The 55,789-nt window shown below is 67.1% G+C and carries 55 protein-coding genes and 1 pseudogene (2 of these 56 cut by a window edge); 20 read left to right on the top strand and 36 right to left on the bottom strand.

Annotated elements, in window-relative coordinates:
* Positions 1–677: the 3' portion of an ATP-binding protein gene (locus tag AB6730_RS03395; protein WP_371022247.1), read on the top strand. The gene continues 2,836 nt to the left of window position 1, outside the view; only the last 677 of its 3,513 coding nucleotides appear in the window; its start codon lies off the left edge, out of view; its stop codon occupies positions 675–677.
* Positions 678–684: 7 nt separating this feature from the next.
* Here AB6730_RS03395 and AB6730_RS03390 read toward each other — a convergent pair whose 3' ends face one another.
* From AB6730_RS03390 to lptF, 3 genes are all read right to left on the bottom strand, one after another.
* Positions 685–1,992, bottom strand: coding sequence for a hypothetical protein (locus tag AB6730_RS03390; RefSeq protein ID WP_371022246.1), 1,308 nt, complete (start codon positions 1,990–1,992; stop codon positions 685–687).
* Between the two features lie 122 nt (positions 1,993–2,114).
* On the bottom strand, positions 2,115–3,212 hold the full coding sequence (lptG, locus tag AB6730_RS03385; protein WP_371022245.1) for an LPS export ABC transporter permease LptG: 1,098 nt from the start codon (positions 3,210–3,212) through the stop codon (positions 2,115–2,117).
* Positions 3,212–4,315 carry an LPS export ABC transporter permease LptF gene (gene lptF / locus AB6730_RS03380; RefSeq protein WP_371022244.1) on the bottom strand — a complete coding sequence of 368 codons (1,104 nt, stop codon included), beginning with the start codon at positions 4,313–4,315 and terminating at the stop codon, positions 3,212–3,214. Before lptF ends, lptG begins: the two co-directional genes overlap by 1 nt.
* Before the next feature lie 98 nt (positions 4,316–4,413).
* On the opposite strand from lptF, the gene AB6730_RS03375 reads away from it, so the two are divergent.
* On the top strand, positions 4,414–5,904 hold the full coding sequence (locus AB6730_RS03375) for a leucyl aminopeptidase (RefSeq protein WP_371022243.1): 1,491 nt from the start codon (positions 4,414–4,416) through the stop codon (positions 5,902–5,904).
* Positions 5,905–5,914: 10 nt separating this feature from the next.
* Positions 5,915–6,337, top strand: a complete 423-nt coding sequence (locus tag AB6730_RS03370; protein WP_371022242.1) for a DNA polymerase III subunit chi — start codon at positions 5,915–5,917, stop codon at positions 6,335–6,337.
* A gap of 185 nt (positions 6,338–6,522) precedes the next feature.
* Here AB6730_RS03370 and AB6730_RS03365 read toward each other — a convergent pair whose 3' ends face one another.
* Positions 6,523–9,276 (bottom strand): valine--tRNA ligase, encoded by a 2,754-nt coding sequence (locus AB6730_RS03365; RefSeq protein WP_371022241.1) that lies wholly within the window; start codon positions 9,274–9,276, stop codon positions 6,523–6,525.
* A 53-nt stretch (positions 9,277–9,329) separates the two neighbouring features.
* Between AB6730_RS03365 and AB6730_RS03360 the strand changes: the two genes are divergently transcribed.
* Positions 9,330–11,255 (top strand): ATP-dependent DNA helicase, encoded by a 1,926-nt coding sequence (locus AB6730_RS03360; RefSeq protein WP_371022240.1) that lies wholly within the window; start codon positions 9,330–9,332, stop codon positions 11,253–11,255.
* Positions 11,256–11,315: 60 nt separating this feature from the next.
* Here the strand turns inward: AB6730_RS03360 and AB6730_RS03355 are convergent, their stop codons facing one another.
* Positions 11,316–11,705 carry a cupin domain-containing protein gene (locus AB6730_RS03355; RefSeq protein WP_371022239.1) on the bottom strand — a complete coding sequence of 130 codons (390 nt, stop codon included), beginning with the start codon at positions 11,703–11,705 and terminating at the stop codon, positions 11,316–11,318.
* Positions 11,706–11,915: 210 nt separating this feature from the next.
* Between AB6730_RS03355 and creD the strand changes: the two genes are divergently transcribed.
* Positions 11,916–13,253: a cell envelope integrity protein CreD gene (creD, locus tag AB6730_RS03350; RefSeq protein ID WP_371022238.1), complete on the top strand. Its 1,338-nt coding sequence runs from the start codon at positions 11,916–11,918 to the stop codon at positions 13,251–13,253.
* Entirely contained in the window at positions 13,250–13,939 is a 690-nt protein-coding gene (gene tsaB, locus AB6730_RS03345; protein ID WP_371022237.1) for a tRNA (adenosine(37)-N6)-threonylcarbamoyltransferase complex dimerization subunit type 1 TsaB, read from the top strand. Before creD ends, tsaB begins: the two co-directional genes overlap by 4 nt.
* Before the next feature lie 31 nt (positions 13,940–13,970).
* Here the strand turns inward: tsaB and AB6730_RS03340 are convergent, their stop codons facing one another.
* From AB6730_RS03340 to AB6730_RS03315, 6 genes are read right to left on the bottom strand one after another with little or no spacing between them, the layout of a single operon-like run.
* Positions 13,971–15,182, bottom strand: coding sequence for a DegT/DnrJ/EryC1/StrS family aminotransferase (locus AB6730_RS03340; RefSeq protein ID WP_371022236.1), 1,212 nt, complete (start codon positions 15,180–15,182; stop codon positions 13,971–13,973).
* On the bottom strand, positions 15,166–15,564 hold the full coding sequence (locus AB6730_RS03335) for a multidrug efflux SMR transporter (RefSeq protein WP_371022235.1): 399 nt from the start codon (positions 15,562–15,564) through the stop codon (positions 15,166–15,168). Before AB6730_RS03335 ends, AB6730_RS03340 begins: the two co-directional genes overlap by 17 nt.
* Positions 15,561–15,920 carry an EamA family transporter gene (locus AB6730_RS03330; RefSeq protein ID WP_371022234.1) on the bottom strand — a complete coding sequence of 120 codons (360 nt, stop codon included), beginning with the start codon at positions 15,918–15,920 and terminating at the stop codon, positions 15,561–15,563. The genes AB6730_RS03335 and AB6730_RS03330 overlap by 4 nt, the downstream gene beginning before the upstream one ends.
* 2 nt (positions 15,921–15,922) lie before the next feature.
* On the bottom strand, positions 15,923–16,759 hold the full coding sequence (locus AB6730_RS03325; protein ID WP_371022233.1) for an alpha/beta hydrolase: 837 nt from the start codon (positions 16,757–16,759) through the stop codon (positions 15,923–15,925).
* A gap of 38 nt (positions 16,760–16,797) precedes the next feature.
* Entirely contained in the window at positions 16,798–18,228 is a 1,431-nt protein-coding gene (locus AB6730_RS03320) for a sensor histidine kinase (RefSeq protein WP_371022232.1), read from the bottom strand.
* Complete coding sequence (locus tag AB6730_RS03315) at positions 18,221–18,895, bottom strand: response regulator (RefSeq protein WP_371022231.1); 675 nt, start codon at positions 18,893–18,895, stop codon at positions 18,221–18,223. The genes AB6730_RS03320 and AB6730_RS03315 overlap by 8 nt, the downstream gene beginning before the upstream one ends.
* A 170-nt stretch (positions 18,896–19,065) precedes the next feature.
* On the opposite strand from AB6730_RS03315, the gene AB6730_RS03310 reads away from it, so the two are divergent.
* The 5 genes from AB6730_RS03310 (at position 19,066) to AB6730_RS03290 (ending at position 23,587) form a co-directional block, all read left to right on the top strand.
* A complete protein-coding gene (locus tag AB6730_RS03310; protein ID WP_371022230.1) occupies positions 19,066–19,689 on the top strand; it encodes a PepSY-associated TM helix domain-containing protein in 624 nt (207 codons plus the stop codon).
* 11 nt (positions 19,690–19,700) lie between these two features.
* On the top strand, positions 19,701–20,213 hold the full coding sequence (locus tag AB6730_RS03305) for a DUF2271 domain-containing protein (RefSeq protein WP_371022229.1): 513 nt from the start codon (positions 19,701–19,703) through the stop codon (positions 20,211–20,213).
* A gap of 15 nt (positions 20,214–20,228) precedes the next feature.
* Positions 20,229–21,038, top strand: a complete 810-nt coding sequence (locus tag AB6730_RS03300; RefSeq protein WP_371022228.1) for a DUF4198 domain-containing protein — start codon at positions 20,229–20,231, stop codon at positions 21,036–21,038.
* A 201-nt stretch (positions 21,039–21,239) separates the two neighbouring features.
* A complete protein-coding gene (locus AB6730_RS03295) occupies positions 21,240–22,259 on the top strand; it encodes an FAD:protein FMN transferase (protein ID WP_371022227.1) in 1,020 nt (339 codons plus the stop codon).
* A gap of 5 nt (positions 22,260–22,264) precedes the next feature.
* Positions 22,265–23,587, top strand: a complete 1,323-nt coding sequence (locus AB6730_RS03290; protein WP_371022267.1) for a sulfite reductase subunit alpha — start codon at positions 22,265–22,267, stop codon at positions 23,585–23,587.
* Positions 23,588–23,593: 6 nt separating this feature from the next.
* On the opposite strand, the gene AB6730_RS03285 is transcribed toward AB6730_RS03290, so the two are convergent.
* The 8 genes from AB6730_RS03285 to AB6730_RS03250 form a co-directional block, all read right to left on the bottom strand.
* Positions 23,594–24,259 (bottom strand): HAD-IA family hydrolase, encoded by a 666-nt coding sequence (locus tag AB6730_RS03285; RefSeq protein ID WP_371022226.1) that lies wholly within the window; start codon positions 24,257–24,259, stop codon positions 23,594–23,596.
* Positions 24,260–24,311: 52 nt separating this feature from the next.
* On the bottom strand, positions 24,312–26,051 hold the full coding sequence (locus tag AB6730_RS03280) for a M56 family metallopeptidase (protein ID WP_371022225.1): 1,740 nt from the start codon (positions 26,049–26,051) through the stop codon (positions 24,312–24,314).
* 1 nt (position 26,052) lies between these two features.
* Complete coding sequence (locus AB6730_RS03275) at positions 26,053–26,439, bottom strand: BlaI/MecI/CopY family transcriptional regulator (RefSeq protein WP_371022224.1); 387 nt, start codon at positions 26,437–26,439, stop codon at positions 26,053–26,055.
* 155 nt (positions 26,440–26,594) lie between these two features.
* Positions 26,595–26,990 carry an HU family DNA-binding protein gene (locus tag AB6730_RS03270; protein WP_072321789.1) on the bottom strand — a complete coding sequence of 132 codons (396 nt, stop codon included), beginning with the start codon at positions 26,988–26,990 and terminating at the stop codon, positions 26,595–26,597.
* A gap of 170 nt (positions 26,991–27,160) precedes the next feature.
* Positions 27,161–27,916 (bottom strand): molybdopterin-binding protein, encoded by a 756-nt coding sequence (locus AB6730_RS03265; RefSeq protein WP_371022223.1) that lies wholly within the window; start codon positions 27,914–27,916, stop codon positions 27,161–27,163.
* Complete coding sequence (locus AB6730_RS03260) at positions 27,909–28,733, bottom strand: cytochrome b/b6 domain-containing protein (RefSeq protein WP_371022222.1); 825 nt, start codon at positions 28,731–28,733, stop codon at positions 27,909–27,911. Before AB6730_RS03260 ends, AB6730_RS03265 begins: the two co-directional genes overlap by 8 nt.
* Before the next feature lie 63 nt (positions 28,734–28,796).
* Positions 28,797–29,402 carry an NTP transferase domain-containing protein gene (locus AB6730_RS03255; protein ID WP_371022221.1) on the bottom strand — a complete coding sequence of 202 codons (606 nt, stop codon included), beginning with the start codon at positions 29,400–29,402 and terminating at the stop codon, positions 28,797–28,799.
* Positions 29,399–30,376: an XdhC family protein gene (locus AB6730_RS03250; protein ID WP_371022220.1), complete on the bottom strand. Its 978-nt coding sequence runs from the start codon at positions 30,374–30,376 to the stop codon at positions 29,399–29,401. Before AB6730_RS03250 ends, AB6730_RS03255 begins: the two co-directional genes overlap by 4 nt.
* An 86-nt stretch (positions 30,377–30,462) precedes the next feature.
* Between AB6730_RS03250 and moaA the strand changes: the two genes are divergently transcribed.
* Genes moaA through glp form a run of 5 tightly spaced genes read left to right on the top strand, consistent with a single transcriptional unit; the run spans position 30,463 to position 34,327 of the window.
* Positions 30,463–31,437 carry a GTP 3',8-cyclase MoaA gene (gene moaA / locus AB6730_RS03245; RefSeq protein ID WP_371022219.1) on the top strand — a complete coding sequence of 325 codons (975 nt, stop codon included), beginning with the start codon at positions 30,463–30,465 and terminating at the stop codon, positions 31,435–31,437.
* Positions 31,438–31,460: 23 nt separating this feature from the next.
* On the top strand, positions 31,461–31,712 hold the full coding sequence (locus AB6730_RS03240; RefSeq protein WP_371022218.1) for a MoaD/ThiS family protein: 252 nt from the start codon (positions 31,461–31,463) through the stop codon (positions 31,710–31,712).
* A gap of 2 nt (positions 31,713–31,714) precedes the next feature.
* A complete protein-coding gene (locus AB6730_RS03235) occupies positions 31,715–32,200 on the top strand; it encodes a molybdenum cofactor biosynthesis protein MoaE (RefSeq protein WP_371022217.1) in 486 nt (161 codons plus the stop codon).
* The gene (moaCB, locus tag AB6730_RS03230; RefSeq protein WP_371022216.1) at positions 32,197–33,135 is read left to right on the top strand and encodes a bifunctional molybdenum cofactor biosynthesis protein MoaC/MoaB; all 939 of its coding nucleotides are present in this window, start codon (positions 32,197–32,199) and stop codon (positions 33,133–33,135) included. The genes AB6730_RS03235 and moaCB overlap by 4 nt, the downstream gene beginning before the upstream one ends.
* Position 33,136: 1 nt before the next feature.
* On the top strand, positions 33,137–34,327 hold the full coding sequence (glp, locus tag AB6730_RS03225; RefSeq protein WP_371022215.1) for a gephyrin-like molybdotransferase Glp: 1,191 nt from the start codon (positions 33,137–33,139) through the stop codon (positions 34,325–34,327).
* A 74-nt stretch (positions 34,328–34,401) separates the two neighbouring features.
* Here the strand turns inward: glp and AB6730_RS03220 are convergent, their stop codons facing one another.
* The 15 genes from AB6730_RS03220 to rpsB form a co-directional block, all read right to left on the bottom strand.
* A complete protein-coding gene (locus AB6730_RS03220; RefSeq protein ID WP_371022214.1) occupies positions 34,402–34,767 on the bottom strand; it encodes a hypothetical protein in 366 nt (121 codons plus the stop codon).
* A gap of 112 nt (positions 34,768–34,879) precedes the next feature.
* The gene (gene rnhB / locus AB6730_RS03215) at positions 34,880–35,524 is read right to left on the bottom strand and encodes a ribonuclease HII (RefSeq protein ID WP_371022213.1); all 645 of its coding nucleotides are present in this window, start codon (positions 35,522–35,524) and stop codon (positions 34,880–34,882) included.
* Between the two features lie 10 nt (positions 35,525–35,534).
* Positions 35,535–36,761 (bottom strand): lipid-A-disaccharide synthase, encoded by a 1,227-nt coding sequence (gene lpxB, locus AB6730_RS03210; protein WP_371022212.1) that lies wholly within the window; start codon positions 36,759–36,761, stop codon positions 35,535–35,537.
* 25 nt (positions 36,762–36,786) lie between these two features.
* A complete protein-coding gene (gene lpxA / locus AB6730_RS03205; protein WP_371022211.1) occupies positions 36,787–37,560 on the bottom strand; it encodes an acyl-ACP--UDP-N-acetylglucosamine O-acyltransferase in 774 nt (257 codons plus the stop codon).
* Complete coding sequence (gene fabZ, locus AB6730_RS03200; RefSeq protein WP_371022210.1) at positions 37,557–38,030, bottom strand: 3-hydroxyacyl-ACP dehydratase FabZ; 474 nt, start codon at positions 38,028–38,030, stop codon at positions 37,557–37,559. The genes lpxA and fabZ overlap by 4 nt, the downstream gene beginning before the upstream one ends.
* The gene (gene lpxD / locus AB6730_RS03195) at positions 38,027–39,055 is read right to left on the bottom strand and encodes a UDP-3-O-(3-hydroxymyristoyl)glucosamine N-acyltransferase (RefSeq protein WP_371022209.1); all 1,029 of its coding nucleotides are present in this window, start codon (positions 39,053–39,055) and stop codon (positions 38,027–38,029) included. The genes fabZ and lpxD overlap by 4 nt, the downstream gene beginning before the upstream one ends.
* Positions 39,056–39,129: 74 nt before the next feature.
* Positions 39,130–41,547 (bottom strand): outer membrane protein assembly factor BamA, encoded by a 2,418-nt coding sequence (gene bamA, locus AB6730_RS03190; RefSeq protein WP_371022208.1) that lies wholly within the window; start codon positions 41,545–41,547, stop codon positions 39,130–39,132.
* Between the two features lie 163 nt (positions 41,548–41,710).
* Positions 41,711–43,054 (bottom strand): RIP metalloprotease RseP, encoded by a 1,344-nt coding sequence (gene rseP / locus AB6730_RS03185; protein ID WP_371022207.1) that lies wholly within the window; start codon positions 43,052–43,054, stop codon positions 41,711–41,713.
* Positions 43,055–43,100: 46 nt separating this feature from the next.
* A complete protein-coding gene (locus AB6730_RS03180) occupies positions 43,101–44,279 on the bottom strand; it encodes a 1-deoxy-D-xylulose-5-phosphate reductoisomerase (protein ID WP_371022266.1) in 1,179 nt (392 codons plus the stop codon).
* Positions 44,280–44,288: 9 nt separating this feature from the next.
* Positions 44,289–45,107 (bottom strand): phosphatidate cytidylyltransferase, encoded by an 819-nt coding sequence (locus AB6730_RS03175; RefSeq protein WP_371022206.1) that lies wholly within the window; start codon positions 45,105–45,107, stop codon positions 44,289–44,291.
* 12 nt (positions 45,108–45,119) lie between these two features.
* Entirely contained in the window at positions 45,120–45,857 is a 738-nt protein-coding gene (gene uppS, locus AB6730_RS03170; RefSeq protein ID WP_371022205.1) for a polyprenyl diphosphate synthase, read from the bottom strand.
* A gap of 20 nt (positions 45,858–45,877) precedes the next feature.
* Positions 45,878–46,435 carry a ribosome recycling factor gene (gene frr / locus AB6730_RS03165; protein WP_371022204.1) on the bottom strand — a complete coding sequence of 186 codons (558 nt, stop codon included), beginning with the start codon at positions 46,433–46,435 and terminating at the stop codon, positions 45,878–45,880.
* Between the two features lie 100 nt (positions 46,436–46,535).
* The gene (gene pyrH, locus AB6730_RS03160; protein ID WP_371022203.1) at positions 46,536–47,258 is read right to left on the bottom strand and encodes a UMP kinase; all 723 of its coding nucleotides are present in this window, start codon (positions 47,256–47,258) and stop codon (positions 46,536–46,538) included.
* 336 nt (positions 47,259–47,594) lie between these two features.
* Entirely contained in the window at positions 47,595–48,473 is an 879-nt protein-coding gene (gene tsf / locus AB6730_RS03155; protein ID WP_371022202.1) for a translation elongation factor Ts, read from the bottom strand.
* Positions 48,474–48,560: 87 nt separating this feature from the next.
* Positions 48,561–49,412, bottom strand: coding sequence for a 30S ribosomal protein S2 (rpsB, locus tag AB6730_RS03150; protein WP_371022201.1), 852 nt, complete (start codon positions 49,410–49,412; stop codon positions 48,561–48,563).
* A 376-nt stretch (positions 49,413–49,788) separates the two neighbouring features.
* Between rpsB and map the strand changes: the two genes are divergently transcribed.
* The 4 genes and pseudogenes from map (at position 49,789) to AB6730_RS03130 (ending at position 54,453) form a co-directional block, all read left to right on the top strand.
* A complete protein-coding gene (gene map / locus AB6730_RS03145; RefSeq protein ID WP_371022200.1) occupies positions 49,789–50,556 on the top strand; it encodes a type I methionyl aminopeptidase in 768 nt (255 codons plus the stop codon).
* A 68-nt stretch (positions 50,557–50,624) separates the two neighbouring features.
* A pseudogene (gene glnD, locus AB6730_RS03140) lies at positions 50,625–53,171 on the top strand ([protein-PII] uridylyltransferase); the annotation flags it as partial.
* Entirely contained in the window at positions 53,110–54,096 is a 987-nt protein-coding gene (dapD, locus tag AB6730_RS03135; RefSeq protein ID WP_371022199.1) for a 2,3,4,5-tetrahydropyridine-2,6-dicarboxylate N-succinyltransferase, read from the top strand. The pseudogene glnD and the gene dapD, both read left to right, overlap by 62 nt.
* A gap of 3 nt (positions 54,097–54,099) precedes the next feature.
* Positions 54,100–54,453, top strand: a complete 354-nt coding sequence (locus tag AB6730_RS03130; RefSeq protein ID WP_371022198.1) for an arsenate reductase — start codon at positions 54,100–54,102, stop codon at positions 54,451–54,453.
* 20 nt (positions 54,454–54,473) lie between these two features.
* Here the strand turns inward: AB6730_RS03130 and AB6730_RS03125 are convergent, their stop codons facing one another.
* Both AB6730_RS03125 and AB6730_RS03120 read right to left on the bottom strand, forming a co-directional pair.
* Positions 54,474–55,748, bottom strand: coding sequence for a hypothetical protein (locus AB6730_RS03125; RefSeq protein ID WP_371022197.1), 1,275 nt, complete (start codon positions 55,746–55,748; stop codon positions 54,474–54,476).
* 29 nt (positions 55,749–55,777) lie between these two features.
* On the bottom strand, positions 55,778–55,789 hold the final stretch of the coding sequence (locus AB6730_RS03120; protein ID WP_371022196.1) for a hypothetical protein. It continues 2,379 nt past the right edge of the window; 12 of the gene's 2,391 nt are visible here — the last part of the coding sequence; its start codon lies beyond the right edge, outside the window; it ends in the stop codon at positions 55,778–55,780.

Below are 55,789 nucleotides of genomic sequence, written 5' to 3'. Positions count from 1 at the left end.
GCGATGGCGGAACCCTCGTCATGACGGTGAACGACACCGGCCCGGGCATGTCGGCGGCATTGTGCTCACGAGTGTTTTCCCGGTTCGAGCAGGGTGGGTCACCGCAGCGCGCCCAGGGATGCGGGTTGGGCCTTGCGATCTGCCACGAGCTCTGCCTCCTGATGGGCGGCAGCATCCGCGTGAGCAGCGAGCCAGGGCGGGGCAGCTCCTTCGTCGTGCAACTGCCGTTCGAAGCGTGTACGTGTGAGGGTCATGCCGGCAGCCCCGTCCCCTCGTTCGCCCTCACCGGGAAACGGCTGCTCCTGGTCGAGGACGACGCCCTCGTCAGCGAGGTGATCGCCGGCTTGCTAGGCAGGCGCGGCCATGTGGTCACGGCGGTCGCCGACGGGCTTGCCGCCATGACGGAACTCTCGCGCGGCAGCTTCGACGCGATGCTGCTCGACCTGGACCTGCCGGTGGTCGATGGCTTCCAGGTGGCGCGCCTCGTCCGCCGCATGGAACATCTGGATGGCTTGCCGATCATCGCTGTCACGGCGCGCTCCGCCGGCGACGAACTGGCGGCGATCCGCGAGGCCGGCATGGACGCCTTGTTGCGCAAACCCATGACGGGCGACGACCTGGATAGTGTGCTCGAAAGGGCGCTGGAGAACACATCCGATCCAGCGCCGGTCACGTAAGACGCAGTCAGGTCACGAATGCCCGGATCGTGCCTTCGTTCTGCAGGGCCCCCTCATTATACGAGAGCATGCGTCCCGCCTTTGGCTGGTACACGAACTCCGGAGAGGCGGCGACGATGCTGCCGAGATCGAGAAAATCGATGAATCCTTCGGTGCCGAAGTCAAGATCGATGTCTCCCGACGATAAGGTCCGTCCGACGACTCCCCACCAGACATCCTCAATCGTCGACATTCGCCTGCCTCCGAAGAGGATTCGGCCTTCACTATCTTGGGCAAGATAGGAGAACTCCATGTTGCCCGAATCTTTTTTCACGATCTTGAACCCACCGGTTCCGAAAGCCGGCGACGGATGGCCGTCTGCGTCGGTCGACACGAGTAATCCGTACTTGTCGGTGAAGACATCGGCAAGAGCGTCAATCCACTTTCCGGCAAACCACAAGTGACCCCGGTTGTCGATGCTCATGGCTTCGATATACGTAAGGGACTTCGGATTCTCATCGGGATAAACGAGTTCGGCCGAACCGTCGACGCCGAACGAAAGATCGGCCTCGCCATCGTCGAATCGGTAGCGGCGGACCCGGGTGCCTGTCTCGGGACATACCACGATGTAGTCGCCTTGCCGAGCAGCTAGCAGGCGCCTGCCCATGGTGGTTCCTTGATAGTCTTCGTTCAACCACCGGATGCCGGAGCCATTGAACGTCGTGTCGCGCGAGCCATCGGGTTTCAGTCGGATAATCGCGGCACCAAAGAATCCATCCCCTAACGTGCCAGCCGTGAGCAGGATGTGGGAGTCGTCCGCCGACACGATGTCCAATCCCAGAAAACGGGGAAGCTCATCATCCTTGATGAAGGATACCGTGCCATGGTCCCCAAAGGCCTCATCCGGTGTGCCATCGTCATTGATGGCGAAGATGGCAAACCCATCATCGACCGTACTGTTGTTGATTCTTGCGCAGAGAAGGGTCGATCGTCCGATTCGTTGGAAGACTTGTCGACCGGATACCTTGTCGTTGTTCTCCGGCAAGATGTAGCCTCCCTCGCCCCCAAAGCCTGGGAGCGGAGTGCCGTCGTTCGCGAGGTTCACGAATCCGGCCTTCAATGCGGTGGAGGTGATGGAGAAGGCCCCGAAAATGCGCTCGTCGGAGCCAAGTGTCAGTCGAAATGTCGCGATAGAGATATCCTCGGGGATCGCCGCGGCGGGTTTCCCATTGAGGTCCATCGAGACGCCCGTTGTCACCGCCAGCACGGCCTTGCCGTCCACTCCGAAAGATGTATCGACGTCACCTGCCCGGGCAGGTTTACTGCTTCCCTTCATGGCGATCTCCTTGGCGCTCCTGATGAGGCACATGGATATTTAAGGCCACAGGGTCCGGCGGCGTCCATAAGCCATCGGGTGTAGGCGCTATCCTGCGTTGCCTTCGCCGACCCGGATCGTAGCTAGCCGAAGCGCCTGAAGTACGCGAGCGCCCCCACGACCAGCAAGGTGGTCGGAAGAAGATTCGCCAGCAGCGGTGGCATGCCGTACACGGTGCCGAAGTTGACCATGGCGCCTTGCAGGAAGTACCAGCCGATCGCGAGGATGATGCCGATGAAGAGGCGTTTGCCCAGGCCGCCCGAACGGAGCGAGCCGAAGGCGAACGGCATGGCGCACAGGACCAGCACGAGCGTGTTCACCGCGAACAGGGCGCGTCCCCAGAAGGCCACGGCGTAGGCGCCGGGATTCTGCCCATTGGCCTCGAGATAGCGCATGTTGCGGCGCAGGTCGGCCATCGAGAGGTATTCGGGGTGGATCACCGATTGTTCGAGTACGTGCGGGTTCAGGCGCGAAGCCCAGGTTTGCGTGTCCTCGTGCGAGGAATGCGTGCCTTGGGCGTCGAGCGTGGTGGTGCGCACGTTGGTCATCACCCAGCGGTTGCCATCGTGGATGGCGCTGTCACCGTGCGAGAACACACTCACCTGGCCGTCCGGCGTGAAAGTGTAGACGCGGACGTCGACCAGCTTCACCGTGGTGCGGTCGCCGTCCTGCGTGGCGATGGCCGACTTGGCGTTGATGATCTTGCCGGCGTCGCGCGCCCACAGGCCGCTGCTGGTGGAACCCAGGTTGCTTGAGCGCATGCGCACCTGGATCGCCTGGGCATGCTGGTCGCCGTAGGGGCCGGCGGTTTCGCCCATGATGACGACGCCGATGGTGAGCACGGCGATCACGCCCGCCGCCGAGGCGGCGATGCGCAGCTTCGACATCCCCGCCGCGCGCAAGGCGGTCAGTTCTCCCGTGGCGGCGAGGCCACCCAGGCCAAGAAGGCCACCGATCAACGCGGCGTTGCTGAACATCTGGTACAGGCGCCGCGGCACCGTGAGCATGATGTACGCGATGGCGTCGTACAGCGTGAAGCCGTTCTTGCCGATATTTCCCAGCTGGCGCACGAACTGCGTGAGCGCGTCGAAACCGGTCAGCACCAGCCAGACGAGGAGCAGGGTGCCGAGGACGCTGGCGCCGATCAGCCGGTCGGCGCGCTTGACGGTCAGCGTGGCCATCAGTGGGCTCCCTTGACGCGCCGGGCGCTGTTCTGTCGCCAGAAATACCAGGCCGCCACGCCGAACACGATGGCGTGCAACACCCAGATGGGCGCCGAGGTGTGCAGGTGGCCCTTGATGATCTGCGCGCGTGCGATCAACTGCCAGACCACGTAGAGGAAGTACGCCAGCACGGCGATCAGCAGGCGCCCGTAGCGGGCGTCGCGGGGTGCCTGCCGCGACATCGGCAACACCATCATCATCAACACCAGGGTGCTGACCGGCGCGGCGAAGCGGGAGACGAGTTCGCCGAGGTTCTCCGGCGTGATGTCCTTGAACAGGTCGGTCGTCGCCGATTCGTGGGCCGGATCGGTGTCGCTGTCATCGTCGGAAATGGACGACAGCGAAGCGTCGTTGCGTTCGTATTTCATCCGCCGCCAGTTGTCGGCGGCCAGGGGGATCTCGAACTGCCAGCCATCGTAGAGGGCGAGGAAGCGGTTCTGGCCATCGCTTTCCTGGTACATGCGCCCATGCTTCGCACTGATCACGCGGACCTGTGGACGGCCCTCGCTGTCCGTGCGGTCGGTGGCCAGGAAGGTCTTGCCCAGCACGGTGCCATCGCGGCTCAAGGTGTCGACGAAGATGATGCCGCCCTTGCCGGGCAATTCGGTGAAACGGCCGGCATCGAGCCCGGCGGCGATCACCGACTTGTTCGCCGCGGCGATGACCTGGTCGGCCGTGCGTGCCGACATCGGGCCCAGCCAGAGCGAGACCAGGCCCACCACGATGGTGGAGAGCACGGCCAGCAGGGTGACCGGACGGAGCATGCCACGCGGGCCCATGCCCGAGGAGGCCAGCACGTGCATCTCGCTCTCGCGGTACATGCGGCCCAGGGCGATCAGGGTGCCGAGGAAGGCCGACATGGGCAGCAGGGTGGAAAGCAGGTCGACCATCTGCAAGCCCAGCACCTCGAACATCACGCTGGGCTGGATGCTGCCGTTGGCCACCTTCTGCAACACGGTCGCGAACGCGCCGCCGGCGAAGATCACCAGCAGCACGATGGCCGTCGCGAGCACCCCATAGGCAAGTTCGCGCAGGAAATAACGGTCGAGGATGCTGAGCATTTGATAGAATTGGCGGTTCGTGCCGCGTCAGTCCCGGCCGGCAAACCATAAGTCTAGCCTGTCCGGACCCCCGGCGGGCTTTCGCAGGACAGTAAGCTATGACGGTTCAGTTCAGCCTCGGTTCCAACGCTCCGGAGTCGACCGCTACCCCGGTGGCGGTGGTCGGCGTCTACGAGAATGGTGTCCTGACCAGCGCCGCGGCGCGGATCGACACCGCCGCGAACGGGGCCATCAAGCGCCTGCTCGAGGCCGGCGACGTCACCGGGAAGGTCGGCAACGTCGTCACCCTGTTGCAGCCGGCGGGCGTGGCCGCCGCCCGTGTGCTCATCCTGGGCCTGGGCGCGCAGAAGTCCTTCGATGCCGCCCGCTACCAGCGGGTCACCCAGGAAGCCGCCCGCGCGATCGGCCGCCTGCCGGTCACGGAAGCCGTCAGCTGGCTGCCCGAGGTCGACGTGCCCGGCCGCGATGCCGCCTGGCGCCTGCGCGTCGCCGCCCTGGTCACCGACCATGCCGCCTATCGCTACACCGCCACGCTGAAGCCGCGCGACAAGGCACAGCCGGAACTGGCCTCGGTCACCCTGGTCGGTCCCGCCGAGGGCGAAACCGGGCTCGCCGAGGCCCGCGCCATCGCCGAGGGCGTGCGCTACGCCCGCGAACTGGGCAACCTGCCGCCGAACATCTGCAACCCCGACTACATCGCCGACCAGGCGCGCGCCTTCGCCGACGCCCACGAGGGCGTCAGCTTCGAGGCGCTCGACCGCGCCGACATGGAGCGCGAGGGCTTCGGCTCCCTGCTCGCCGTGGCGCGTGGCTCGGCGAACGCGCCGCGCCTCGTCATCCTGCAGTGGAACGGCGGCAAGGAGGGCGAAAAGCCCTATGCCTTCGTCGGCAAGGGCATCACCTTCGACACCGGTGGCGTCAGCCTCAAGCCCGGCCCGGGCATGGAAGAGATGAAGTTCGACATGTGCGGCGCGGCCGGCGTGCTCGGCGCCTTCGTCGCCGCGGTGAAGCTCAAGCTGCCGGTGAACCTCGTCTGCGTGGTCCCGGCGGTGGAAAACATGCCGGACGGCGCCGCTTATCGGCCGGGCGATGTGCTGACCAGCCTGTCGGGAATCACCATCGAGGTGCTCAATACCGATGCCGAGGGCCGGCTGATCCTCTGCGACGCGCTCACCTATACCGGCAAGCGGTTCGATCCGCACACCATCATCGACGCCGCGACCCTGACCGGCGCCTGCGTCGTCGCCCTGGGCAAGCACGCCAGCGGCCTGATGACCAAGGACGAGGCGCTTTCCGCCGAACTGCTCGCCGCGGGCGAGGCCACGCTCGATCGCGCGTGGCGCCTGCCGCTGTGGGACGACTACCAGAGCCAGCTCGAGTCCGGTTTCGCCGACGTGGCCAATATCGGCGGCAAGTACGCCGGTGCGATCACGGCCGGCTGCTTCCTCGCCCGATTCACCGAAGGGCGTCGCTGGGCGCACCTGGACATCGCCGGCACCGCGTGGGACGAGGGTCGCAAGGGCATGGCCACGGGCCGCCCCGTGCCGCTCCTGACCCAGTGGTTGCTCGACCGCGTCGCCGCCGGTTGATTCCGCTCCGATGCCGCGTGCCGATTTCTACCTGATCGACAAGCCGCGGTTCCGCGAGGACCCGCTGTTGCTGGTCTGCGAGCTCGCCAAGCGCGCGTTCGCGGCCCAGCAGTCGACCCTGATCCTCACCCGCGATTTCGAGCAGGCCGAGGCGGTCGACGAATACCTGTGGTCGTTCGACGAGGACAGCTACATTCCGCACCAGCTCGCGGGCGACGATGACGACGCGAACACGGCGGTGCTGATCGTGCCGCCGGGCGTGGAAACCGCCGACCGGCCGATGGTGATCAACCTGCGCGATACCTGCGCGCAGGGCCGCTTCGACCGGGTGCTGGAAGTGGTCGCGGCCGATCCGGCCGAACGCGAGGGATCGCGTGTGCGCTGGACGGAGTACAAGAAGGCGGGATTCGAGGTGAACAAGCACGATATGTGAGCTGAAGTCGGCTCCCACCCTGTTGTTGCGACCTGGCCCGCTGCCGCGGGATCGCCGACAAAGTCGGCTCCCACAAGGTTTATCCCTAACCGGACTCCCACAAGGTTTAGTCCTGACCGGTCTACCCGATGCTGTGTGGGAGCCGCTTCAGCGGCGATGCTTTGCCGGCGATACCCTCAATACCCTCAGCCCAGCTTCCGCGCCTGCTCACGCATCGCATCGGCCTGACGGGTCCAGTCGGCGATGCGCTGGCGCTCCTGCTCGACGACTTCCACCGGGGCATTGGCGACGAAGTTGGCGTTGCCCAGCTTGGCTTCGCACTTCTTGATCTCGCTTTCCACGCGGGCGATTTCCTTGGCGAGACGCGTCTTCTCCGCGCCCACGTCGATCAATCCTTCCAGCGGGATCAGCACCCGCATGCCGCCGACCACGGCGACCGCCGCGGCGGGCTCTTCGCCATCCACCCAGGCCGGTGACTCCACCCGCCCCAGGAAGGCGACCTGCGCCGCGAACTTCGCCGCGCGCTCGCGATCCGTCGCATCGCCGTCGGCGAAGAGCAGCGGGATGGTCTTGCCCGGGGCGATGTTCATTTCCGCACGGATGCGGCGGACGCCGGTGAGCACGTCCTTGACCCATTCGATCTCGGCGGTGGCCGTATCGTCGCCTTCCACGTCCGAGGCTTCCGGATAGGGCCGAAGCATGATCGTCTCGCCCTCGATGGCGAGCAACGGGCGCACGTGCTGCCAGATTTCCTCGGTGACGAAGGGAATCAGCGGATGCAGCGCGCGCAGCAGCGTCTCGAGCACGTGCACGAGCGTGTATCGCGTGGACGCCACGGCGGCGGCATCGCCACTGTTGAGGGCGGGCTTGGACAGTTCCAGGAACCAGTCGCAGAACTCGTTCCAGGTGAACTCGTACAAGGCCTGCGCGGCGAGGTCGAAACGATAGAGCGCGAGTTGTTCCTTCACCGTCGCCAGCGTGTCGCGCAGGCGGGTGAGGATCCAGCGCTCGGCTTCGGTCGACGGCTTCGTCGGCGAGATCGCTTCATCGCCGAGGTTCATCAGCACGAAGCGCGACGCGTTCCACAGCTTGTTGACGAAGGCCTTGTAGCCACCGCAACGTTCCAGGTCGAACTTGATGTCGCGGCCGTGCGTGGCGAGCGAGGCGAAGGTGAAGCGCAGCGCGTCGGCACCGAAGGCGGGGATGCCCTCGGCGAACTCCTTGCGCGTGGACTTCTCGATCTTCTCGGCCATCTTCGGCTGCATCAGCCCACGCGTGCGCTTGGCGAGCAGTTCGTCGAGGGTGATGCCGTCGATGAGATCGAGCGGGTCGAGCACGTTGCCCTTCGACTTGGACATCTTCTGGCCGTCCTTGTCGCGGATGAGGCCCGTGACGTAGACGTCCTTGAACGGGACCTCGCCCGTGAAGTGGTCGGTGAGCATGATCATGCGCGCGACCCAGAAGAAGATGATGTCGAAGCCGGTCACCAGCACGCTCGACGGCAGGTAGCGGTCGAAGCCCAACTCGGCCTGGCGCTGCGGGTTCGGCCAGCCGAGCGTGGAGTGGCTCCACAAGCCAGACGAGAACCATGTTTCGAGCACGTCGTCGTCGCGGCGCAGCGCGCCGGTATAACCCTGTGCGGCGGCCCTGGCGGCAGCCTCTTCTTCGTTCCGAGCGACGATCACGCCGCCGTTGTCGGTGTACCACGCCGGGATGCGATGGCCCCAGGTCAGCTGGCGGCTGATGCACCAGTCCTGGATGTTGGCCAGCCAGTGGCGGTAGGTGCTGATCCAGTTCTCGGGCACGAACTTCACGTGGCCTTGTTCGACCAGTTCCAGTCCGCGCGCGGCGAGCGTGTCCATTTTCACGAACCACTGCCAGGTGAGGTACGGCTCGATCACCTGGCCGCTGCGATCGCCACGCGGCACCTGCAGCTTGTGCTTCTTCGTCTCCACCAGGAGGTCTTCGGCCTCCAGGTCGGCGAGCACGGCCTTGCGCGCGACGTAGCGATCCATGCCGCGGTATTTTTCCGGCGCGGCGTCGTTGATCCTCGCATCGTCGGTGAGGATGTTGATCATCGGCAGGTTGTGGCGCTGGCCGATGGCATAGTCGTTGAAGTCGTGCGCGGGCGTGATCTTCACGCAGCCGGTACCGAAGTCCTTCTCGACGTAATCGTCGGCGATGATCGGGATCTGCCGGTTCGACAGCGGCAGCGCGAGCATGCGCCCGACCAGGTGCGCATAGCGTTCGTCTTCCGGATGCACGGCCACGGCGACGTCGCCCAGCATGGTTTCCGGGCGCGTGGTGGCGACGACGAGTTCGCCCGAGCCGTCGGCGAGCGGGTAGCGGATCGACCAGAGCGAACCGTCTTCTTCTTCGCTGACCACTTCGAGGTCGGAGATCGCCGTCTTCAGCACCGGGTCCCAGTTGACCAGCTTCTGCCCGCGATAGATCAGGCCTTCCTCGGAAAGCCGCACGAAGGTCTCGATCACCGCCTCGGACATGCCCTCGTCCATGGTGAAGCGCTCGCGCGTCCAGTCGCCCGACACGCCCAGGCGGCGCATCTGGCGGCCGATCGTGTCGCCGGACTCGGCCTTCCACTCCCAGACGCGGGCGATGAACGATTCACGGTCGAAATCCGAGCGCTGCTTACCCTCCGCGTTGAGCTGGCGGGTGACCACCATCTCGGTGGCGATGCCCGCGTGGTCGGTGCCGAGCTGCCACAGCGTGTCGTAGCCGCGCATGCGGTGGTAGCGCACCAGGGTGTCCATGATCGTGTGCTGGAACGCGTGGCCCATATGGAGCGTGCCCGTGACATTGGGCGGCGGCAGCATGATCGTGTAGGGCGTACCCTTGCCGGACGGCTTGAAATAGCCGTTCGCCTCCCACTGGGCGTACCACTTCGACTCGATCTGGCTGGGCTCGAAACTCTTGTCCATGCGTGGGCTCTCGGACGACGAAAAAGACTGCCATTGTAGGCGATACTTGGCGGATGACTGAACTCGAAGTGGCCGCGATCCTCGGCGCGGAGGGCCCTTTCGCCCGTGAAGTACCGGGTTTCGCGCCGCGCGAGGCCCAGCAGCGCATGGCCTCGGCGGTTGCCGGGGCCATCGCCGAGCGCGACGTCCTGATCGCCGAGGCGGGCACCGGCACCGGCAAGACCTTCGCCTACCTGGTTCCTGCCCTGATGTCGGGGCGCAAGGTCATCGTTTCCACCGGCACCAAGGCCTTGCAGGACCAGCTGTTCTTCCGCGACCTGCCTCGCGTGCACGCGGTGCTGGGTAGCCGGGCCAGGGTGAGCCTGCTCAAGGGGCGGGCCAACTACCTGTGCCTTTACCGCCTGGACCAGGCGGTGCGCGAGGGGAATCCCGACCGTCAGCTGGTCTCCCAGTTGTCCGCCATCCGCGCCTGGTCGGCCCGCACGCGGCGGGGCGATCGCATGGAAATGGTGGATATCCCGGAAGACTCGGCCGTCTGGCCGCGGGTGACGTCCACGCCGGAAAACTGCCTCGGCTCCGAATGCCCGTTCTTCGAGGATTGCCACGTCGTGAAGGCGCGCCGCGAGGCCATGGAGGCGGACGTGGTGGTGGTGAACCACCATCTGCTGATGGCCGACCTCGCGCTCAAGCAGGAAGGCTTCGGTGAGATCCTGCCGGGTGCCGATGCCTTCATCCTCGACGAGGCGCACCAGATTCCGGAGCTTGCCGGCCAGTTCTTTTCGCAGAGCGTCAGTGCGCGGCAACTCGTCGATCTTGGACAGGACGCGCTGGCGGAAGCGCAGGGCGTCACCGGCGCCACCAGCCAGTTGCTGGAGCCGGTCGAGGCCATCCAGGACCTCGTGAAGCGCCTTCGCCTGGCGATGGATGCGTTGCCGCCCCGCGGGCCCTTCGGCGCGCTCGACCGTGACCCCGCCGTGCACGGAACGCTGCTGGAACTGCGTGACGTGATGGCGGCCATGGCCGACTTGCTCGCTGCACTCGGCGAGCGCTCGCGCGGACTGGCTAATGTGCACGAACGGGCGCAGATGCTGAGCCTGCGCCTCGACCGCATCGCGGAGGAGCACTCCGCCAGCGACGTGCGCTGGTACGAGACCTGGCCCCGCGGATTCGCATTGCATGCCACGCCGCTGGACCTGGCCGCGCCGCTGCGTGCGATGCGCATGTCCACGGATGCTGCGTGGATCCATACCTCGGCGACCTTGTCGATCGCGGGTGATTTCGGTCACTTCGCCCGCCAGTTGGGGCTGGAAGATCCACGTACGCTGCATGTGGAAAGCCCCTTCGATTATCAGCGCCAGGCGCTGGCGTATTTGCCGGCGAACCTTCCCGATCCTGCCGCTCGCGACTACACCGACCGGGTGGTGGATGCCATCCGGCCCGTCCTCGATGCCTCGGATGGACGGGCCTTCCTGCTGTTCACCTCGCATCGCGCGCTGCGCCGCGCGGCGGAGTTGCTGGAAGGCCGCGTGCCGTGGCCGCTGTTCGTGCAGGGCAGCGCCCCGCGGCACCGCCTGCTGGAGGAATTCAGGGCGAGCGGACGCGGCGTATTGCTCGGCGCGGCGAGTTTCTGGGAAGGCGTCGACGTGGCGGGCGAGGCGTTGAGCGTGGTGGTGATCGACAAGCTGCCTTTCGCGATGCCCGACGATCCGGTGTTGCAGGCGCGGCTGGAGGCGTTGGAGGAAGCGGGGATCAATCCCTTCATGGGATGGCAGGTACCCACGGCGGTGATCGCGTTGAAGCAGGGCGTCGGCCGCCTGATTCGCGACGTGCACGACCGTGGGGTGCTGGTGCTGTGCGATCCGCGCCTGAGCACGAAGGGTTATGGACGGTTGTTCCTGGCCAGCCTGCCGCCGATGCCGCGGACGCGGGAGTTGGCGGATGTGGTGGGATTCTTCGCATCGGACGCCGCGGCGGATTGAATCGCGGACAGGGTCCGCTCCCACAAAGCGAAGGTATCGCGGACCCTGTCCGCGAGCTCTTCAAGCCCCCGAAGCGGCCGCCCGATCTCCGCCGGCATCCGCATAGAACACCACCACCGTCGCTCCCCGCGGCCCGGCCGTTCCACCCCGCATGACATCGGCACCGCCCTTGATCGGGTCACCCGGCCGTATCACGCGCGCCGCTCCTTCCCGTGTTTCCAGGTGCAGTTCTCCTTCGAGCAGGTAACCCGCCTCCGGCACGGTATGCCTGTGCCATGGCAGGGAGGCGCCAGGCTCGATCGAGATGCGCAGCGTGCGTATTTTCGGTTGTCCGTCCGCCCATGCCTGCGTGGCCGCGGGCGGGGTTTCGCTTCGGGAGGGGCCGGTCGTGGCGGCGATGGCGGCTCCGACGAGGAGGGCCAGGGGCATCGCTAGCTGGACGGGAAGCATCGTGCGGTCCTTGCATGGGTGATCGGCCGATCCTGCACGCCGGAGAGGCCGCTTGTCATGAGAACACTCTCATTCGACCTGGCGCGTGACCACCATTCCCACCCCGTGGCCGCATTTCGCCTTTGTTCGCCACGTACGGGACAGAAACCGACCTTTCCCGGCGCCGTTCGCCGTTCAATGATCGTCCCACCACCGACGATGGAGAGGCCCATGTTCCGCTGGATGCAATCGATCACCGCCAAGGTGCTGGGCATCGCCATGCTCGCGCTCATCATGCTCATACCGCTGTCCCAGGCCGATGGCCTCGTGCGCGAACGGCAGGCCATGCGCGATGCCGCGTCCACGCGCGTCGCCGAAGGATGGGGTGGGCCGCAGACACTCGGCGGCCTGGTCCTGGCCGTGCCGACCCGGTACGAGACGCAAGGCAGCGACGGCAAGGTGGTGAGCGTCCGCGACGGCACGGAGATCGTGCTGGCCGACGAGCAGACCACCGTCGCCGACCTGGCCGTGGACCGGCGGCGCGTCGGCATGTACGAAGTCCCCGTCTATACCGGCGACGTGACCATCCGGGGCCGGGTCCTGCCCGAGGACCTGCGTCGCTTCGCCACCGACACCGGGGCGGCCTGGTACCCCGACAAGGCGGAACTGCGCCTGCTGATCGCCGACACGCGCGGTTTGCAGGGCATCACCTCGATCACGGTGGATGGCCGCGCCGCGCGGTTATCTTCGTCTGCCGCGCGGATGGGGCCATACACGGTGCTGTCCACGCCGGTACGGATCGATCCGGCGAGGAACACGCCGCTGGATTTCGCGCTCACCCTGCGCATCGCCGGAACCGAATCGTTCTCCGCCTTGCCGCTGGCGCGCACGAACGCGTTGCGCATCCGCTCGCCGTGGCCCGATCCCAGCTTCACCGGGGCCTTGCTGCCCGGCAAGCGGAGCGTCGGCGCACAAGGATTCGACGCGACGTGGCAGGTGCTCGATCTCAATCGTGCGTATGGTCAGCATTGGGACGTGGCCAACACCGACGTGGCGGCGCGTCTGGAACCGTCCGCCGTCGGCGTGAAGCTTTACCAGCCGGGTGGCGTGTACCAGCAGAACGACCGCGCCGGCAAATATGGCTTGCTCTTCATCGCGCTCACCTTCGTCGCCTTCTTCCTGTTCGAGGTGCTGAAGGGACTGCGCCTGCATCCCGTGCAGTACCTGCTCGTGGGCGCGGCGATGACCAGCTTCTATGTCCTCCTGTTGGCCTTGTCCGAACAGATCGGCTTCGGCCCCGCGTACGCCGTGGCGGCTGCGGCGGTGGTGCTGATCGTGGGTGGCTACGCCATGGCGGCCCTGCGCGCCCGCGCCGCCGGCCTCGCCCTGGGCGGCGTGCTTACCCTGGTTTACGCCATACTGTACGGCCTGATCGGAGCGGAACAGTACGCGCTGCTGATCGGTTCGGTCGTGCTCGTCGCGGTGATCGCGCTGCTGATGTACCTGACCCGCCGGATCGACTGGTACGCCTACTCGGCGCCGCTCCCTCCCTCGCTGGATACGCCATGAACTTCCTCGCCATCGAAACCTCAACGGAAGCCTGTTCGGTCGCCCTCGTCCACGGCGACGAGGTGATCGAACGCAGCGAGATCGCGCCCCGCCGCCACGCCGAACTGGTGCTGCCCATGGCCGATGGATTGCTCGCCGAGGCAGGGTTGAAACGCGAAGCGTTGCAGGGCATCGCCGTGGGCCGTGGGCCGGGCGCGTTCACCGGCGTGCGCCTTGGCGTGTCGCTGGCGCAGGGCATGGCGATGGCGTTGGACGTGCCGGTCGTCACCGTGTCCTCGCTGCAGGCACTGGCCCTCGAGGCCCCCGAGGACGATGCCGCGATCCTTTCCGTCATCGACGCGCGGATGGGCGAGATCTATGTCGCCGCGTGGCGGCGCGAGGACGACGGTAGCGTCACCCTGATCGATCGCGAGCGTGTCGACACGGCCGCGGCGCTGGTGTTGCCGGAGGCATCGGCGTGGCATGTCGTGGGTTCGGGTTGGGCCACGTACGAGGCGATCCTGCGTGAGCGCATCCGGGCGCCCATCCGCTCGGCGGATGGTGCGCGCTATCCGCAGGCCAGGCATGTGGCGGAAGTGGCGGCGCGGTGCTTCCGCGATGGTGAGGCGGTGGCGCCGGAACTGGCGCTGCCTGTGTATTTGCGGGACAAGGTGGCGCTTACACTGGTGGAGCAGGGGCGCGCCTGAGGCGCGCTATCGCCGCTTGAGCGGCGATGCCTCAGCGCGAAGCGATCACCGCTTCGATCACCGCGCACACATGTTCGAACGCCGCATCGTCCAGCCATGGGCTGTTCGTGATGGTCAGCGTGCGCGCCGCGAAGTCGCGGGCGTGGGGAACGTCTTCGCCGCCCGGCATGATTCCCAGGTACCGATAGTCCGGCAGCGCATGCACGAACATGCGCGATACGCCGTGCCGTGATGGCCATAGCCGCTTCAGCACCGCGTCGCGGGTTGCCTGGTCGGGCAGGCGCAGCATCAGGTAGGGCCAGGTGCCGCCTTCGTCCGTAAAGACATGCACGCCGGGAATGAGGGCCAGCCGCGGCAGGCGCGATCGCGCTTGCCGCGATGTCGCCTCGATGAAGGCGGGCAGGCGATGGAAGGCTCGTGCGCCGACCGCACGACGCCAGCGTCCGACCGGATGCAATGGAAAATCGGCGGCGAAGTGTTCGCCCGCCGCGCCCAGCAGATCGCCACGCCGCAATGCGCGTCGCAGCGGGCGTCCATACGCCCAACCCAATCCGTGGGGCCGATAGAGCAACGCGTACGCCGCCAGTTCGAGCGACCTGCGCAATTCCCAGCCGGGGTGCCAGTGCGAGATGCGCGTCGCCGCCCGCCGGAAGCGCGGATGCCAGGTTTCGTCGCGGCTCACCAACAGGCCGCCTTCGAAGATCGACAGGCCCTTGCCGGCTGCCAGGCTGTAGAAGCCGACGTCACCGCGCGTGCCGGCGAAGCCGCCTTCGCAGCGCGCACCCAGCGCTTGCGCCGCGTCCTCGATGGTGACGGCGCCGACGCGATGGGCGATGGCGTTCGCGGCCGCCACGTCGGCGACGCGGCCACCGAGATGGGTCGGCACCACGGCCAGCGTGGCCGGGCCGCAGGCGTCGGTAAGGCGCTGGGGGTCCATATCGAAGTGGCCCGGCGTGAGGTCGACCAGGCGGGGTACCAACCCCGCGCGACGTATCGCGAGCGGGACCAGTGGGCAGGTGAACGCGGGGATCGCCACTTCGCGTCGCGTGGGCGCGTCTTCGGCCAAGGCCGTCAAGGCCACCGTGAGCGCGGCCGTGCCCGAGCATTCCAGTTGCACTTCCTCGACGCCGAGCCACACGGCGGCCAGCGCGGTCAGCGGTGCGGGATCGGGACCGCCGAAGTCGGCCAGGCCCAACGGCATGCCTGCCGTCGGTGGTGCCTCGTACTCAGGCCGGAACGGCATCGGCAGCCGCCTCCTCACCGCTTTCGGCAAAGGCGAGGCACACGATGCCGGCGACGATCGCCAGCGCGCCGGCGACCTGCGTCACCGTCACCGGCTCGGAGAACATCCACCAGGACAGCAGCATCACGCTCACCACCTCCAGGTGCGACGCGGCGAAGGCGGGGCCGATCGGCGCGTGCTTCAGCAGGCTCATCCACGTGACGAAGGCGCCGATGTAACCGACGACCGCGCCGTAGATCCACGGATGCGAGAACACCCGCAGCAGCCACGCGACATCCATCGCCACCGGCAACGCTTGTGTGCCGGCCAGCTTGAAGCAGATCAGGTTCAGCGTGTCGAACGCCAGCAGCAGCGCGAAGCCGATGACGTAGAAGCGCTTCATGCGCCCGCTCCGACGATGGCGACGCCGGCGGCCACCAGCAGGATGCCGGTCACGCGCAAGGGACTCAGGCGTTCGCCGAACAGGAAGCGGCCGGCGATCATGATCGCGACGATGTTGATCGATCCTAGCAGGACGCCTTCGGACAACGGCACCAGCGAGAGGAACGCGATCCAGACGACGAACTCGGCCACGTAGCAACCGATGCCGGCCCATATCCAGGGACGCGCGAACATGTAGCGCCAACGGGCGAGGCCATCGCCCGCGCGGTCGTCGCCGGCGGCGGTCTTGAAGGCCAGCTGGCCGCCGGTATCGAGCAGCACGTTGGCCAGCCACAGAGCGAGGACGAGGCCGTGCACGATCAGGCCGCCATGCGCACGGGGCGCGCGTCGCGCGCGATGCGGCCGAAGAAATCGGCGGTGCGTTCGATCAACGTGCGCCGTTCGCGGTCGATCGTGATCATGTGGTAACTGTCCGCGAGCAGCAGCATCTCGATCGGCCCGCGTACGCGCCGGGCCACCAGATCGGCGTTGGCGACACTGGCGACGTCGTCGTCCGCCGCGTGGGCGATGAAGCAAGGTGCCACCACGTCGGGGAGGCGCCGGCGCACTTCGCGCGAAAGCTTCACCATTTCGGCGAGGGCGTGCCAGGGGTTGCCCGGCAAGCCCGCGGCCTCGCTGTCGCCGGAGAACATCGCCGCACTCACCTGGGCGCGCAGGCGCTCGTCGCGGATGCCATAGGGTGGCTGCTCGATGAAGCTGCGTTCGCGGCCGATGCCGAGGCGCTTGAAGATCGGCAGCAGGAACGACAACCGGCCCGTCCAGCCGATCGACCACCCGTCGTAACGGAAGGTCGCGCCGTACACGCCCACGCCGTCGATCCAGCCCGGACGCACCGCGGCAAGGCGCAAGGCAAGCAGCGCCCCCATCGACAATCCGGCCACGAACACGCGGTCGACCCGGCCGCGCAGTTCTTCGGCGGCGGCCTCGACGCTGGCGTACCAGTCTTCCCACGTGGTGGCGAGCAGGTCGTCCTCGCTGCCGCAGTGGCCTGCCAGGCGCACGCCCACGACGGTGAAACCGGCGCGGTTGAGGCCCTTGCCGACCATGCGCATCTCGGTGGGCGTACCGGTCAGCCCGTGGATCAGCAATACGCCGTCACGTCCGCCTTCGAACTGGAATTCCGCGGAATGGTTCACCCGACGCCTCGCGTCCTGCCTACGATGGGTGAATGGTCTCAGGAGGTGGTTTCAGCGGGCTTTCCGGAAGCGACCGCAGGAAAATGCAGTTCCACGCGCAAACCCCCCGATGCCGCGTGGAGGAACACCACGCGCGCCGCGTGCCGTTCGGCGATGCTCTCGACGATGGCGAGGCCCAGGCCGGTACCGTCCTCGTCCACGCCCGGCACGCGGAAGAAACGCTCGCCCAGCTGGTCGAGGAAGGCGTCGTCCACGCCCGGGCCATCGTCTTCGACGGCCAGGACCACCTCGCCTTCGTGAGGGTGCAGCGACACCGTGACGGCGTGACCGCGCCCGGCGTAGTGGAAGGCATTGTCCACGAGGTTGTCGATCACCTCCTGCACCTGAAGCGCATCGGCGCGCACCAGGCAGGCCGTATCGGCGCCTTCATAGCCAAGATCGACACCCGATGCGAGCGCCTGGTGCACGCGCATGGCCACCGCCTCGGGCACCACGGCGGCAAGGTCGACGATATCCATGCCGTCGTGGTCGGGCAGGTCCGGGGACTGGGTGCGGGTGAGCGCGAGCAACTGCGCCGAGGTACGCGCTGCGCGTGCGGCGAGACGATGCACGTGGCCGAGCGCATCCGCGCGCTGTGCCGTGTTACCGGTCGCCTCCAGCCGTTCCACATGCAACTGGATGCCGGCCAGCGGCGTACGCAGCTGGTGCGCGGCATCGGCGATGAAACGCTCCTGCAGGCCGAGCATGTTGCGCATGCGGGCGAACAGGTCGTCGATGGTGCGCGTGAGCGGCAGGATCTCCACCGGCACGTCTTCCTCGCCGATGGGCCCCAGGTCGTGGCCTCGCCGGCTCAACCGCGCCGTGAGCGGTTCCAGCACGCCCAGGCCGTGGCTCACGCCGAACCAGACCAGGGATAGCACGGCGACGATCAGCAGCGCCTGCATCGGCAGGGTGAGGAAAAGGATTTCGCGGGCGCGGGTGTGACGATCGCGCAGGTTCTCCGCCACGGTGATGGTGAGGACGTCACCCGGGTCCTGGTGGTTCGGTACGCGCATGATCGCCGCGCGCAAGGGACGATGACCGAGCGCCGTGTCGTACAGTTTCGGCGCCGCGTCGGTGACCACGGCGGCGCCTGGCCCCTCCAGTTCCGCGTTGCCGATCATCCGGCCGTGTCGATCGCTGACCACGGCATAGTAGTTGCGCCCGTCCGGATCGTATTCGAGCAGGAAGCGCGCCTGCGCGGTCAGTTCGCCGCGCAGGGCGTCGCTGCCGATCATTTCCGACAGGGTGAGGGCGGAGTCGGAGAGGTCGGCGTCGTGCACGCGGTTGGAGTACGCCAGCGCCACGAAATAACCGATGACGGCGTCGAGCACGAGCACGCCGAGCACGGGGACGAGCAGGAAGGTCAGCAGGCGCCGGCGCAGGCTGGGACGCGCGGGGCGACGCGCCGCGGAGCGGCGTTCAGGCATCCGCGGCTTCTTCGAGCAGGTAGCCGAGGCCGCGGATCGTGCGCACGTTGGTACCCGAACCCTGGAGCTTCTTGCGCAAGCGGTGCAAGGCGATGTCCAGGCCGTTGTCGGTCAGGTCTTCGTCCCAGTTGCACAGGGCCTCGACGAGTTGCGCGCGGCTGGTGACCTTGTCAGCGCGCGCCGCGAGGGCTTCGATGAGGCCGAATTCACGGGCGGTGAGGTCCAGCGCGGATTCGCCGATCCACGCGCGGTGCCCGGGAATGTCGAGGCGCAGCCGGCCGATACGGAACTCCGGCGTGCCGTTGCTGGTGCGCCGGCGGAGCAGGGCACGTACGCGGGCGTCGAATTCGGCCAGCGCGAACGGCTTCACCAGGTAATCGTCGGCGCCGAGGTCGAGCACGCGGACGCGCTCCTTCAAACCCTCGCGCGCGGTCACCACCAGCACCGGCAGGCTCGCACCGCGCTTGCGCGCACGTGCCAGCACGTCGCTGCCGTCGAGCAGGGGAAGCCCGAGGTCGAGCACGAGCAGGTCGTAGTCGTGGTCACGAAGCGCGTGGTCCGCGCTGGACCCGTCGGTGACGTGGTCCACGGCATGACCGCCCTGTTCGAGGGAGGCACGTACGGCCGCGCCGATGGCGGCGTCGTCTTCGGCTAGGAGGATGCGCATGAGGGGCAAGGATACGCTCCGGGAAGGGCTGCGCGCATGCTGTCGCGGCAGGCTTTCGCGGCGCTTTCCCGGTCTTTCATACCTATGGTTTAAAGCGTCCAATTGCGAACGATTCCCATTGTGGTTTACCATGGTTGCCTTCGAGATCCATGCCAGGGGCGTTCCAGCACATGCGCGACACCGTCGACCGGAAACGCCGCGCGTTCTGGCTGAAGCACCTGCACCGGTGGCACTGGATCAGTTCCGCGGTTTCGCTGGTCGTCTTGCTGTTGTTCTCGATCACCGGGTTCACGTTGAACCATGCCGCGCGGATCGAAGCTTCGCCGCACGTCGAGCGACACACGGCGACCCTGCCGGACGCCTTGCTGAAACAATTGGCAGGCACGGGCGCGAAATCGGCGCCTTTGCCGGCCCCGGTGGCGGCGTTCGTCGTCGCCAACACCGGCGCGCCGGTCTCCGGCCGCGCGGGTGACTGGAGCGACGACGAGGTCTACGTGTCGCTGCCGCGTCCTGGCGGCGACGGCTGGGTCGGCATCGACCGCGAAACGGGCGACGTGCAGTACGAAACGACCGACCGCGGCTGGCTCGCTTACCTCAACGACCTGCACAAAGGCCGCAACACGGGGCCGGTGTGGAGCGGGTTCATCGACGTGTTCGCGCTTGCCTGCATCGTCTTCGCGCTCACGGGTCTGCTCTTGCTCAAGATGCACGCGGGACAACGCGGCATGACCTGGCCGATGGTCGCGCTCGGCTTCGTGTTGCCGGTCGTCCTCGCCCTCCTATTCATCCACTGACGGAAACCGCCATGCGACGCATCCTGCCGTTCGCCTCGTGTCTTGCGTTCGCCACGCCGGCCCTGGCCGCCGACATGAACCTCACCGTGGAGATACCAACGCTGAAAGTGGCCGAATACCACCGGCCCTACGTGGCCGTGTGGATCGAACGCGAGGACCACAGTGTCGCCGCGAATCTCGCCGTCTGGTACGACGTGAAGAAGGCCGATGGCGAAGGCACGAAATGGCTGAAGGACATGCGCCAGTGGTGGCGCCGTAGCGGCCGCGAACAAACCATGCCGATCGACGGCGTATCCGGCGCCACGCGCCCGGCCGGCCAGCACCAGTTGCGCTTCAGCGATGGCAAGCCGCCGCTGGGCTCGCTTGCGCCGGGACATTACGAACTCGTGGTGGAGGCGGCGCGCGAGGTGGGCGGGCGTGAAGCACAACGGATTCCCTTCGATTGGCCCGCGAAAGCCCCCGTGCACCTGTCGGCGAGCGGCACGGAAGAACTCGGCCAGATCAGCCTCGACCTCAATCCCTAGAAACGGAGCCACCCGATGAAACATGCATTCGTTCGCGCCGCGCTTGGCGTCGCCCTGGCCCTGCCGTTGGCCGCGCAGGCGCACAAGATGTGGATGGTACCGTCGGCCACCGTGATCTCCGGCGACGACGCCTGGGTGACGGTCGACGCGGCGATCTCCAACGACCTGTACTACCCGGACCATTTCCCCGCGCAACTCGACCAGCTGGTGGTCACCGCGCCGGACGGTTCCATGGTGAAGCCCGAAAACCCGTCGATGGGCAAGTACCGCAGCACGTTCGACCTTCCCGTCCCGCAGAAGGGAACCTATCGCCTCGCGCTGGTCAACCAGGGCTTGTTCGCGAACTATGAAGTGGACGGCCAGAAAAAGCGCTGGCGCGGCAAGCCGGAGGACGTCAAGAGGGCCATCCCGGCCAACGCGAAGAACGTGCAGCTGAGTGAGATGGCCTCGCGCGTGGAGACCTTCGTGACCCAGGGATCGCCGAGCGATGGCGCGCTCAAGCCCACGAACAAGGGACTCGAACTGGTGCCGGTCACCCAGCCGAACGACCTCGTGGCGGGTGAGAAGGCGACCTTCCAGCTGATCGTCGACGGCAAGCCCGCGGCGAACCTGAAGGTCGTCGCCATCAACGGTGCCACCCGCTACCGCAACGGGCAGGACGAGATCGACACGACCACCGACAAGGATGGCAAGTTCTCCTTCACCTGGCCCTCGGCGGGCATGTACTGGGTGAACGCCTCCACGGAAGACACGAAGACCTCGGTAAAGGAAGCCAAGCAGCGCCGCCTGGCCTACACGGCAACGCTGGAAGTGCTCCCGCAATAACCCGTGCCGACCCATCCCTCGCCCTGGTTGCAGTCCCTCCGTCAACCGTTGGCCCCACCCTTGTGGGAGCCGCTTCAGCGGCGGTTTCCCTCACCCTGGTGGGAGCCGCTTCAGCGGCGATCCCGCGGCAGCGGGCCAGTCTGCCGCAAGCACCCATCGCCGCTGAAGCGGCTCCCACAAGGTGTCCGGGGGATAGCGGCGTTGATCTTCACCTTCGCGATGTCGGCGGCTTCCGTGGCTTCCGCGGCCTCCACCAACGACGTGCGCCGCTTCGAAGGCGAGACGATGGGCACGGCCTGGTCGGTCAATGCCGTATTGCCGGAGGGTGTGGACGGTCGCGCCATCGAGCGCGGCATCCAGTCCGAAGTGGACCGCGTCGTCGCCCAGATGAGCACCTACGAACCGGAATCCGACCTCAGCCGCTTCAACCGTGCGCCGGCCGGCACGTGGCAGACACTGCCGCCGGAGTTCTTCACCGTGCTCCGTTACGCACTGTCGCTGGCGAAGGAGTCGAACGGTGCCTACGACCCCACGGTGGGACCATTGGTCAACCTCTGGGGCTTCGGTCCGGACAAGCATCCCCACGAGGCACCGGACGCCGCCGCGATCGCCGCGGCGCGTTCGCGCGTGGGTTGGTCGAAGATCGAGCTGGACGAGGCGAACCGGCGCGCCTTCCAACCCGGCGGCATCTATGTGGATCTCTCCTCGGTGGCGAAGGGCTTCGGCGTCGACCAGGTCGCCCGGTTTCTCGATCGCTCGGGGATTCGGGATTACCTGGTGGAAGTGGGCGGGGAGTTGCGCGCCCATGGTCGCAAGCCAGATGGCTCGCCCTGGCACGTGGGTATCGAACGTCCCGGTGCGGCGGCGGGTGCCGTCGACAATCCGGACGAAGTGCAACGCGTCGTTTCATTGACCGGCAAGGCCATCGCCACCTCCGGCGACTACCGGCACTTCTTCGCGAGTGGCGGGAAGTTCTTCTCGCACCATATCGATCCCCGTACGGGGTACCCCGTGGCGCATCGCGTGGCATCGGTAAGCATCATCGCCGACGATTGCATGCACGCGGACCCGCTGGGTACCACGATGACGGTGCTGGGTCCCGAGGAGGGCATGGCCTATGCGAAGCGCCATGGCATCGCCGTGCTCTTCATCGTGTACGGCGAGGACGGTCGATTCGAGGAACGGATGTCGCCGGCCTTCAGGGAAATGTCGAAACCGTGAACGCCATGGCGGCCGCCGCGCTGGTGCTCGCGTGGGTGGTGTTCACCGTGGTCATCCTTCGTCGCCGTCCGGTCGCCGGAGAGATCCATGAGAGCGGTGGCATCCTGATCGTCCACGCCTCGCAAACCGGCTTCGCCACCGAACTGGCCTCGCGCACGGCGGATATGGTCCACGCGGGTGGCCTCGCTGTCGACCTGCGCGCCATGGACGCCTTGACGCCGGCCATGCTGGAGCGAGCCTCGCGGGTGTTGTTCATCGTCAGCACGACGGGCGAAGGCGATGCGCCCGACATGGCCAGCGTGTTCCGCGAGCGCAGCATGCGAGCGCCGCTCGCGTTGCATGGCGTGAGCTACGGGATACTGGCCCTCGGCGATCGCGACTACGACGATTTCTGCGCCTTCGGCCGCGATCTCGACCAATGGCTTCACGCCAGTGGTGCCACGCCGCTGTTCGACCGCGTGGAGGTGGACAACGGTGATGAAGGTGCCTTGCGTCATTGGCAACATCAGGTGGCGCATATGTCGGGAACGACGGCTGTGACCGATTGGTCGCGCCCGGCGTACCGGCGCTGGCGGCTGGCCGAACGCCGCCTGCTCAATCCGGGGAGCGTGGGTGGGCGGTGTTATCACGTCGCGCTGGTACCGGAAGATGACGCCGACCTCACGTGGGAAGCGGGCGACATCGCCGAGATCGGGCCACGCCGCGCGCGAGGTGACGAGTCCATCATGCCGCACCGCGAATACTCGATCGCCTCGTTACCGGCGGATGGAGCGCTCCATCTCGTCGTACGACAGATGCATGCGGAGGACGGCACGCCGGGACTCGGGTCCGGCTGGTTGACCGCGCATGCGGCGGTGGGCGATCCGATCGACGCGCGTATACGCCGGAACGCGGGATTCCATGCGCCCGCCGACGACCGGCCGTTGTTGCTGATCGGCAACGGCACGGGTATCGCCGGCTTGCGCGCCTTGCTCAAGGCGCGCCTGGCAAAGGGTCATCTGCGTAACTGGGTGATCTATGGGGAACGCCACGCACGCGCGGACCGTCTTCACGTCGGCGACCTGGAGCGTTGGCACGACGCAGGTGGCATCGAACGAATCGACCTGGTCTGGTCGCGCGAGGCCCGCGGCGCCCGATATGTGCAGGACCGGCTGCGCATCGCCGCGGACGGGTTGCGACGTTTCGTGGACGAAGGCGCCAGCATCTACGTATGTGGCAGCCTCGCCGGGATGGCGCCCGGCGTGGACGGGGTGTTGCGTGACGTCCTGGGCGACGCGGCGGTGAGCGAACTGGCCGCTGCCGGCCGCTACCGCCGCGACGTGTACTGACCCGTATCAGGTCACGACCAGGCGCACCTTGCCCTCGTGCATGCCGTCGAAGCGCAGCGCCGCGAGGTCGGTCACCCATTCGACGTTTTCCGGGATCTCGCCGGGATGATCGCCCGCGATCGCGATCACCCGTGCGCCGGCGGCGAGGCCTGCGTCGATGCCCGCCTTCGCGTCCTCGAACACGAGGCAATCCTTCGGGTCCGCCCCCATGCGCGTCGCGCCCAGCAGGTAACCCTCGGGATCGGGCTTGCCGTGGGTGACGATCTCCCCGGTGACCATGAGCGGCGGGGGTACGATTCCCGCGGCACCGAGACGGGCCTTCGCCAGCACGGTATCGGCCGAGGTGACGATCGTCCAGGCTTCGGGCGGCAGGGACGCCAGCAATTCAGGAGCGCCAGCGATGGGCACGATGCCATCCACGTCCTCGACTTCTTCGCGATACAGCCGCTCGTAGACCGCGTCGACGTCCATGCCCGGTTTCACGAACATGCGCACGGAGTCCAGCATGCGTACCCCGTGCAGGCGCGGCAGCACGTAGTGCCAGTCGATGCCGTTCTCGTCGCACCAGCGTTTCCAGATCTTCTCGACCACGACACGCGAATCGATCAGCGTTCCATCCATGTCGAACAGCAGGGCGCTGGCTTCGATGAGCGTGCCCGTTTCAAGTCGCATGATGCCTCCGGCAGGTGAAAACCCCTCACCATACCGGAGCATCGTCGTCGCGTCAGCGCGCCGCCTTGGCCGCGTGGTTGCGAATGGCTTCGGCGAGGATGGCATCCACTTCCTTGCTCGCCTTCCGTGACGCCTCGGCCTGCCGGCGGCCCCATTCGGCCTGGATACGGCCCTGTTCCGCGCGGACCCGGCCGATGTCGGCCATCTTCTGCGCGATGGCCGCCTGCTCCTTGCCGATGGCGGCATGGCCGGCCGCATAGGCGGCGCGATCGGTCGGTACCCTCGGATCGCTTTCCTGTACCGCCAGCTCGGCTTGCCGCTGCGCGAGCTTGGCCATCTGTTCGTTGAGCACGGCCTGTTCGCCGTCGAGTTTGGCCTGCTTGTCGGCGCTCATCGCGGCACCGTCGGCCTGCTGTGCGCTGCGGGCGAAGGCCTCGCGGATGCGCTTCACATAGGCGGGGTCCTTCAGCACCCAGGCCTGCTTGCCTTCGCGATACCAGACGAAGTCGTCGGCGCCGTCGCGTGCGGCTTCGGCCCGGCGGAAGTCGCTGCCGCTGCCGTTCATCACATGGATGTCGTCGCTGAAGAAGATGAACGACCGGTCGGGGTTGTCGCCTCGCACGGTGATGGTTTCCATCGACGGCATGGGTGCGGCGGGAGCCACGGGAGCCACTGGCGGTACGGGCGCGATGTTTGTCATGGGGGCCGGCGCGGCTGGCGCGGCCGGTGCCGCCGGAGGTGGTCCGGGCGGTGTGGGCGGTGTGGGCGGGGTCGGCGCTGCCGGACGGTAATAATCTTGCGTGGCCGTACCGCTGTCGGCCGCGACGACGCGCCAGGGAACCACGCCCACGACCGCGATGGCGGCGACGAGGCACCAGGTAAGCGCGCGCGGGGGCGCGTCGGTGGCTTGACCGAGCATGTCGAGTCTCCTTTTCAGTGTGCGGAACGTGGGGGACGCGCCCGGCAGGGCGTGGTGCGGATGCGGGGCGACGCCGAGACGGAGCAACAGACGTCCATACGTCCGCGGCGCCTGCCGGCCACGCGACAGCACCAGCGCATCACAGGCCGCCTCGCGGCAGAGGGCGTATTCGCGGGTGGCCAGATGGACCAGCGGATGGAAGAAGAACAACGTGCGCGCGAGGGCCGGCACGCAGCCCATGACAAGATCGCCGCGGCGCACGTGGGCGAGCTCGTGCATCAAGGCCATCTCCAGTTCCTCGTCATTGAGCCGGTCGTCGAGGGGCAGCAGGATGGTGGGCCGCCACAAGCCCACGACCTGCGGCGAATCCACTTCCGCGGATACCGCCAGGCGAGGCGAGCGGCGCAGGCCGAGTTCGCGGGCGCGGCGGGCGCAGAGCGTCTCCACGCGTACATCCTCGTGCGCCATGGCCCGCCGCAACACTGCGGACAGCCTTGCCCAGCGTACGGCGGCGACGATCAGTTGCAGCACCACGGCGAGGCCCCATGCACCGAGCAACACCACACTCCAGGAGAGAGCTCCCGAAGACGGCGCCATGTCGGCGGACATCGTCACGTCGCCGATCGCGGTGGGCGCGGTCAGCAGCACGTCGCGCGCCGGGGCGGTCGAAGGAAGCAGGGGAAGGGCGAACGGGGCGGGGCAGGCGACGCCGATGAGCAACTGCGCACCGAGCAGCCACCAGAGCGTGCTGCGTGCCGCCGCGGAAAGGGCGGGTAAGAAACGGCACGCGGCGTAGACCACCCCTGCGAGCAGCAAGGCCTGCACCGAGGCGAACGCCAGGCGCGAAAGCAGGATATCGAGGAATGTATCCATGTCAGCGCCCCTTGCGCCGCGATTGCAGCGTACCGACGAGGGCTTCGAGTTCCGCCAGTTCGGCATCGCTGACTTGCCCGCGCTCGGACATCCAGGCGACGAAGGGCGAGACCGAACCCTGCAAGGTTCTTTCGACGAAGCGGCCGACGGCGCCGGTCATCACTTCGCCCGCGCCGTTGGTCGCGCTGTAGCGGAAGCTGTTGTCGACCTTGCGACGGGTGAGGTAACCCTTCGCGCGTAGCCGTTCCATCATGGTCAGCACGGTGGAACGTGCCAGGCCGCGCACCTCGCCGAAGCCCGCGCAGACCTCGGCCACGGAACTCTTCGGTGCTTCCTCGATGTACTGCAGGAGGGCGAGCTCCTGGTCACCGATGGTCTTCTTGCTCATGCCGCCGCTCCTGACTACAGATGTAGGCAGCGTGCGCCTGACGACAGTTGTAGTCAAGCATGACTTGCGGCAGGGGGGGCAAAAAAAAGCCCCCGCGATGAGCGGGGGCTTTTCGGTTACCTGGTCGGACGCGGTGGACGAGCCACCGCGTGGAATCAGGCGGCCGCGTCCTTGAGCTTCTTCAGCGGACGGACCTTGACCTTGACCGAAGCGGGCTTGGCGGCGAACCAGCGCTCTTCACCCGTGAACGGGTCCTTGCCCTTGCGCTTCGGCTTCGCCGCGACGGCAACCGAGGTGATCTTCAGCAGGCCGGGCAGCGTGAACGTGCCAGCGCCCTTCTTGTGGACGGACGCGGAGATCGCGCCTTCCAGCGAGGCCAGAACGGCCTTCACGCTCTTGCTGTCGACGCCACTCTGCTCGACGATGTGCGAGACGAGCGACGACTTCGACAGCGGATCCTTGATCGGCTTGAGGGCGGCCGGCGCCTTCGCAGCCTTGGCGGGAGCCTTGGCAGCGGCCTTCTTCGCCGCCGTTTTGGTGGTCTTGGCCATGGTTATCCTTGTCACTTTGATCGAATGAGGCGGCCGTTCCGGCCGGTGCCCAGCGGGCGACTCACTCTAGCGTTGCTTTCGTCCGCTGAAAATAGGGTCCGCGAAGTTTTTTTGCATTTCGAGCCCTTTTTTTCAGGGGCCGGTTGACGCAATGCGGAAAAGACCTCGCTTCAGATGCCCGCATACCACTCGTAACCGTTGTCTTCCCAGTACCCGCCGTTGCCTTCGCCGATGTCCGCGAAGGAGGAGACCAGTTCGATCCGGCGCAGGTACTTGGCATGCTTGTAACCGAGCTGCCGTTCCACGCGCAGGCGCAATGGCGCGCCATTGGCCACGGGCAGGCCGCCGCCGTTGAGGCCATAGGCCAGCAAGGTCTGCGGGTGACGTGCCTCGTCCAGGTCGATGCTCTCGTAGTAGGGCGTGTCTTCCTCGTAGTTGTCGAAGCAATGGAAGACGACGTAACGGGCGCCTGGCTTCGCGCCGACATGGTCGAGCACGGAAGCCAGGGGCGTGCCGGTCCATTTGCCGATAACGCTCCAACCCTCGACGCAGTCGTGGCGGGTGATCTGCGTGCGCGTGCCGAGGGCTTTCAGATCCTCGATGGAGAGGCGCGAAGGGCGGTCGACCATGCCATCCACTTCGAGGCGATAGTCGGCGAAGCCGTTGCGCAGGAGCGCCTGGTACGCCGGCGTGTCGGGCAGGATGCTTCCGTTCGGCTTGAATACCGGCGAGATATCGGCCTCCGCATATTCCTTGGCCAGGGCACGCGAGGGCGAAAGAAAACGCTGCACGCGGCGGGTCACCGCTTCGGCGGACTCCAGCACCTTCGCGCCGGTATCGCTTTCCGAAACGCGGTCGCAACCGGTCAGCACGGCGCCCCCCAGGGCGAGCACGGTGTTGCGCAGGAATGCCCGGCGATCAGTCATGATGGGTCTCCCGTCGTTCCTCGCGAATCCGGTACCAACCGGTGATCATCCCGCGCAACTGGTTCAGCGGGCCGCTCACCAGCACTTCGAAGACGTGCACCAACACGAAGGCGACGAAGGCCGTGGCGATGATGAAATGGATCGTCCGTGCGGACTGCCGCCCACCCACGGCATCGACCAGCCAGTGCAACACCGCATCCATGCGTGGCGACATGGCGATGCCCATCAGCACGATGCCCCCGCCGAAGACGAAGATCGCCACCAGGTAGGCCAGCCGCTGGAGCACGTTGTATCGGATGGCTTCCTCGCCTTGCGGATGGCGGAAGCGCAGATGGTCCACGATCGAACGGCCGATGCCACGCCAGTCGGCCCGCGTGGGCACGAGGTCGCGGGTGAGGTGCCGGCTGGCCAGCGACCAGCCGACGTAGGCGATGCCGTTGGCGACGAACAGCCAGGCGAAGAAGAAGTGCCAACGCCGGCCCATCGCGAGCCACGCCGGTCCGGGAATGGTCGCCCAGGCGGGGAAGCCGCGCGCGGTCCATTCGCCATCGACCTTCGATGCGCCGAGGACACCCGTGGTATCGAAGGCATGCGTGCCGATGCGCGTGGTTCCGCGCGGGTTTCCCTGCGCATCCTGGCCGCCTTCGAGTGCGAGCACGGCCTTGCCGGGATCGGAACGGTTGCCCCAGTAAAGCGCGGGATGGGCGTTGAATATCTGCAGGCCGCTGCCGAGCAGCACGCAGAGGCAGACCACGTTGATCCAGTGCATCACGCGCACCGGCCATCGGTGGCGGTAGACGAGGCGGGTGGCGGTCATGGTGGGCTCCCCGGACGGGTGGTCTGGAGTATGACCGGGGAACGGTCCGATTTCTTGCAACCGCTACGCGAGTTTGTTCCGCGGGTCGTCCAGCAGCCCGGCGGCCATGGCCCGGGTCACGTCCGCTTCGTCGTCGAGGTCTTCGCCAAGCTCGTCGGCGCGGACGGCCCGCGGTGGAACCTTTGCCCATAGACGCCGGAACCCCGTGTCGCCATCGAGCGCCGTCGCGCGCGCCAGGGTCGAGGCACGTAGGACGGCCGGGACACCCAGCGCGTCGCCATAGGCGCTGACGGTATCGCGGCCATCGTCGTGCGCCGCGAGCAGCGCGGCGAAGTGCGACGCCATCAGGGAAGGCTGGTCGACGACCGTCAGCAGGACCGGCCGGCCGCGGCCGTGCAGCGCGCGCGCCGCCAGTTGAAGAGACGATGCCATGCCGGTCGTCCAGGCGGTATTGGCGACGATTTCCACGTCGCACGGGGCCAGGGCCGCGGCGACGTCGTCCTCGTAGGCACCGACGATCACCAGTGTTCGCGATGGCCGCGTACCCAGGGCGAGCCGCGCCACGCGAGCGACGAGCGGCTCGCCATCCACGGTCAGCAGTTGCTTGGGGCGGCCAAGGCGGCGGCTACCACCCGCGGCCAGGATCACGGCGTCGTGCGCGATCGTCACGCCTGGCGGGCGCGGTCGCGCTGGCAGACCTGGGCGATGATCGAGAACGCGATGCCATGCGGCGTCTGCGCGCCGATGGGCAGTCCCGCAGGCAGGTTCAGGCGGCGCAGGTCGTGCTCGCCCACGCCATCGTCCTTCAGCCGCTGGACACGCGAGACGATCTTGTTCCGGCTGCCCAGCACGCCTGCCGCGAAGGCCGGGGAGCGCAGTGCATGGAGTGCCACCGCATGGTCCACCTCGGCATCGTGGCTGAGCGAATAGATGGCGGTGCGCTCGTCCACGGCCAGTTCGGCAAGCGCCACCGGCAGCGAGCGGGCGTCATAGCCGGCGAGGGCGACGCCTTCTGGCGGGTGAGGCGGGCCATGCGGGCGAAGGAGCACGACCTCGATGCCGACGAAGGGTGCGAGCGTCGCCACCGCCAGCGTGACCGGATCGCCACCGACGGCGACCAGCCGCAGCGGTGGCCGGTGCACGGTCGCATAGGTGCCGGCATCGCCGGCGTGCACACCGTCTTCGATGCGCCAGGCGCCGTCGGACGCATCGCTCAGGACGGTGACCGTCCGGCGCGCGCGGCGGGCCAACGCAAGCGAATTAACGTACGCGGCGGGGTCGCGCAGTTCACGAACGAAGATGCCGATGCGGCCGCCACAGCTCAGCTGGATGTCGATGACCGGGCTGCCGACGCCGTAATCGAGCAGGCGGGGGCGGCCGTCCGCCAGGACCATGGCGGCTTCGGCGGCCACGGCGGCTTCCACGCAGCCGCCGGACACGTACCCGGCCACGCGGCCATCCGCCGCGATCGCCATTTCGCTGCCCAAGGGGCGCGGCGACGGGCCGTCGATGCTTACCAGGGTGGCGAGGACGACCCGCCCGGCACGCGCGAACTCGCGCAGGGGCGGTAGAAGGTCCTCGACGAGGGCGTAGTCGGGCCATTCGGGCCATGCGGCTGCGACGAAGGGATGCAAGGCGCTCATGGGCGAAGTCTGGCACGATTGGGTACGAAGGTCGCGACCGGGCCGGAACACCCGTCTCACGACCACTATGCTTTGCTAAGGCGACCATGTCCCCACTCATCGACCGCCACGGACGTACCAAGCGCAAGCTGCGGATATCCTTGACCGACCGCTGCAACTTCCGCTGCACGTACTGCATGCCGGAACATCCGGACTGGCTGCCACGCGCCAGCCTGCTCGAACGCGGCGAGATCGTGCGCCTGGCCGGCTTGTTCGTGGACCACGGCATCGACCAGATCCGCCTGACCGGTGGCGAACCGTTGCTGCGCCGCGACCTCTCCGAGTGCGTGCGGGAGATAAGCGCGCTCCGCGAGCGTGGGCTCTCGCGCCTGTCGATGACCACCAATGCGTCGCGCATCGCACCCAAGGCACGCGAACTGGTGCAAGCCGGTATCGACGATTTCAACGTGAGCCTCGATGCGATCGACCCGGACACGTTTCGCCGCCTGACCCGGCGCGAGGTCGCGCCGGTGCTGGACGGCATCGACGCACTGGTGGATGCGGGGGCGAAGGTGAAGCTCAACGCCGTGGTGATTCGCGGTGACAACGAGAAAGACGTGGTACCCCTGCTCGAGTGGGCGATGGCGCGAGGCTTGCCGTTGCGCTTCATCGAGTACATGCCGCTGGACGCGCCGGGACACTGGAAGCGCGACGCCGTCGTTTCCGAGGCCGAGATGCTCGCGGCCATCGGTGAACGGCACCATGTGGAAAGCGTGCCGCGCGGCCACGATCCGGCCACGCCCTATCTCGTCGACGGACGGTATCCGCTCGGCATCATTTCCACGGTATCCAATCCGTTCTGTTCCACCTGCGACCGGCTGCGCATCACCGCCACCGGCGAGCTGTTCACCTGCCTGTTCTCGCCCATCGGCACCCCTTTGGGCGCACGCCTGCGTGAAGGCGTGGATGACGAGACGCTGGCCGCGCAGGTCGCCCGCGCCGTATGGCTGAAGGATGCGGGCTATGCCTCGCGGCCCGGGCCGGTCGACCGCCCACTGACCATGCATGCCATGGGCGGGTGAACTTCCGTATTCCAGGGATATCCATGAAACCGATCGTCTTCGAACTTTTCGCCAACCTCGAACGGCTGGCCGGGGCCGCCGAATGCCGCGTCGACGCCGGCGAGGAGACCGTCACCGTGGCCGACGCCCTGGCCGTGCTGGCCAGACAGCGTCCGGAGCTCGCCCGTTCGCTCGAGCGTTGCGCCTGTGTCTCGGGCGACACCATCGTCCGCCGCGCCGATCCCCTTCCGGCCGACCGCCGGATCGCCCTGTTGCCGCCCGTGGCTGGAGGTTGAACATGTCTCACGAGGTCCTTTCGCACACCCCGGTCGCCGTCGAGCCCCTGCTGGAACTGGATGCCCATCCGGAATGCGGCGGGCTGGCGCTCTTCGTCGGCACGGTGCGCGACCACCATGAAGGACGGCAGGTGCGTCACCTGAAATACACGGCGCACGAGCCGCTGGCCGCGAAGGTGATTCGCGACGTCGAGCACGCAACGCGCGAGCGCTACGGGGTACCGTATGTGCGAATCGTCCATCGGCTGGGCGATCTTTCCATCGGCGATGTCGCGATCGCCTGCGTGGTCCGCGCACCGCATCGCGCCGAAGCCTTCGACGCCTGCCGTTACGCGGTGGATGCGGTGAAGCACGGCGCGCCGATCTGGAAGGAAGAGTTCTACGCCGACGGAAGCAGCGCCTTCGTGGAGGGTTGCTGCATCCGCGACGACCTCGACGCACCGGCCGCCACGTCGCACCGCCACCATTCGCACACGAGCCACGGATGAAAGACGTCAGCCAGAAGCCGGACTCCCTCCGCGTCGCACGCGCCACCGCCACCCTCCATGCCCCCGCCGCCTGCATCGACCTGTTGCGTAGTGGCGAGACCGAGAAGGGCGATCCACTGAAGACGGCGCGTGTCGCGGGTATTCTCGCCGCCAAGCGCACCGATGAACTCATTCCGCTGTGCCACCCGTTGCCGATCCATCGGGCGGACGTGCACTACGAACTGGCCGATACCTTCGTGCGCGTGATCGCCGAGGTGCAGACCATCGGCCCCACCGGGGTCGAGATGGAAGCGCTCACGGCGGCCAGCCTCGCGGCGCTCACGATCTACGACATGCTCAAGCCGTATGCCGAGCCCGACGAGCTGCACATCGAGGATTGCCGTCTCGAGCGCAAGACCGGCGGCAAGTCCCACTACAGGCGCGCGTTGGATACGCCACGCAGTGCCGCGGTGGTCGTGTTGTCCGATACCGTGGCCAGCGGTGCCAAGCCGGATACGGCGGGAGCCTATGTGCGCGACGCGTTGATCGAGGCGAACTTCGCGCCGGTCGAATACGCGGTGATCGCCGATGACGCGGACGTGCTTGCCGACCTCTTGCGTTCGCTGGTGGACGGCGGCGTGGCGCTCGTCGTCACCGTCGGCGGGACGGGCCTCGGCCCCCGCGATATCACCGTCGACACGGTGCGGCCCATGCTCGACGTGGAAATCCCCGGCATCATGGAAGCCGCGCGGGCCTTCGGCCAGAAGCGCATGCCGTTCGCCATGCTTTCGCGTGGTGTCGCCGGATACGTGCGCGATACGTTGATCGTCACCTTCCCGGGGAGCCGCGGGGGTGCGAGCGAGTCGTTGGCGGCGACCTTGCCCGGCCTGGTCCACCTGCTGCAAACCGGGCGTGCGGGTGGCAAGCATTCCGGCGGCTACGGCGAAGTCCACTGACATGGCGTTGTTGCCGATCGAACAGGCGCTCGACCATTACCGCGCCGCCGTGCGCGCCTTGCCGACGCACCGGGTTCCCCTGGAGCTGGCGCTCGGCGCCGTATTGGCCGAATCACCGACGGCGCGTATCGCGCTGCCGCGCTTCACCCAGAGCGCCGTGGATGGTTATGCGGTGCGAGCCGATGACGGCATCGAGCCCCTGACGCTCGTTGGCACGGCCGCGGCCGGCGATCCCGCGAAAGTGTCCGTCGGCCCGGGGCAGGCCGTGCGCATCCTTACCGGAGGCATGCTGCCCGACGGCGCGAATGCCGTGGCCCGGCAGGAAATCGTCGAGCGCACGGGCGAGGGCATCGTGCTGCGCGAACCTGTGCGTGTGGGCGAAGCCATCCGCCATGAGGGCGAGGAACTTCGCGCCGGCGCCATCATCGCCAGGGCCGGACAACGCGTCACCGCCGGGTTGCTCGCGGCCCTCGCCATGGCGGGCATCGATTCTCTCGACGTGTATCGGAGGCCGCGCGTGGCGGTGCTGGTCACCGGCGACGAAGTGGTGCGCGTGGGCGAACCGCTCGGTCCCGGACAGGTCTACGACGCCAACGGGCCGTTGTTGCGCGCATGGTTCGTCGAACACGGTTACGGCGAGCCCGTGGTGGCCTATGTCCGCGATGACGAGAGCGCGCTCGAAGAGGCCATGAGTGCCGCCCTCGACAGCGCGGACCTCGTCGTCACCAGCGGTGGCGTCTCCGTCGGCGATCGCGATTTCATTCCCGCCGTCGCCGACCGGCTCGGCGTGCGCAAGGTTTTCTGGAAGGTGGCGCAAAAGCCCGGCAAGCCGCTTTGGTTCGGCATGCGCGAAGGCAAGGCGCTGCTCGGCATGCCGGGCAACCCGGCAGCGGTGCTGGTCTGCCTGGCGGTGCATGCGCGTGCCGTGCTGGGCCACCTCGAAGGTGAGGAAGCCGCGCAACCGGCATGGCGCAGCGGCGTGCTCAAGACGGATGTCGAGGCGGACGCCGAGCGTGACAGGCTGTTACGCATGCGCCTGGACATGGTCGACGGCGTCGCCACGCTGGAACTGCTGCCGCGCCAGGACTCGCATATGCTGAGCAACCTGGCATCGGCGCACGCCCTGGTCTGGCTGCCATCGCGAACGATCCCGTTCGCGATGGGTGAACGCGTGGCCTGGCTGTCCATCTAGCGCCGTCGTGGTGGGAGCCGACCCTGTCGGCGATGGGTGCTTGCCCCAGGCTCCCACCAGGGTCAGCCTTTGTCTTACCAGGCCTTCACGTCCGACACGACCACGGTGTAATCCTGCATGTCGGGCGAATAGCGAAACAGGCGGCCCAGGTCGAAGTCGACGCTCTTGCCCGGCTCGATGTTGGAGGTGCCGGCCGGCCAACCCTGCTTGCTGGCGACGACCTTGCCGGACGCGTCCTTCGCATCGATGCGGATCTGCGCGGCGGCGGCTTCGCCGCACTTGTTGACGAGGTTGCCCTTCATGCTGAAACGCGGCTGGCCGGAGCCCTGCTGCAGCTTGACGGCGAAACCGTCGATGGTGAAATCCTTCGCGGCGCAGGCGGCGTGGGCGGACAACGGCGCGGCGACGAACAGTGCGATGGCGATGGCGATCTTCTTCATGGGTGGTACCTGTCGATAGGGGATAGGTGCACACCCTCGGGAGAGGGCGTTAGCCCTCGTATCGGCAGGTTCCAGTCCGACTTTAGGATTTTTCCGAGGAGGCCGGCGTGGCTCAGGCCGGCTCGAAGAGATCGCCGCTGACCTCGGCCAGCTCCGGATACCAGCGCTTCACCGGCGCGAAGCTGCGCCTGTGCACTTCGCAGGGACCGAGCCTGTCCAGGGCATCCAGGTGCTCGGGCACGGCATAGCCCTTGTGCCTGGAGAAGCCGTAACCCGGATGCAACGCGTCCAGCGCGTGCATGTGCCGGTCGCGGCTCACCTTGGCGAGGATCGAGGCGGCGCTGATCGCCGGTTCCGTGGCGTCGCCGCCGATCACGGCGCGGCCCTCGCATGGCAGCGAGCGCGGCAGGCGGTTGCCATCGACCAGGGCCAGGTGCGGATTGAGCGAGAGGCCCATGAGCGCTCGGGTCATGCCCACCATCGTCGCCTGGAAGATATTGATCCGGTCGATTTCCTGGTGGTCGACGAAGACCACGCAGTAGGCGAGGGCACGCTCGACGATCCGGCCGTAGAGCTTCTCGCGCACGTCCTCGGTCAATTGCTTGGAGTCGTTGAGGCCTCGGATCGGCCGGGCGGGATCGAGGATCACCGCGGCGACCACCACGGGCCCGGCAAGCGGCCCGCGCCCGGCCTCGTCCACGCCGGCGACGATGAGGTCGCGGGCGAGCTGGGAGGTGACGTTGCGCTTGCGTGGCATGGACCGAAGCCTAGTGCCCGGCGGCCGCGACGGGCAAGCCGGGCGGCGCGACCAGGTCGGCCACGGCGTCCGCGGCGTGGTCGGCCGCGCGGCCTTCGAGGCCTCCACGCAGTTCCTGGTGCAGGTATTCGAAGGCCGCCACGATGGCGCCGCGGCGCTCGCTGTCGCCGAGCAGGTCCAGCGTGGCCTGGGCGAGGTTTTCCGCCGTGCAGTCGTCCTGCATGAACTCCGGGACGAGCAGGCCACGGCCCAGGCCGCAGGCACGGGCGAGGATGTTGGGCAGGCTGTACACGTCGGTCTTCAGCATGCGCAGCATGCGCGCGATGCGATAGCTGGTCGGCGACACACGGTAGCCGACCACCATCGGCCGCTTGGCCAGCATGGCTTCCAGCGTGGCGGTGCCAGAGGCCAGCAGTACCGCGTCGGCGGCGACCATGGCGTCGTGGGCATGACCGTCCGTCAGCAGGGGCGGCGTACCGGGAAAATCGCGTAGCAGTTCGGTGAGCCGCGCATGTACGCGCTCGTTGGCCGCCGGAACGACGATGCGCAGCGCCGGCATGGCCGATGCGATGCGCCGCGCGGCTTCGATGAAGATGGCACCCACGCGTTCGATCTCGCTGGGACGGCTGCCAGGCAGGACGGCGAGCAGGGGCGCATCGTGGGGAAGCCCGAGCGCATCGCGCGCGCCGTCACGGTCGGCCACCATCGGAAAGCGGTCGGCGAGGGGATGGCCGACGAAGCGCGCGTCGACGCCGTGTTTCGCGTAGATCGGGGGCTCCATCGGGAACAGGCAGAGCACCCGCTCCGCCGACTGGCCGATCTTTTCGGCGCGCTTTTCGCGCCAGGCCCAGACGGAGGGGCTGACATAGTGGGCCGTGACCAGGCCGGCGGCCTTGAGCTTGCGCTCCACGCCGAGGGTGAAGTCGGGTGCGTCGATACCGATGGTGAGGGCGGGTTTCGCGGCGAAGAGCTTGGCCAGCAGTTCCCGGCGCAAGCGGAGCAGACGCGGCAGGTGCTTCACGACTTCGGCGAAACCCATCACCGACAGTTCGCGGATGTCGTACCAGGATTCGAAACCGCTCGCGAGCATGCGCGGTCCGCCGATACCGACGAAGCGCGCGCCCGGAAAGCGCGCCCGCAATGCATCGATGAGATCGGCGCCGAGCTGGTCGCCGGAATCCTCGCCGGCGATGAGGGCGATCAGCGGTGCTTCGGCCGGAGTCGTGCTCTGCTGCATGGTGATGTGCCTGCCGCTGCGGAAATCAGCGGGCGAGCGAGCGCTCGCTGCGGTCGATGAACTCGAGCATCTGGCGCACGTCCTCACTGGTCTCGGCCTGGGCGAGCAACTGCTCGCGGGCCTCGGCCAGCGGCAGGCCGGCCATGTACAGCGTGCGGTAGGCGCGCTTGATCGCCGCGATGCGCGTGGTGTCGAAGCCGCGGCGCTTCAGCCCTTCACTGTTGATGCCGCGCGGCCGACCGCGGGTCTCGTTGGCCATCATCACGAAGGGCGGTACGTCCGATCCCACCAGGCAGCCCATGCCGATGAACGCGTGCGCGCCCACCTTGCAGAACTGGTGCACGCCCGAATAGCCGGAAAGGATCGTCCAGTCGCCGATCTCCGCATGCCCGGCCAGCGCCGAATAGTTGGAAAACACCACGTGGTTGCCCACCTGGCAATCGTGCGCGATGTGCACGTAGGCCAGCAGCCAGTTGTCGTTGCCGATCCGGGTGATGCCGCCACCGTCGCCGGTGCCCCGGTTGATCGTGACGAACTCGCGGATGAGGTTGCGGTCGCCGATGACCACCTCGGTACGCTCGCCCTGCCACTTCTTGTCCTGCGGCGGGCCGCCGATGGAGGCGAACTGCGAGATGCGGTTGTCGCGGCCGATGACGGTCGGACCTTCGATCACCACGTGCGGACCGACGGTCGTGCCCTCGCCGATGACCACATCCGCGCCGACGATGCTGTACGCACCGATGGCGACGTTGTCCGCGATGCGGGCGGACGGATCGATCTGCGCGGTGGGATGGATCATTTGTCGCTCCTTGCGGCGCACATCAGTTCGCAGCAGGCGACCACCTTGCCGTCGACCAGGGCCTTGGCTTCGAACAGGCCCATGCCACGGATGAGGCGCTTGAGCGAGACTTCCATGCGCAGCTGGTCGCCGGGCGCCACGACCGCGGAGAAGCGGGCGTTGTCGACCTTGACCAGGTAGAACAGCGGGCTGCCGGCGTTACCGTCGATCTGGCTGGTGATCTGGGTCAGCAGGCCGGCGGTCTGGGCCATGGCCTCGACGATCAAGACGCCCGGCATCACCGGATGACCGGGGAAGTGGCCCTGGAAGAACGGCTCGTTGATGGTGACGTTCTTGATCGCGGTGATGGACTTGCCGGGTTCGATCTCGATCACCCTGTCCACCAGCAGGAACGGGTAGCGGTGCGGCAGGAGCCGCTGGATCTGCTCGACGTCGACAGGGAGCGTCACGGCAGCTTTCAATTCGGTCATTGCCCTTTATCCTTTTCCAGCGCCGCCAGGCGGCGCGCGTACTCGTCGAGATGTTTCATGCGCGCCGCGTTGCGCCGCCACAGGCGGTTTTCCTGCAGCGGGGAGCCGGACGAATATTCGCCGGGTTCCCTGATCGATGCCGTCACGAGGCTTTTCGCCGTGATGGTAACCCGGTCGGCCAGTTCGAGGTGGCCGAGGACGCCCGCGTTGCCGCCGATGAGACAGTAGCGGCCGATCTTCGCGCTGCCCGCCACCGCCGAGCACCCGGCCATGGCGGTATGCGCGCCGATATGCACGTTGTGGGCGATCTGGATCTGGTTGTCCAGGCGCACGTCTTCCTCGAGCACCGTGTCTTCCAGCGCGCCGCGGTCGATGGTGGTGTTGGCGCCGATTTCGCAGTCGTTGCCGATGCGCACGCCGCCAAGCTGCGGCAGCTTCACCCAGTGGTCGCGATCGAAGGCGATACCGAAGCCGTCGGAGCCGATCACGGCGCCGGGATGGACCAGCACGCGCTCACCCAGGGTCACGCGGATCACCAGGGTGACACGGGCGACCAGGCGGCTGCCGGCGCCGACGACGCAGCCGGGGCCGATCGTGCAATGCGGGCCCAGGACCACGCCTTCCTCGATCACCGCGCCTTCCTCGATCACGCAGCAGGGGCCGACGCTGGCGGTGGGGTGGATGCGCGCCGAGGGCGAGACCACCGCGCTGACGTGGATGCCGTGCGGTGCCGCCGCATGCTTCTCGAACAGCGCGGCGATCTTCGCATAGGCGACGTAGGGGTCTTTCGCCACTAGCGCGGCACCCTTGCGCAGGGGCAGGGCGTCGGCGCCGAGCACCACGATGCCCGCCTGCGATTCGGCCAGCTGCGAGGTGTACTTGGGATTCGACAGGAAGGTGAACTGGGTCGGGGTCGCCGCCGACAAGGTGCCGACGCCGTCCACGACGGTGGACGGATCGCCATGCGCTTCGAGGTCGAAGCGGGCGGCCAGTTCGGCCAGGGTGAATTGCGGATTCCCGCTCACGGAACGCTCCCAAAAGAAAGGGGTGGCGCTTGGCCACCCCCATGATTCTACAGGGTCTTCGCTGGAGACCGCGGTTAGAACGTATTGCCGAAGGTGAACTGGATGCGCTCGACGAAGCGGCTGTCGGCATCCTTCTTACGGAACGGCACGGCGAAGTTGATGATCAGCGGGCCGATCGGCGCCTGCCACTGCAGCGAGAGGCCCGTGGAGGCACGCAGTTCGCTGGCGTCGAAGGAGCCGTAGTCCTTGTAGACGTTACCGACGTCGACGAACCAGGAGACGCGGGCCGTGTTCACGTCCTTCAGGAAGGGCAGGGGCAGGAAGACCTGCGCCGTGCCCAGCACCTTGAACGCGCCACCGACCGGCTGGCCGTAGCTGTAGTAGCCGCCCTCGCACTGGCCCTTCTTGTTCGGTGCCGAGGAGGTGCTGCCACCGTCGCACAGGCGCGGTCCGAGGGTGTTGTCCTGGAAACCGCGTACGTCGCGCACGCCGCCGGCGTAGTAGTTCTCCCAGAACGGGAACTCCACCTTGTCGCCCTTCTTGTAGAGGAGGGTGGCATTGCCCGCCGCGTCATACGTGTAGCCGTTCGAATCGTAGGTCTGACCATAGGTCTTGCCGTAGCCGACCTGACCATCGAGGTAAAGCACGAAACCCTTGCCGATCGGCCAGTAATGATTGGCTTCGCCGAACAGCTTGTAGTACTGCACGGTCGAACCCGGCAGCGCACCCGAGACCGAGGCCGTCAGCTGGCCGCCACGGGTCGGTGCCCAGTAGCTGTTACGGGTGTCGTGGGTGTAGCCCAGGCTCGACGTCCACGAATGGATCGTCTTGTTGCCCAGCGCGTTCTGGTACGCCACCAGCTGCTGCGGCGTGTAGAACGACGTGTTGATCAGGTTCGAGCTGACACCGAGGCTCGTCGACACCGAATCGAAGTCGGTGATGGGGATCGACAGCGTGGTTTCGAACGACTTCGTGCTGTAGGTGTAGTTCGCCAGATCGGTGTCGCCGTAATCCAGCTTGCTGTAGCCCAGGTTGTAGCCGATCTGCACGCCGGAGTCGGTCAGGTACGGATTGGTGTAGCTGGCGTTGACGCGCTTGTAGTACGTGCTGGTTTCCGCGCCGATCGAGAAGCGGTCGCCGGTACCCAGGAAGTTGTTCTGGGAGACCGAGGCCGACAGGATGATGCCGGAGTACTGCGAGTAGCCGACGCCGAACATCAGCGAGCCGGCGGACTGCTCTTCGACCTTCGCGGTGAGGTCGACCTGGTCGACGGTGCCGGGCACCAGCGCCTTGTCGATGTCGACGGTCTTGAAGTAACCCAGGCGCTGCAGGCGGGTCTTCGAACGGTCGATCGCGCCCTGCGAATACCAGGCGCCTTCGAGCTGGCGCATTTCGCGACGCAGCACTTCGTCTTCCGTACGGGTATTGCCCTGGAAGACCACGCGGCGGACATACACGCGCTTGCCCGGCTCGATGAAGAGCGTGAGGTCGGCCGTGCGCTTGTCCTTGTCGAGCTTCGGAATCGGCGTGACCTTGGCGAAGGCGTAGCCGATGTTGGCGAGGATGCCCTTGATCGCGTCGGTGCTGGCCTCGATGGCGCCACGGTTGAAGGTGTCGCCCTTATGGATGAAGACCAGCTTGCGCAGGGTGTCTTCCGGCAGGATGAGTTCGCCGAGCAGCTTGACGTCGGAGACGGTATAGACCTCGCCTTCCTTGACGCTGGCGTCCACGTACATGGCGCGCTTGTCCGGGCTGATGGCCACCTGCGTGGAATCGATGCCGAAGTCGGCGTAGCCGCGGTTCATGTAGTAGTTGCTGAGCTTTTCCAGGTCGCCCGACAGCTTCTCGCGCGAGTACTGGTCGTCCTTCGAATACCAGGACAACCAGTTCGTGGTGTTGGACTCGAAGCCCTTGCGGATGTCCTTGTCGGCGAAGGCCTTGTTACCGACGACGTTGATCTCCTTGATCTTCGCCGCCTTGCCTTCGCGGATCTCGATGTCGATCGCCACGCGGTTGCGGTCGAGGCGGGTGACGTGCGGATCGACCGAGACGTTGTACTTGCCGCGGTTGTAGTACTGGCGGATCAGTTCCTGCTGCACGCGGTCGAGCGACAGGCGGTCGAAGGTCTCGCCTTCGGCCAGGCCGATTTCCTTCAGGCCCTTGCGCAGGTCGTCTTCCTTGATGTCCTTGTTGCCGCGCAGCGTGAGCTTGGCGATGGCCGGACGCTCGACGACCTTGATCACCAGGATGTCGCCCTGGCGGTCGAGCTCGACGTCGCTGAAGAACTTGGTTTGGTAGAGGGCGCGAATGGCGGCTTGCGCCTTGTCGTCGCTCAGGGTTTCACCCTTCTCGATCGGAAGGTAGCTCAGCACCGTGCCTTGCGCGATGCGCGTGAGGCCGTCGATGCGGATGTCGGAAACGACGAACGGCTCGAAGGCAAGCGCATTGGCGGACAGGGAGGCAAGCAAGATCAGGGCGGCGATACGCTTCATCGTCGATTCCGTTGGGTTAATTCCAGCCGACGGCGGACGAGGCCGGCGACCGAAGAGGAGCACGCGCAGGACTCATGCCCTGCGTCGTTCGGCGCAGGACGCGCGAGCGCCCCTAGCCTGGGGTGATACGGTGAGTGGGTTCCGCGCAACGCGTGGATCCCCGTCACGAGACGAGCATTCGCTGGATGTCGTTGAAGAACGCCAGCCCCATCAACGTGAACAAGAGGACGATACCCACGTACTGGCCGGCGATCATGGTGCGTTCGCTGACCGGGCTGCCTTTGATCAACTCGATAAGGTAATACAGCAGGTGTCCACCGTCCAAGACCGGGATGGGCAGGAGGTTCAAGATCGCGAGGCTCAGGGACACCAGGGCGAGGAAGTTCAGGAACCAGCCGAGGCCGCGATTGGCGGAATCGTTGGCGACCTGGGCGATGCCGATGACACCGGAGAGGTTCTTGGTGGAGGCCTCGCCGGACAGCATCTTGCCGATCAGGTTGAAGGTGGACGCGGTACCCGTCCAGGTGGCGCGCAGCGACTCGCTGAAGGCGCGCACGGGGCCGTAGCGCAGCGTGGCCTCCTCCATGGGACGGGGCGCCACGCCGATCAGCCAGCGGGTGGGCTGGCCTTGCTCGGACTTCATCCGGGCGGTGATCTCGAACGTCCTGGGCTGCCCGTCGCGCTGCACGGTGACGGCGATCTTCGGGGCCAGGGCGGCCTGTTCCGGCACCAGCTTGGTGAACTCGCCGAAGTCGGACACGGGCTTGCCGTTGACGGCGAGGATGCGGTCGCCGACGCGCATGCCGGCGAGGGAGGCGGGATCGCCAGGGACCACCTGGCCGACGATGGCGGGCAATTGCAGCCCCAGGCCGAGCTGGGTGAAGCGCTTGCCGATGTCGCCGTTGGCGTCGAGGTTCTGCAAGGGCAGCACGACGTCGCGCTGGGCGCCATCGGTGCCGGTGACCCGCACCGGGAGGGGATCGTTGCCGAGCAGGCCATTGGCCAGCACTTCGGTGGCCTCGCTCCAGTTGCCCACGGGATCGCCGTTCATGGCGACGATGCGGTCGCCCGGGCGGATGCCGGCCACGGCGGCGACACTGCCGGGTTGGGCGGAGATCACGGGGGCCACGTCCGGCTTGCCGACCATGTACATCGCCCAGAACGCGGCGATGGTGAAAATGAGATTGAAGGCCGGACCGGCCGCCACGATGGCGATGCGCTTCCAGACCGACTTGCCGGTGAATTCCTCGTCGCGCTGGGCAGGCGAGACATCGCCCTCGCGGGCGTCCAGCATCTTGACGTAGCCGCCGAGCGGAATCGCGGCGATCTGGTATTCCGTGCCGTCCTTCGCCACGCGGCGCCACAGCGGGCGGCCGAAACCGACCGAAAAGCGCAGCACGCGCACGCCACAGCGGCGCGCGACCCAGTAGTGGCCGAATTCGTGGAAGGTTACCAGCACGCCGAGCGTAACCAGCAGCCAGAACACGGAACCTAGGACAGGACTCATCGGAGAGGGAAGGTCTCGAATAAAAAAACGTTTGGGTGGAGCGAGTTTAGCAGTAAGCGCGGTGAAGCACGTCCCGGGCCACCCTGCGTGCTTCCGCGTCTCGTTCCACGAGGGACTGGACATCGACCACGGGTTCGGCCGGCAGTTCCTCAAGAACCCGTTCGACGAGCTCGGCGATGCCGAGGAAGGGGAGGGTTCCGGCCAGGAAGGCCTCCACGGCCACCTCGTTGGCGGCGTTGAGGATGGCGGTGGCGTCGCCGCCCGAGCGCAAGGCGGCGAAGGCCAGGGCGAGGCAGCGGAAGGTTTCGGTATCGGGCTGCTCGAAGTCGAGGCGGGCGTGGGCGGCGAGATCCAGCGGGGCTACCCCCGCCTCGATCCGCTCCGGCCAGGCCAGCGCGCAGGCGATGGCCGTGCGCATGTCGGGGTTGCCCAGCTGGGCCAGCATCGAGCCGTCGACGTAGTCGACCATCGAGTGGACCAGGCTCTGCGGATGCACCACCACTTCGATCGAGTCCACCGGTGCGGCGAACAGGTGGTGGGCCTCGATCACCTCCAGGCCCTTGTTCATCAGCGTGGCCGAGTCGACCGAGATCTTCCGGCCCATGGACCACTTGGGATGGGCGCAGGCCTCGTCCGGCGTGATCGCGCCCAGGTCGGCGCGCGTGCGGCCGCGGAACGGACCGCCCGAGGCGGTGAGGACGAGCCGGCGGACGCCCGAGCGACGCAGGTCGGGCCGACCGCCCGGCAGGCACTGGAAGATGGCGTTGTGCTCGGAATCGATGGGAATGAGCTCGCCGCCGCCCTGGCGCAATGCCTCGAGCAGCAGGGCCCCGCCCATCACGATGGATTCCTTGTTGGCCAGGAGCAGGCGCTTGCCCGCGCGTGCGGCGGCGAGGGTCGAGTCGAGTCCCGCCGCGCCGACGATGGCGGCCACGACGGTGTCGCACAGGGGCCCCGCGGCGGCCCGGGTGACGGCCTCGTGCCCCGAGGCGACTTCGCAACGCACCCCGGCCGCGGCCAGGCGGCGGGCCAGATCCGCTTCCATCGAGGGATCGGCCACGATGGCGAGGTCGGGCCGGAAGCGCTCGCACAGTTTGGCCAGCGAGGCGGTGTCGCGGTTGGCCGCCAGCACGGTGGCGCGGAAGCGCTCCGGATGGCGGGCGATGACGTCGAGCGTGCTGCCGCCGATGGAACCGGTGGCGCCGAGGACGGCGACCTGGCGGATGGCCATGGCTCAGAGCCCCAGCAGCAGCTTGCCGGCGGCGAACACCGGCAGCGCGGCGAAGACGCTGTCGAGGCGATCCAGGAGTCCGCCGTGGCCCGGGAACAGATCGCCCGAATCCTTTACCTCGGCGTGGCGCTTCATGAGGCTTTCGAAGAGGTCGCCGACCACCGCGATGGCCACGGTGACCACGCCCAGCACGGCCAGGCCGACCAGCTGCCAGCCTTCGCGCACGCCGAGCAGGAAGCCGCCGAGCAGGGTGACGAGGCCGCCGGCCACGATGGCGCCGTAGACGCCGGCCCAGGTCTTTCCCGGGCTGATCCGTGGGGCGAGCTTGCGCCGGCCGAAATAACGGCCGCTGAAATAGGCGCCGGTGTCGGCGAACCAGACGATCACGAGGGAAAGCAGGGTCCACCAGTTGCCGCGCTCGCCGCTGTGCATGAGGATCGCGGCGGCCAGCGTCGGCACGATCACGAAGGCGCCCACGCCCAGCTTGAGCATGCGGTTCTCGGCGTTCGGCGCGGCGGCGAAGGTGAAGTGGCGCAGCCAGAAGCAGCAGCCGATCCACCAGGCCACGCCTGCCAGCGTCACCACGGTGAGCAGGCCCGGCGTGCGCACGATCAACAGGGCGACGAACATCGCGGCGGCGACACCGACGACGATGCCGCGGCCGACCGGGGTGCGGCAGCCGGCCAGCAGGCTCCATTCCCACGCGGCGCCGAGGAAGACGATGGCGACCAGCGCGGCGAAGAAGCCGGTGGGCGGCAGCAGGATCAGGGCCAGGACCAACGGGATGAGGATCGCGGCGGTGGTGATGCGTTGTTTCAGCATGGGGTTCCGGCGTCAGCCTTTGGCGACCTGTTCGCCGGTGCGTCCGTAACGGCGCTCGCGGCGGGCATAGTCGTCGAGGGCCTCGTCGAGGCTGGCCTGGTCGACGTCGGGCCACAGGGTGTCGGTGAAATAAAGCTCGGCATAGGCGATCTGCCAGAGCAGGAAGTTGCTTACCCGGCGCTCGCCGCCGGTGCGGATGAAGAGATCGACCGGCGGTTGGTCGGCGAGGCAGGTGTAGCCGTGCAGGCGTGTTTCGTCGATGTCCTCCACGCCGAACTCGCCACGGGCGACGGCTTCGGCCGCGAGCCGGGCCGCTCGTGCGATGTCCCAGCGCCCGCCATAGTTCACCGCCACGTTCATGTCGAGCGCCGTGTTGGCGGCGGTCCGCTCCATCGCGGCGTGCATGCGTGCGCTCAATTCGGGCGCGAAGGCGTCCAGATCGCCCACGAAGCGGATGCGCACGCCGTTGCCGTGGAGTTCGTCCACTTCCTTGTCGAGCGCCTTCAGGAAGAGCTCCATCAAGGCCGAGACCTCGGTGGGCGGTCGCCGCCAGTTCTCGCTGGAGAAGGCGAACAGGGTCAGCGAGGCGATGCCGCGACGGAGGCAGAACTCCACCGCTTCCCTCACCGCCTTCTGGCCGGCGTGGTGACCGAACGTGCGGGGGCGCAGGCGCTGCTTGGCCCAGCGGCCGTTGCCGTCCATCACGATGGCGAGGTGGCGTGGCACCCCGGCTTCGGGCCTCGCTGCCATGGGCAATATCCGATGGCGCGTCAGAGCGCCATCAGCTCCTTTTCCTTTTCCTTCACCACGTCGTCCACTTCCTTGACGAACTTGTCGGTGAGCTTCTGGATGTCGTCGTCCGCGCGCTTCTGGTCGTCCTCGGTGATTTCCTTGTCCTTGAGCAGCTTGGCCACGTGCTGCACGGCGTCGCGACGCACGTTGCGGATGGCGATCTTGGCGGCTTCTCCTTCCTTGGCCACGCTCTTGGCGAGTTCCTTGCGGCGCTCCTCGGTCGGCGGCGGGAAGTTCAGGCGGATGTCCATGCCCATGGTGGTCGGGGTGATGCCGAGATCGGAAGCCATGATGGCCTTCTCGATCGGGCCGACCATGCTCTTGTCGAACGGCTTGACCGACAGCGAGCGTGCGTCAGGCGTGGTCACGTTGGCGACCTGGGACAGCGGGGTGGGCGTGCCGTAGTAGGGCACGACGATGTTGTCGAGGATCGAAGGGTTGGCGCGACCCGTGCGGATGGTCTTCAGGTCGTGCTTGAGCGATTCGATACTCTTGCCCATGCGGGCCTGGGCATCGTTCTTGATGTCGTTGATCATGGACGTAATTCCGATGGAACAGGTCAGCAAGCGAGTATAGCAGCGCGGGCGGCGCGGCCGTGCCGCACCGCGCCAAGGAGGGGTCGAAGGCGGCCGGGCGTCAGCCCGCGTCGACCAGGGTGCCGACCGGCTCGCCGTGCATGATCCTCATGAGGTTGCCCGGCTGGGTCATGTCGTAGATGCGCAGCGGCAGCTTGTTCTCGCGGCACAGGGCGATGGCGGCGGTATCCATCACCTCCAGGCGGCGCTCGATCACCTGGTTATAGGTGAGGTGGTCGTAGCGCTGGGCGGTGGGATCGCGCTTGGGATCGGCCGAATAGATGCCATCGACCTTGGTCGCCTTCAGCAGCAGGTCGGCGCCGACTTCCACGGCGCGCAGCGCGGCGGCGGAATCGGTGGTGAAGAAGGGGTTGCCGATGCCGGCGGCGAACAGGGCCACGCGGCCCTTCTCGAGGTGGCGGATCGCGCGGCGGCGGATGAAGTCCTCGCACACCTCGTTGATCTTGATCGCACTCATGGTGCGGGCTTCGCCGCCGAGTTTCTCGATGGCGTCCTGCATGGCCAGCGCGTTCATGACGGTGGCGAGCATGCCCATGTGGTCGCCGGTGACACGGTCCATGCCCGAGGCGGCCAGGCCGGCGCCACGGAAGATGTTGCCGCCGCCGATGACGACGCCGACCTGGACGCCGGCGTCGCGTACTTCGAGGATTTCCTTCGCGAGCCGGCCGATCACCTTGGGATCGATCCCGTAATCCTCGCTACCCATCAGGGCTTCACCGGAGAGCTTGAGCAGGATACGGCGGTGGTTCAGCGGATTGCTCATGGGGATCTCCAGATTGTGTGGGGCAAAACGCTGGCAGTTTAGCGCGCCGGGAGTCATGACAGGAATGTGAAAAACTGTCGCGCATCGCGTTTTTCAAAACACCGCCCCTCGGGAGCCGACCTTAAGGGAGTCCGCTTGGTGGGAGCCGACCTTGTCGGCGATCCCGCGGCAGCGGGCCAGGTCGAGGCGAGCACCCATCGCCGCTGAAGCGGCTCCCACAACAGCATCGGGTAGGCCGGGCCGCCAAGTCATGCATCGGGACCGCGGAGGTCCGATCAGGCCCACAAAAAAGGCCGCGATCGCTCGCGGCCTTTTTCTTTCACCAGGTGGAGAGGCTTACGCCAGGCCAGCCTGCTTCATCACTTCGGCCGCGAAGTCGTCGACGACCTTCTCGATGCCTTCGCCAACGGCCAGGCGCTGCACCGTGACGATCTCGGCGCCGGCCTTCTTCAGGGCCTCGGCGACGGTGACATCGCCGTCCAGCACGTACGGCTGGCCGACCAGGGTGGCTTCGGCGAGGATCTTGTTGATCTTGCCGGTCACGATCTTGTCGAGGATGTCGGCCGGCTTGGCCTTTTCCTTGTCCGACATCTGGCTCAGCGCGATTTCCTTTTCCTTCTCGATGTAGTCGGCCGGGACGTCTTCCACCTTGACGAACTTGGGGTTCATCGCGGCGACGTGCATGGCGATGCCCTTGGCCAGCTCTTCCGAGCCACCCTTGAGGGCGACCAGCACGCCGATCCGGCCGCTGTGCGAGTACGCGCCGATCGGGCCGTCGTTCTCGACCTTGGCCATGCGGCGGACTTCGAACTTCTCGCCGATGGTGAGGGTGAGGGCCTTGGCGCCTTCCTCGACCGTGGCGTCGCCGAGCTTGGCGGCCTTCAGCGCTTCGATGTCGGCCGCGCCGGACTCGAGGGCGACGTTGGCGACGTCCTTGGTGAACTGGATGAACTGCTCGTTGCGCGAGGAGAAGTCGGTTTCGCTGTTGACTTCGACCAGGACGGCCTTGCCGGCCTTCTGGGCGACGGCGATCAGGCCTTCGGCGGCGACGCGATCGGCCTTCTTGTCCGCCTTGGCGAGGCCGTTCTTGCGCAGCCATTCCATCGCCGCTTCGATGTCGCCGTTGTTTTCGACGAGTGCCTTCTTGCACTCCATCATGCCTACGCCGGAACGCTCACGCAGTTCCTTGACGAGGCCCGCGGTGATCTCAGCCATGGTAATTCCTCAATGATTTGATGGGCGCCGCGGCGGTGGTGCCGCGGCGCCGGATGAAACGGAAGAGCGTGCTACGGGACGGGGCGCTTACGCGCGGCCACGACCACCGTCACGGCCGCCTTCGCGGCGCGGCGCACCCTTCTTGGCCGCCGGGGCGCCACGACGCTCGCCACGCGGGGCTTCGTCCTTGGCCACCGGATTGCCTTCCTCGTCCAGCTCGACGAACTCGTTCGCGTCGCCACGGGCGGCGTTCGGCGAAGCGGCCTTGCCTTCCAGGATGGAGTCGGCGGCGGCACGGGCGTACAGCTGGATGGCTCGGATGGCGTCGTCGTTACCCGGGATGGCGTAGTCGACGAGGGCCGGGTCGTAGTTGGTATCGACGACGGCGACGACCGGGATGCCGAGCTTGCGGGCTTCCTGGACGGCGATGTCTTCGTGGCCGATGTCCACGATGAAGAGGGCGTCCGGCAGGCGGTTCATGTCCTTGATGCCGCCCAGCGAGTTCTGCAGCTTGTCGCGCTCGCGACGGCGGGCCAGCACTTCGTGCTTGACCAGGCGCTCGAACGAACCGTCGGTTTCAGCGGCCTCGAGTTCCTTCAGGCGGGCGACCGACTGCTTGACCGTGCGGAAGTTGGTCAGCATGCCGCCGAGCCAGCGGGCGGTGACGAACGGCTGGCCGGCGCGCGCGGCTTCCTCGGCGAGGGCCTCGCGGGCCGAACGCTTGGTGCCGACGAACAGGATGGTGCCGCCCTTCTGGGCCAGGCCCGAGAGGAAGTTCATCGCGTCGGTGAAGAGCGGGAGCGTCTTCTCGAGGTTGATGATGTGGATCTTGCCGCGGGCGCCGAAGATGTACGGAGCCATCTTGGGGTTCCAGTAGCGGGTCTGGTGGCCGAAATGGACGCCGGCTTCCAGCATCTCGCGCATGGTGACTTGTGCCATGGAATTACTCCTGGGCGAACCGCTCGAGCGGTTCTATGGGGGTTGGGACCTCCACGCATCCCCGGCTTCGACCCGGCCTGACCGCGGCGCCTTTCGCGACGACGGCAGGACGGGCACCCCGAAGGCGGTGCCGATGCGTGTGTGGCGTTAAAAGCGAATGCCTCGCGCCGGGCCAAGGATGGCTTCGTGCGGTTACAATCGCGCTTCGATTCGCCGCCGCGGTCACTTGAGAGTGACTTCGCCGGACAGCAAAACTCGCTAATTGTAGCCCCTGGACCCACCCGGCCGCAAGCCAAGGGTGGATTTCCGGCAGGGTCGCCGCCACCTCGGGTGGCAGGCCCAATACCCTGAGGGCAAAGGAAAAAGAGAACCCATCATGGCAGTCGTACCGAAGACCCCCGAAGAGATCCAGGCCATGCGCGAGGCCGGCCGCCTGGCCGCCGAGGTGCTGGCCATGCTCGTGCCGCACGTGAAGCCGGGCGTCACCACGGAATACCTGGACCAGCTCGCCCACGACCACATCGTGAACGTACAGAAGGCGATCCCCGCCAACGTCGGCTACCGGGGCTACCCGAAAACCACCTGCACGTCGGTCAACCACGTGATCTGCCACGGGATTCCCAGCCCGAGCAAGGTCCTGAAGGACGGTGACATCGTCAATATCGACGTCACCGTGATCAAGGACGGTTGGCACGGCGATACCAGCCGCATGTATTTCGTGGGCACGCCCAGCGTGCTGGCGAAGCGCCTGGTCGATACCACCTTCGAGGCGATGATGAAGGGTATCGAGGCGGTCAAGCCGGGCGCGACGCTGGGCGACGTCGGCGCCGCGATCCAGAAGCACGCCGAGGCGGCGGGCTTCTCGGTGGTCCGCGAGTACTGCGGCCACGGCATCGGCAAGGTCTACCACGACGAGCCCCAGGTGCTGCACTACGGGCGTGCCGGCACGGGCCTGGAGCTGAAGCCGGGCATGACCTTCACCATCGAGCCGATGGTCAATGCGGGTAAGCCGCAGACCAAGTCGCTGCCGGACGGCTGGACCGTGGTCACCAAGGACCATTCGCTCTCGGCGCAATGGGAGCACACCATCGCGGTCACCGAGGATGGTTTCGAGATCCTCACCCCCTGGCCGGACGCCGCCTGATGCACTTTCGACGAGGACGCGCCTAGCCCTCGTCCGTTTCACCCCCACCACCATCGAGGGCTCCCGACGTGACGCTGCCATCGCTTCCACGCCTGCCCGCCGTGGTGCCCCGCTCGGGCGTGTCGCCCGAAGCGCGGCGTTCGCTCAGGCAGTTGCTGGGCGACGTCGATCGTGCGCTCACCGTCGCCTTCCACGACGGCGAGGATGCGTCCGCGCTGGCCCAGCGCCGGGGAGAGATCGTCGAGCGCATCGTCGTCCACACCTGGGGCGCCTGCCTGGGCGACATGGCGGCCGCGGCGCTGTTCGCGGTGGGTGGCTTCGGTCGCGGCATGCTTTTCCCCCGGTCGGACGTGGACCTGCTCGCGCTGGTAGGGGAAAGCTCGCCGGCGCTGTACCGTGCGCTGGAAAACTTCTTCGCCTGCCTGTGGGACATCGGCCTGAAGCCCGGGCACGCCGTGCGCACCACGGAACAATGCCGTGACCTGGCGGCGCGGGACCTCAGCGTCTTCACCAGCCTGCTCGATGCCCGGCGACTGGTCGGCTGGCCCATCCTGGGCAACGAACTCCGCGGCATCCTCGACGATCCCGAGGTGTGGCCGCCACGGGCCTATCTCGCCGCGCGCCTGGCCGAACGCGATGCGCGGCACGCGCGTTACGACGATACCGCGCAGAACCTGGAGCCCAACCTGAAGGACGGCCCGGGCGGACTGCGCACGCTCGATGCCATCCGCTGGCTGGGACGGCGCCTGGCCGACGCGCCGGATTTCGACGCGATGGTGGCCGAAGGATTGTTGGAGCCGGTGGAAGTGGCGCGGCTGACCCGAGCGGAAGAGACCCTTCGTCGTTACCGTTATGCCTTGCACCTGGAGGCGGGACGCGCCGAGGAGCGACTGCTGTTCGATTACCAGCGGGCGCTGGCCGCGCGGCTCGGTTTCGAGGACGAGCACGCGAAGAACCTGGGCGTCGAGCAGTTCATGCAGGGCTACTACCGCGCCGCCACGCAGATCGAGCGCTCGGGCACGCAACTGGTCGAGCGTTTCGAGGAGATGCTCGACCCGGCGACGGAGCCTATGCCGGTAGGCAATGACTACGTGCGCTACGGCGCGCGTATCGCCTTGCGCAATCCGCACCTGTTCATACGCCGCCCTTCGGCGCTCGTGGAAATTTTCATCGCCCGCCTCGACGAACCGGGCATCGCCGGCTTCACCGCCGAGACGATGCGGCGCATCCAGCATGCGGTGTCGGCACACGGCGAGTCGCTCGCCGACGATCCGCAGGTGCTGAGCGCCTTCCTCACGCTGCTTCGCCGTGGCGCGCCCGCCGTGGAAGCCTTGTGGCGGATGAACCGGCATGGTTTGCTCGCGGCGGTGCTGCCCGCCTTCGGCAAGGTCGTGGGGCGCATGCAATACGACCTGTTCCACGTCTACACCGTCGACGAACATACGTTGCGGGTACTGCGCAACGTCGCCCGTTTCGCCGAGCCTGCCGCCCGGCGCGATTTTCCCATCGCATGCGAGATCTGGCCGCATGTCGAAAAGCCCGAACTGTTGCTGTTGGCCGCGCTGTTCCACGACATCGCCAAGGGCCGCGGCGGCGATCATTCCATGTTGGGCGAAGAAGACGCTCGCGCCTTCTGCACACGGCTGGGCCTTCCGGATGAGCAAGTGGAACTGGTCGCCTGGCTGGTCCGCCATCACCTGCTGATGAGCACGACGGCGCAGCGCCAGGACATCACCGATCCCGACGTCGTGCATCGCTTCGGCGCCGTGGTGGAGGACTGGGAGCACCTGGACCATCTCTACCTGCTCACCATCGCCGACATCATCGGCACGAGCCCCAAGCTGTGGAACGCATGGAAGGATCGCTTGCTCGCGGATCTCTATACGGCCACGCGCTTCGCCCTGCGCAGCGACCTCACGCCGCCTGGTCACTCGGGGATGCGCGTGCGCGAGTGCCGCGACCGCGCCCTCGACATGCTGGTGGCCGAACACGTCGCCGCCGACGATATCGCCAGGGTGTGGGCTGAATTTCCCGATACGAGCTTCCTGCGCCACCGGCCGGAGCAGATCGCCTGGCAGACCGCCGCCATCCTGCGTGCGCATGGCGCCACGCCGCTGGTCGAAGTGCATCCCTTCTCGGTGCGGGGCAGCACGGAACTCTTCATCTACACCCCCGACCGCGACGGCTTGTTCGCCACGGTGACGGCGGTGCTCGACCGCCTGCGCTTCTCGGTGGTGGAAGCGCGCGTCCTCGTTTCCAGCACGGGCAAGGCGCTCGATACCTTCCTCTTGCTGGAATCGGACTCGCAGGCCCCCGCGTCGCTGCAACGGTCCGAGGAATTGCGCATGCGCATGCTGCGCGCGCTCGACCAGCCGGCGGGGCAGGGGCCGCCCAAGCGCAGCCTGTCGCGCCACCTGCGTCACTTCCAGATGGCACCGCGCATCGAGTTCGTCGACGCGGGCGAACGCACGCAGCTCGCGCTGGTGTGCACCGACCGCCCCGGCCTGCTCGCGGCCGTGGCCCAGGCGCTGGCCGAGGCCGAAGTGCGCGTGCATGATGCGCGCATCGCCACGTTCGGCGAACGCGTCGAAGATTTCTTCCAACTTACCGATCGCAGCAATGCGCCGTTGTCGCCCGAACGCCGGGAGATCCTGCGGGATTGCCTGCTGCGCCACATCGGTTCCGAACATCCCAGGACTCCCCACCATGCAGATGCAAACGCTTGAATCCTTGATCGACAGCGCCTTCGAACGCCGCGCCGAACTGACCCAGAACGAGATCGAAGGCGACCTGCGCGAGGCCGTCGAGCAAGTGCTCAACCTGCTCGAGTCCGGCGAGCGCCGCGTGGCCGAACCCGATGGCAACGGTGGGTGGAAGGTCAACCAGTGGCTCAAGAAGGCCGTCCTTCTCTATTTCCGCATGAACGGCAACCAGGTCGTCGATGGTGGCCCGTCGAGCGCGTTCGACAAGGTGCCGCTGCGCTTCACCGGCGGCGATGCCACTGAATACGCCGCGCTCGGCGCGCGCGTGGTGCCGGGTGCGCTGGTGCGGCGTGGCGCGCATATCGCCAAGGACGTCGTGCTGATGCCGAGCTACACGAACATCGGTGCCCATGTCGGTGCGGGCACGATGGTCGATACCTGGGCCACGGTCGGCTCCTGTGCGCAGATCGGCGCCAACGTGCACCTGTCCGGCGGCGTCGGCATCGGCGGCGTGCTCGAACCGCTGCAGGCCAATCCGACCATCATCGAGGACAACTGCTTCATCGGCGCGCGTTCCGAGGTGGTCGAGGGCGTGGTGGTGGAGAAGGGCTCGGTGATCGGCATGGGCGTGTTCCTGGGCCAGTCCACTCGCATCTACAACCGCGCCACGGGCGAGGTCAGCTATGGCCGAGTGCCCGCGGGCAGTGTCGTCGTCTCCGGCAGCCTTCCGGCGAAGGACGGCAGCCACAGCCTCTATGCGGCGGTCATCGTGAAGCAGGTGGACGAAAAGACCCGTTCGAAGACCGGCATCAACGAACTCCTGCGCAGCGGCGACTGATCCATGACGATCACGGTGTATGGCTTACCCAACTGCGATACCTGCAAGAAGGCGCGCAACTGGCTCACCCGCTTCGAGGTGGCGCACGAATTCGTCGACTACCGCGCGAACCCGGTGCCTCCCGCCACGCTGAAGGCGTGGGCCGGCAAGCTCGGCGGTTGGGAAAAACTGGTCAACAAGGCCTCGACGACCTGGCGCATCCTGTTGCCACAGCGCAAGGACCCGCGCAGCGATCCGGAGTGGACGCTCTTGCTGAAGGAGTACCCGGCATTGATAAAACGCCCGGTGGTGGTCGAGGGCGACGAGGTGACGGTCGGCTTCAGCGACAACGCGTTCAAGAAGCGCTTCGGGAAATAGCGTTAGCCGATCTTCCCAATTTACAGGCGCATGACCGGCCCGCTGCGCTGCATGGCCATCTGCTGGGACTGCTGCATCTCCTGCTGTTGTTGCTGGACCTGTAGCGCCTGCTGATCCAACTGCCCGGCCTGGGCGAGGGTCTCCTCCTTGGGCGGTGCCGGCGTGTCGATCGACACGGCGACCGGGGCACCGCGGCGCGTGCCGTCGAAGACGATGTGGCGGTCCTCGATGTCCACCGCCGGGAGGCGGTCGGGCCGGTGGATGCCGGCGTGGCGGGCGCGCAGGGCGACCTCGGCGGCCTTGTCGTCGGAGACCTCCATCGGCAGCTGGTTGCGGATCGCGGCGTAAAGCGGGTCGTCGCCCGGTTTCGGCAGGGTCGAGCGAGGCGTGTGTCCGGCCAGCGGGTGCGGGGAATCGATGTGCCGGCCGGGGTCGTCCGGATGCAGCGCCTCGCGGGCGGCGGCGCGTTCCCGGCGAAGGTCGTGCGTCTCTTCCAGCCGCTGCCGTACCGCCGGATCGGTCACGTCGTCCATCTGGTCCAGGCGCACGCCGATCGTCGGCCGCGCATGATGGATTTCCACCCATGCGCCCTGGCGGTCGCGGGCGTAGTAGTGGTCGGTGCGGCCGATGAGGTTCGGTGCGTCGTGCGGGCGCTCGTTGAAAGCGCCCAGATAGGCGGCGCCCATGTCGCGCGCATAGGCGGCGCGTTCGGCCACCGGCATGTCCTGCGCGGCGGCGAGGCTCAGCAAGGTGTCCTTGCCGCGATGCAGGCCGAGGGCGCCGTTGTTGAGCAGGCTCGACCAGGCCTGTTCGACGTGGGCTTCGCGAATGGTTTCGGTGTTCACGACCTCGCCCGGAGCGGCGACTTGTTGCCGTCGGGTGACCTCTACCTCGCCGGCGTGGCGGGCCGCTTCGAGCAGCTTGCGTGGCGTCCAGGCGTCGGCGTCGACACCGATGTTTTCGAAGGACATGTCGTGGGCCGTCTGGACCTGCTTGGCGGGAAGGTTCAACGCAAGATGCGTCTGCCCCTTTTTCATCCACTGGGCGCGGTAGGTCAGGTCCTTCTGGACCAGATCGACACCGAAGTTGTCCCACTCCCGCTCGCTGAGCACCTTGCCGTTGTGCTCGCGGGCGTAGTTCTGCGCGTAGAGGTTCGCCGTCGCCCCGGGCATGTTGTCGTGGCGGACCACGCCCAGGGCCAGGCGGCCGTAGCCGTCGTTGCCCGGCTGCTCGGCGAGGTAGTTCCAGTACAACTCGCGGTTCCTGTGCTCAGCGTAGTACCGAAGCACGTTCATGTCGTTTTCGGTCAAGCCCGGACGCGGGCTCATCGAGCCAT

This window comes from Luteibacter sp. RCC_6_2 (assembly GCF_041360655.1).
Taxonomy (GTDB): Bacteria; Pseudomonadota; Gammaproteobacteria; order Xanthomonadales; family Rhodanobacteraceae; genus Luteibacter.
Note: the sequence above shows the minus strand (reverse complement) of the source record. Positions and strands in the feature narration are given on the sequence as shown.

Excerpts from the sequence above, each read along its gene's own strand:
- AB6730_RS03390 (WP_371022246.1), bottom strand. The coding sequence starts at position 1,992 with ATGAAGGGAAGCAGTAAACCTGCCCGGGCAGGTGACGTCGATACATCT.
- lptG (WP_371022245.1), bottom strand. The coding sequence starts at position 3,212 with ATGGCCACGCTGACCGTCAAGCGCGCCGACCGGCTGATCGGCGCCAGC.
- lptF (WP_371022244.1), bottom strand. The coding sequence starts at position 4,315 with ATGCTCAGCATCCTCGACCGTTATTTCCTGCGCGAACTTGCCTATGGG.
- AB6730_RS03375 (WP_371022243.1), top strand. The coding sequence starts at position 4,414 with ATGACGGTTCAGTTCAGCCTCGGTTCCAACGCTCCGGAGTCGACCGCT.
- AB6730_RS03370 (WP_371022242.1), top strand. The coding sequence starts at position 5,915 with ATGCCGCGTGCCGATTTCTACCTGATCGACAAGCCGCGGTTCCGCGAG.
- AB6730_RS03365 (WP_371022241.1), bottom strand. The coding sequence starts at position 9,276 with ATGGACAAGAGTTTCGAGCCCAGCCAGATCGAGTCGAAGTGGTACGCC.
- AB6730_RS03360 (WP_371022240.1), top strand. The coding sequence starts at position 9,330 with ATGACTGAACTCGAAGTGGCCGCGATCCTCGGCGCGGAGGGCCCTTTC.
- AB6730_RS03355 (WP_371022239.1), bottom strand. The coding sequence starts at position 11,705 with ATGCTTCCCGTCCAGCTAGCGATGCCCCTGGCCCTCCTCGTCGGAGCC.
- creD (WP_371022238.1), top strand. The coding sequence starts at position 11,916 with ATGTTCCGCTGGATGCAATCGATCACCGCCAAGGTGCTGGGCATCGCC.
- tsaB (WP_371022237.1), top strand. The coding sequence starts at position 13,250 with ATGAACTTCCTCGCCATCGAAACCTCAACGGAAGCCTGTTCGGTCGCC.
- AB6730_RS03340 (WP_371022236.1), bottom strand. The coding sequence starts at position 15,182 with ATGCCGTTCCGGCCTGAGTACGAGGCACCACCGACGGCAGGCATGCCG.
- AB6730_RS03335 (WP_371022235.1), bottom strand. The coding sequence starts at position 15,564 with ATGAAGCGCTTCTACGTCATCGGCTTCGCGCTGCTGCTGGCGTTCGAC.
- AB6730_RS03320 (WP_371022232.1), bottom strand. The coding sequence starts at position 18,228 with ATGCCTGAACGCCGCTCCGCGGCGCGTCGCCCCGCGCGTCCCAGCCTG.
- AB6730_RS03315 (WP_371022231.1), bottom strand. The coding sequence starts at position 18,895 with ATGCGCATCCTCCTAGCCGAAGACGACGCCGCCATCGGCGCGGCCGTA.
- AB6730_RS03310 (WP_371022230.1), top strand. The coding sequence starts at position 19,066 with ATGCGCGACACCGTCGACCGGAAACGCCGCGCGTTCTGGCTGAAGCAC.
- AB6730_RS03305 (WP_371022229.1), top strand. The coding sequence starts at position 19,701 with ATGCGACGCATCCTGCCGTTCGCCTCGTGTCTTGCGTTCGCCACGCCG.
- AB6730_RS03300 (WP_371022228.1), top strand. The coding sequence starts at position 20,229 with ATGAAACATGCATTCGTTCGCGCCGCGCTTGGCGTCGCCCTGGCCCTG.
- AB6730_RS03290 (WP_371022267.1), top strand. The coding sequence starts at position 22,265 with ATGGCGGCCGCCGCGCTGGTGCTCGCGTGGGTGGTGTTCACCGTGGTC.
- AB6730_RS03285 (WP_371022226.1), bottom strand. The coding sequence starts at position 24,259 with ATGCGACTTGAAACGGGCACGCTCATCGAAGCCAGCGCCCTGCTGTTC.
- AB6730_RS03280 (WP_371022225.1), bottom strand. The coding sequence starts at position 26,051 with ATGGATACATTCCTCGATATCCTGCTTTCGCGCCTGGCGTTCGCCTCG.
- AB6730_RS03275 (WP_371022224.1), bottom strand. The coding sequence starts at position 26,439 with ATGAGCAAGAAGACCATCGGTGACCAGGAGCTCGCCCTCCTGCAGTAC.
- AB6730_RS03270 (WP_072321789.1), bottom strand. The coding sequence starts at position 26,990 with ATGGCCAAGACCACCAAAACGGCGGCGAAGAAGGCCGCTGCCAAGGCT.
- AB6730_RS03265 (WP_371022223.1), bottom strand. The coding sequence starts at position 27,916 with ATGACTGATCGCCGGGCATTCCTGCGCAACACCGTGCTCGCCCTGGGG.
- AB6730_RS03260 (WP_371022222.1), bottom strand. The coding sequence starts at position 28,733 with ATGACCGCCACCCGCCTCGTCTACCGCCACCGATGGCCGGTGCGCGTG.
- AB6730_RS03250 (WP_371022220.1), bottom strand. The coding sequence starts at position 30,376 with ATGAGCGCCTTGCATCCCTTCGTCGCAGCCGCATGGCCCGAATGGCCC.
- moaA (WP_371022219.1), top strand. The coding sequence starts at position 30,463 with ATGTCCCCACTCATCGACCGCCACGGACGTACCAAGCGCAAGCTGCGG.
- AB6730_RS03240 (WP_371022218.1), top strand. The coding sequence starts at position 31,461 with ATGAAACCGATCGTCTTCGAACTTTTCGCCAACCTCGAACGGCTGGCC.
- AB6730_RS03235 (WP_371022217.1), top strand. The coding sequence starts at position 31,715 with ATGTCTCACGAGGTCCTTTCGCACACCCCGGTCGCCGTCGAGCCCCTG.
- moaCB (WP_371022216.1), top strand. The coding sequence starts at position 32,197 with ATGAAAGACGTCAGCCAGAAGCCGGACTCCCTCCGCGTCGCACGCGCC.
- glp (WP_371022215.1), top strand. The coding sequence starts at position 33,137 with ATGGCGTTGTTGCCGATCGAACAGGCGCTCGACCATTACCGCGCCGCC.
- AB6730_RS03220 (WP_371022214.1), bottom strand. The coding sequence starts at position 34,767 with ATGAAGAAGATCGCCATCGCCATCGCACTGTTCGTCGCCGCGCCGTTG.
- rnhB (WP_371022213.1), bottom strand. The coding sequence starts at position 35,524 with ATGCCACGCAAGCGCAACGTCACCTCCCAGCTCGCCCGCGACCTCATC.
- lpxB (WP_371022212.1), bottom strand. The coding sequence starts at position 36,761 with ATGCAGCAGAGCACGACTCCGGCCGAAGCACCGCTGATCGCCCTCATC.
- lpxA (WP_371022211.1), bottom strand. The coding sequence starts at position 37,560 with ATGATCCATCCCACCGCGCAGATCGATCCGTCCGCCCGCATCGCGGAC.
- fabZ (WP_371022210.1), bottom strand. The coding sequence starts at position 38,030 with ATGACCGAATTGAAAGCTGCCGTGACGCTCCCTGTCGACGTCGAGCAG.
- bamA (WP_371022208.1), bottom strand. The coding sequence starts at position 41,547 with ATGAAGCGTATCGCCGCCCTGATCTTGCTTGCCTCCCTGTCCGCCAAT.
- rseP (WP_371022207.1), bottom strand. The coding sequence starts at position 43,054 with ATGAGTCCTGTCCTAGGTTCCGTGTTCTGGCTGCTGGTTACGCTCGGC.
- AB6730_RS03175 (WP_371022206.1), bottom strand. The coding sequence starts at position 45,107 with ATGCTGAAACAACGCATCACCACCGCCGCGATCCTCATCCCGTTGGTC.
- uppS (WP_371022205.1), bottom strand. The coding sequence starts at position 45,857 with ATGGCAGCGAGGCCCGAAGCCGGGGTGCCACGCCACCTCGCCATCGTG.
- frr (WP_371022204.1), bottom strand. The coding sequence starts at position 46,435 with ATGATCAACGACATCAAGAACGATGCCCAGGCCCGCATGGGCAAGAGT.
- pyrH (WP_371022203.1), bottom strand. The coding sequence starts at position 47,258 with ATGAGCAATCCGCTGAACCACCGCCGTATCCTGCTCAAGCTCTCCGGT.
- tsf (WP_371022202.1), bottom strand. The coding sequence starts at position 48,473 with ATGGCTGAGATCACCGCGGGCCTCGTCAAGGAACTGCGTGAGCGTTCC.
- rpsB (WP_371022201.1), bottom strand. The coding sequence starts at position 49,412 with ATGGCACAAGTCACCATGCGCGAGATGCTGGAAGCCGGCGTCCATTTC.
- map (WP_371022200.1), top strand. The coding sequence starts at position 49,789 with ATGGCAGTCGTACCGAAGACCCCCGAAGAGATCCAGGCCATGCGCGAG.
- dapD (WP_371022199.1), top strand. The coding sequence starts at position 53,110 with ATGATGCGCGCATCGCCACGTTCGGCGAACGCGTCGAAGATTTCTTCC.
- AB6730_RS03130 (WP_371022198.1), top strand. The coding sequence starts at position 54,100 with ATGACGATCACGGTGTATGGCTTACCCAACTGCGATACCTGCAAGAAG.
- AB6730_RS03125 (WP_371022197.1), bottom strand. The coding sequence starts at position 55,748 with ATGAACGTGCTTCGGTACTACGCTGAGCACAGGAACCGCGAGTTGTAC.